Source organism: Pseudonocardia sp., assembly GCF_025965585.1.
Taxonomy (GTDB): domain Bacteria; phylum Actinomycetota; class Actinomycetes; order Mycobacteriales; family Pseudonocardiaceae; genus Pseudonocardia.
The window spans coordinates 1-50,232 of the sequence record NZ_JAOPWR010000315.1; the positions used below are offsets into that span (position 1 = coordinate 1).

General features: G+C 72.9%; 47 protein-coding genes and 1 pseudogene. 23 read left to right on the forward strand and 25 right to left on the reverse strand.

Annotation, left to right across the window (positions count from 1 at the left end; translation table 11 throughout):
* The 4 genes and pseudogenes from JWR81_RS19060 to JWR81_RS19075 form a co-directional block, all read left to right on the forward strand.
* Positions 1-569 (forward strand): annotated as a pseudogene (locus JWR81_RS19060) (3-(3-hydroxyphenyl)propionate hydroxylase); the annotation flags it as partial.
* An 810-nt stretch (positions 570-1,379) separates the two neighbouring features.
* Entirely contained in the window at positions 1,380-1,598 is a 219-nt protein-coding gene (locus JWR81_RS19065) for a hypothetical protein (RefSeq protein ID WP_297654330.1), read from the forward strand.
* A gap of 648 nt (positions 1,599-2,246) precedes the next feature.
* Entirely contained in the window at positions 2,247-2,534 is a 288-nt protein-coding gene (locus JWR81_RS19070) for a hypothetical protein (RefSeq protein ID WP_297654333.1), read from the forward strand.
* Positions 2,535-2,627: 93 nt separating this feature from the next.
* Complete coding sequence (locus tag JWR81_RS19075; protein WP_297654338.1) at positions 2,628-3,029, forward strand: YccF domain-containing protein; 402 nt, start codon at positions 2,628-2,630, stop codon at positions 3,027-3,029.
* A gap of 13 nt (positions 3,030-3,042) precedes the next feature.
* Here the strand turns inward: JWR81_RS19075 and JWR81_RS19080 are convergent, their stop codons facing one another.
* A complete protein-coding gene (locus JWR81_RS19080) occupies positions 3,043-3,603 on the reverse strand; it encodes a potassium channel family protein (protein ID WP_297654341.1) in 561 nt (186 codons plus the stop codon).
* A gap of 897 nt (positions 3,604-4,500) precedes the next feature.
* Here JWR81_RS19080 and JWR81_RS19085 point away from each other — a divergent pair.
* Both JWR81_RS19085 and JWR81_RS19090 read left to right on the forward strand, forming a co-directional pair.
* Positions 4,501-5,739, forward strand: coding sequence for a hypothetical protein (locus JWR81_RS19085; protein ID WP_297654344.1), 1,239 nt, complete (start codon positions 4,501-4,503; stop codon positions 5,737-5,739).
* 110 nt (positions 5,740-5,849) lie between these two features.
* Positions 5,850-6,146: a hypothetical protein gene (locus tag JWR81_RS19090; RefSeq protein ID WP_297654347.1), complete on the forward strand. Its 297-nt coding sequence runs from the start codon at positions 5,850-5,852 to the stop codon at positions 6,144-6,146.
* A gap of 276 nt (positions 6,147-6,422) precedes the next feature.
* Here JWR81_RS19090 and JWR81_RS19095 read toward each other — a convergent pair whose 3' ends face one another.
* Entirely contained in the window at positions 6,423-6,857 is a 435-nt protein-coding gene (locus tag JWR81_RS19095) for a DUF1622 domain-containing protein (RefSeq protein ID WP_297654350.1), read from the reverse strand.
* A 514-nt stretch (positions 6,858-7,371) separates the two neighbouring features.
* Positions 7,372-9,597, reverse strand: a complete 2,226-nt coding sequence (locus JWR81_RS19100) for an acyl-CoA dehydrogenase (RefSeq protein ID WP_297654353.1) — start codon at positions 9,595-9,597, stop codon at positions 7,372-7,374.
* 179 nt (positions 9,598-9,776) lie between these two features.
* Between JWR81_RS19100 and JWR81_RS19105 the strand changes: the two genes are divergently transcribed.
* Positions 9,777-10,874 (forward strand): ferredoxin--NADP reductase, encoded by a 1,098-nt coding sequence (locus JWR81_RS19105; RefSeq protein WP_297654356.1) that lies wholly within the window; start codon positions 9,777-9,779, stop codon positions 10,872-10,874.
* 55 nt (positions 10,875-10,929) lie between these two features.
* On the opposite strand, the gene JWR81_RS19110 is transcribed toward JWR81_RS19105, so the two are convergent.
* From JWR81_RS19110 to JWR81_RS19145, 8 genes are all read right to left on the reverse strand, one after another.
* Positions 10,930-12,426 (reverse strand): aldehyde dehydrogenase, encoded by a 1,497-nt coding sequence (locus JWR81_RS19110; RefSeq protein WP_297654359.1) that lies wholly within the window; start codon positions 12,424-12,426, stop codon positions 10,930-10,932.
* Positions 12,427-12,492: 66 nt separating this feature from the next.
* On the reverse strand, positions 12,493-14,901 hold the full coding sequence (locus tag JWR81_RS19115; RefSeq protein WP_297654362.1) for an AMP-binding protein: 2,409 nt from the start codon (positions 14,899-14,901) through the stop codon (positions 12,493-12,495).
* Positions 14,902-14,906: 5 nt separating this feature from the next.
* Positions 14,907-16,451, reverse strand: a complete 1,545-nt coding sequence (locus tag JWR81_RS19120; RefSeq protein WP_297654371.1) for a class I adenylate-forming enzyme family protein — start codon at positions 16,449-16,451, stop codon at positions 14,907-14,909.
* A 56-nt stretch (positions 16,452-16,507) separates the two neighbouring features.
* Positions 16,508-17,014 (reverse strand): aromatic-ring-hydroxylating dioxygenase subunit beta, encoded by a 507-nt coding sequence (locus JWR81_RS19125; protein WP_297654377.1) that lies wholly within the window; start codon positions 17,012-17,014, stop codon positions 16,508-16,510.
* Positions 17,011-18,333 carry a Rieske 2Fe-2S domain-containing protein gene (locus JWR81_RS19130; protein ID WP_297654380.1) on the reverse strand — a complete coding sequence of 441 codons (1,323 nt, stop codon included), beginning with the start codon at positions 18,331-18,333 and terminating at the stop codon, positions 17,011-17,013. The genes JWR81_RS19125 and JWR81_RS19130 overlap by 4 nt, the downstream gene beginning before the upstream one ends.
* Positions 18,330-18,923, reverse strand: a complete 594-nt coding sequence (locus tag JWR81_RS19135; protein WP_297654383.1) for an OB-fold domain-containing protein — start codon at positions 18,921-18,923, stop codon at positions 18,330-18,332. Before JWR81_RS19135 ends, JWR81_RS19130 begins: the two co-directional genes overlap by 4 nt.
* Positions 18,920-20,074, reverse strand: coding sequence for a thiolase family protein (locus tag JWR81_RS19140; protein WP_297654386.1), 1,155 nt, complete (start codon positions 20,072-20,074; stop codon positions 18,920-18,922). The genes JWR81_RS19135 and JWR81_RS19140 overlap by 4 nt, the downstream gene beginning before the upstream one ends.
* The gene (locus JWR81_RS19145) at positions 20,071-20,319 is read right to left on the reverse strand and encodes a hypothetical protein (protein WP_297654390.1); all 249 of its coding nucleotides are present in this window, start codon (positions 20,317-20,319) and stop codon (positions 20,071-20,073) included. Before JWR81_RS19145 ends, JWR81_RS19140 begins: the two co-directional genes overlap by 4 nt.
* A 192-nt stretch (positions 20,320-20,511) precedes the next feature.
* On the opposite strand from JWR81_RS19145, the gene JWR81_RS19150 reads away from it, so the two are divergent.
* From JWR81_RS19150 to JWR81_RS19180, 7 genes are read left to right on the forward strand one after another with little or no spacing between them, the layout of a single operon-like run.
* Positions 20,512-21,387, forward strand: a complete 876-nt coding sequence (locus tag JWR81_RS19150) for an alpha/beta hydrolase (protein ID WP_297654393.1) — start codon at positions 20,512-20,514, stop codon at positions 21,385-21,387.
* Positions 21,388-21,394: 7 nt separating this feature from the next.
* The gene (gene hpaH / locus JWR81_RS19155) at positions 21,395-22,210 is read left to right on the forward strand and encodes a 2-oxo-hept-4-ene-1,7-dioate hydratase (RefSeq protein ID WP_297654396.1); all 816 of its coding nucleotides are present in this window, start codon (positions 21,395-21,397) and stop codon (positions 22,208-22,210) included.
* Positions 22,207-22,977, forward strand: a complete 771-nt coding sequence (locus tag JWR81_RS19160; RefSeq protein ID WP_297654400.1) for an aldolase/citrate lyase family protein — start codon at positions 22,207-22,209, stop codon at positions 22,975-22,977. The genes hpaH and JWR81_RS19160 overlap by 4 nt, the downstream gene beginning before the upstream one ends.
* 3 nt (positions 22,978-22,980) lie before the next feature.
* Positions 22,981-24,153: an acyl-CoA dehydrogenase family protein gene (locus tag JWR81_RS19165; RefSeq protein WP_297654409.1), complete on the forward strand. Its 1,173-nt coding sequence runs from the start codon at positions 22,981-22,983 to the stop codon at positions 24,151-24,153.
* A 38-nt stretch (positions 24,154-24,191) separates the two neighbouring features.
* Complete coding sequence (locus JWR81_RS19170) at positions 24,192-25,229, forward strand: acyl-CoA dehydrogenase family protein (RefSeq protein ID WP_297654420.1); 1,038 nt, start codon at positions 24,192-24,194, stop codon at positions 25,227-25,229.
* An 8-nt stretch (positions 25,230-25,237) separates the two neighbouring features.
* Positions 25,238-26,398, forward strand: a complete 1,161-nt coding sequence (locus JWR81_RS19175) for an acetyl-CoA acetyltransferase (protein ID WP_297654423.1) — start codon at positions 25,238-25,240, stop codon at positions 26,396-26,398.
* On the forward strand, positions 26,395-27,912 hold the full coding sequence (locus JWR81_RS19180; RefSeq protein WP_297654426.1) for a class I adenylate-forming enzyme family protein: 1,518 nt from the start codon (positions 26,395-26,397) through the stop codon (positions 27,910-27,912). The genes JWR81_RS19175 and JWR81_RS19180 overlap by 4 nt, the downstream gene beginning before the upstream one ends.
* A gap of 9 nt (positions 27,913-27,921) precedes the next feature.
* Here the strand turns inward: JWR81_RS19180 and JWR81_RS19185 are convergent, their stop codons facing one another.
* A complete protein-coding gene (locus JWR81_RS19185) occupies positions 27,922-28,668 on the reverse strand; it encodes an alpha/beta hydrolase (RefSeq protein WP_297654430.1) in 747 nt (248 codons plus the stop codon).
* Positions 28,669-28,861: 193 nt separating this feature from the next.
* On the opposite strand from JWR81_RS19185, the gene JWR81_RS19190 reads away from it, so the two are divergent.
* Both JWR81_RS19190 and JWR81_RS19195 read left to right on the forward strand, forming a co-directional pair.
* Complete coding sequence (locus JWR81_RS19190; protein ID WP_297654433.1) at positions 28,862-29,971, forward strand: alpha/beta fold hydrolase; 1,110 nt, start codon at positions 28,862-28,864, stop codon at positions 29,969-29,971.
* Between the two features lie 109 nt (positions 29,972-30,080).
* Positions 30,081-30,854, forward strand: a complete 774-nt coding sequence (locus JWR81_RS19195; RefSeq protein ID WP_297654436.1) for an SDR family NAD(P)-dependent oxidoreductase — start codon at positions 30,081-30,083, stop codon at positions 30,852-30,854.
* A gap of 44 nt (positions 30,855-30,898) precedes the next feature.
* On the opposite strand, the gene JWR81_RS19200 is transcribed toward JWR81_RS19195, so the two are convergent.
* Positions 30,899-31,687 (reverse strand): SDR family NAD(P)-dependent oxidoreductase, encoded by a 789-nt coding sequence (locus JWR81_RS19200; RefSeq protein WP_297654443.1) that lies wholly within the window; start codon positions 31,685-31,687, stop codon positions 30,899-30,901.
* A gap of 161 nt (positions 31,688-31,848) precedes the next feature.
* Here JWR81_RS19200 and JWR81_RS19205 point away from each other — a divergent pair, with 161 nt between their 5' ends.
* Complete coding sequence (locus JWR81_RS19205) at positions 31,849-32,766, forward strand: TIGR03619 family F420-dependent LLM class oxidoreductase (RefSeq protein WP_297654446.1); 918 nt, start codon at positions 31,849-31,851, stop codon at positions 32,764-32,766.
* On the opposite strand, the gene JWR81_RS19210 is transcribed toward JWR81_RS19205, so the two are convergent.
* Positions 32,714-33,844 carry a TIGR03857 family LLM class F420-dependent oxidoreductase gene (locus tag JWR81_RS19210; protein ID WP_297654449.1) on the reverse strand — a complete coding sequence of 377 codons (1,131 nt, stop codon included), beginning with the start codon at positions 33,842-33,844 and terminating at the stop codon, positions 32,714-32,716. The two genes, JWR81_RS19205 and JWR81_RS19210, sit on opposite strands and share 53 nt — an antisense overlap.
* Positions 33,845-33,939: 95 nt before the next feature.
* Between JWR81_RS19210 and JWR81_RS19215 the strand changes: the two genes are divergently transcribed.
* Positions 33,940-35,010: a phosphotransferase family protein gene (locus JWR81_RS19215; protein WP_297654453.1), complete on the forward strand. Its 1,071-nt coding sequence runs from the start codon at positions 33,940-33,942 to the stop codon at positions 35,008-35,010.
* 12 nt (positions 35,011-35,022) lie between these two features.
* Here the strand turns inward: JWR81_RS19215 and JWR81_RS19220 are convergent, their stop codons facing one another.
* Both JWR81_RS19220 and JWR81_RS19225 read right to left on the reverse strand, forming a co-directional pair.
* The gene (locus JWR81_RS19220; RefSeq protein ID WP_297654456.1) at positions 35,023-36,561 is read right to left on the reverse strand and encodes an AMP-binding protein; all 1,539 of its coding nucleotides are present in this window, start codon (positions 36,559-36,561) and stop codon (positions 35,023-35,025) included.
* 7 nt (positions 36,562-36,568) lie between these two features.
* Entirely contained in the window at positions 36,569-36,880 is a 312-nt protein-coding gene (locus JWR81_RS19225) for a hypothetical protein (protein WP_297654459.1), read from the reverse strand.
* A gap of 162 nt (positions 36,881-37,042) precedes the next feature.
* On the opposite strand from JWR81_RS19225, the gene JWR81_RS19230 reads away from it, so the two are divergent.
* Entirely contained in the window at positions 37,043-37,669 is a 627-nt protein-coding gene (locus JWR81_RS19230) for a cysteine hydrolase (protein ID WP_297654462.1), read from the forward strand.
* Between the two features lie 137 nt (positions 37,670-37,806).
* Here JWR81_RS19230 and JWR81_RS19235 read toward each other — a convergent pair whose 3' ends face one another.
* The 6 genes from JWR81_RS19235 to JWR81_RS19260 all read right to left on the reverse strand — a co-directional run bounded on the left by JWR81_RS19235 (position 37,807) and on the right by JWR81_RS19260 (position 43,908).
* Entirely contained in the window at positions 37,807-38,730 is a 924-nt protein-coding gene (locus JWR81_RS19235; protein ID WP_297654465.1) for an SDR family NAD(P)-dependent oxidoreductase, read from the reverse strand.
* The gene (locus tag JWR81_RS19240) at positions 38,727-39,167 is read right to left on the reverse strand and encodes a Zn-ribbon domain-containing OB-fold protein (RefSeq protein ID WP_297654468.1); all 441 of its coding nucleotides are present in this window, start codon (positions 39,165-39,167) and stop codon (positions 38,727-38,729) included. The genes JWR81_RS19235 and JWR81_RS19240 overlap by 4 nt, the downstream gene beginning before the upstream one ends.
* Before the next feature lie 10 nt (positions 39,168-39,177).
* Positions 39,178-39,990 carry an enoyl-CoA hydratase-related protein gene (locus tag JWR81_RS19245; RefSeq protein ID WP_297654471.1) on the reverse strand — a complete coding sequence of 271 codons (813 nt, stop codon included), beginning with the start codon at positions 39,988-39,990 and terminating at the stop codon, positions 39,178-39,180.
* Complete coding sequence (locus JWR81_RS19250; protein ID WP_297654474.1) at positions 39,987-41,255, reverse strand: cytochrome P450; 1,269 nt, start codon at positions 41,253-41,255, stop codon at positions 39,987-39,989. The genes JWR81_RS19245 and JWR81_RS19250 overlap by 4 nt, the downstream gene beginning before the upstream one ends.
* Before the next feature lie 16 nt (positions 41,256-41,271).
* Positions 41,272-42,393, reverse strand: coding sequence for an NDMA-dependent alcohol dehydrogenase (locus JWR81_RS19255; protein ID WP_297654477.1), 1,122 nt, complete (start codon positions 42,391-42,393; stop codon positions 41,272-41,274).
* Between the two features lie 66 nt (positions 42,394-42,459).
* Positions 42,460-43,908, reverse strand: a complete 1,449-nt coding sequence (locus JWR81_RS19260) for an aldehyde dehydrogenase family protein (RefSeq protein WP_297654487.1) — start codon at positions 43,906-43,908, stop codon at positions 42,460-42,462.
* Between the two features lie 201 nt (positions 43,909-44,109).
* Here JWR81_RS19260 and JWR81_RS19265 point away from each other — a divergent pair, with 201 nt between their 5' ends.
* The 4 genes from JWR81_RS19265 (at position 44,110) to JWR81_RS19280 (ending at position 47,139) form a co-directional block, all read left to right on the forward strand.
* Positions 44,110-44,547 (forward strand): MaoC family dehydratase N-terminal domain-containing protein, encoded by a 438-nt coding sequence (locus JWR81_RS19265; RefSeq protein WP_297654491.1) that lies wholly within the window; start codon positions 44,110-44,112, stop codon positions 44,545-44,547.
* Positions 44,544-44,963: a MaoC/PaaZ C-terminal domain-containing protein gene (locus JWR81_RS19270; protein ID WP_297654494.1), complete on the forward strand. Its 420-nt coding sequence runs from the start codon at positions 44,544-44,546 to the stop codon at positions 44,961-44,963. The genes JWR81_RS19265 and JWR81_RS19270 overlap by 4 nt, the downstream gene beginning before the upstream one ends.
* A 90-nt stretch (positions 44,964-45,053) precedes the next feature.
* Positions 45,054-46,391, forward strand: coding sequence for a TetR/AcrR family transcriptional regulator (locus JWR81_RS19275; RefSeq protein WP_297654498.1), 1,338 nt, complete (start codon positions 45,054-45,056; stop codon positions 46,389-46,391).
* Positions 46,392-46,536: 145 nt separating this feature from the next.
* On the forward strand, positions 46,537-47,139 hold the full coding sequence (locus JWR81_RS19280) for a flavin reductase (RefSeq protein ID WP_297654501.1): 603 nt from the start codon (positions 46,537-46,539) through the stop codon (positions 47,137-47,139).
* A gap of 68 nt (positions 47,140-47,207) precedes the next feature.
* Here JWR81_RS19280 and JWR81_RS19285 read toward each other — a convergent pair whose 3' ends face one another.
* From JWR81_RS19285 to JWR81_RS19295, 3 genes are all read right to left on the reverse strand, one after another.
* Positions 47,208-48,044: a VOC family protein gene (locus JWR81_RS19285; RefSeq protein WP_297654504.1), complete on the reverse strand. Its 837-nt coding sequence runs from the start codon at positions 48,042-48,044 to the stop codon at positions 47,208-47,210.
* Positions 48,041-49,222, reverse strand: coding sequence for an acyl-CoA dehydrogenase family protein (locus JWR81_RS19290; protein ID WP_297654507.1), 1,182 nt, complete (start codon positions 49,220-49,222; stop codon positions 48,041-48,043). Before JWR81_RS19290 ends, JWR81_RS19285 begins: the two co-directional genes overlap by 4 nt.
* Positions 49,219-50,232 (reverse strand): CaiB/BaiF CoA-transferase family protein (locus tag JWR81_RS19295; protein WP_297654510.1); only part of this gene is annotated, 1,014 nt, incomplete at its 5' end. The genes JWR81_RS19295 and JWR81_RS19290, both read right to left, overlap by 4 nt.

Consider the following 50,232-nt stretch of genomic DNA (forward strand, 5'->3'; position numbering starts at 1 on the left):
TGTACCAGCCGCGCAACCGCGCCACGGAGATCGTGCGGGACGGGTTCTTCCGTGCGGTGCAACGGATCCCGGGCGCCCGGGACTACATCCTGCAGATGAAGTACAAGCCGGCGCCGCGCTACACGGCTGGTGCGGTCGTTCCCCCGGAGCGGCCGGATCCGGGCTCGCCCGTCGGGCGGCAGTTCGGCCAGCCCCTCGTCGAGAACACCGAAGGGGCGCGGTGCCTGCTGGACGACGTCCTCGGCCCTGTCCTCGCCGTGATCGGGCTGACCGGCGACCCCGCCCGTCGGCTCTCCGCCGCCGCCCGCTCGCGGCTGGACCGAGCGGGTGGCCGGACGTTCGAGGTGCGGCCGAGCGGGCCTGGTGCCCGGGCCGGCCTCGCGGACCCCGGCTCCGGCTCGACCGGGCTGGTGGACGTCGACGGCGCCTTCCGGGATCTGCTGCTGGCGCGGCCGCAGGACGAGGTGCTGGTCGTCCGGCCTGACCGCTACGTGGCCGCGGCCTGCCGGGCCGACGCGCTGGAGGGCGTCCTGGACCGGCTCCACGAACGGCTCGACACACCCCGATAGCAGAGCGGTGACCCTCCCCGCCATCGTCCGCCCGCGGGAACGACGACGAGGTCGGAGGTGCCCGGAGACACCTGCCCCCGGGGGCCCGTTCGCGGGCGTGCGGGTGCTCGAGCTGACGTCGGCCGGGCGGGCCGGACGGTCGGCATGCTGCTCGCCGATCTGGGCGCGGACGTGGCCCGGATCCTGCCGGAAGGCCGCGAGCCGACCCGGCGCCGGGCCCGGCCACCGTGGTGGGTTCGCGCCTCGGCGCCAGCCTCTCGGCGGCCTTCTGCGGGGTCATGACGTCGGCGGGTCGAGGTTGATGATCTCGGCCTTGGCGGGGGTCGATCTCCCAGACGTCTTCGCCGATGAGCCGGCCTCGGTCGTCGTAGGGCCAGACCATCTCCTCTTGGGCCTTGTACACATACGACGCGTTCTCGTCATCGACGTCGAACCCGGGGCCGCGCAGCACCCGGCCGGGCATGAACTGGTAGGCGGTCGGGGCCCAGGGCGCGATGAAGTTGTCCGCGACCGCGCCCTGCTCGTTCTCGGCGAACATGACGCACTGAGCAGATCACTGATGCGAGGTTTGCACGGCCCCGCGGCCCGTCCGGATGATCGGCTACTACCCGGATGAGCGGATGCCGCGGGCAATCACCTCGTCGAGGTGAGGCGGGGACCGGAGCGCCGCATCATGCTGGATCAGATCGGAGTGAGAGGAGCGCATCGATGGCGACAGCCGATTCCGCGACGACCCTCGATACCGGTCGGTCCGCCGGTGCAGCACGCCCGGACCGCCCCGCCGGGGGGAGAGAGGCAGCTGCGAGTGCCATGGCACAGAACGAGATCCATATCGAGATGCCCGGCATCGGGCATCTGCACCTGCCCCCACTGGACCAGGTCGCTTTCCTGGGCGGCGTCGCGACGCTGGCACTGATCGAGATCATCGAATGGCCGGTCGCTGCGGTGTTGACGGTCGGTCATATCCTTGCCCACAACCGTCACCACGCGCTGTTGCGCAGCTTCGGTGAAGCGCTGGACGAGGCCTGAGCCCCGTACGCGACCGGCGGTCTCGCGCTCCCGGCCCTCACTTCGCGGGGTGGGCATCGAGTCGATGGCGATCGCGCGCGGGACGCTCGCTGGGCGGCCGCGACGGCTGTGTTCCCAACCGTCGAGGCCTTGAGCTGAGCGGCCCCGGGCGCCGCTCACAACTCCGCCAGGGACGCTACGGACGATTCGTGCCTCCTGCTGATCGGGTCCTCGGACCGCTTCAAACCCGCGGCTGTGCCGCGCCTTCGAAGACACCGTCGGGTTCGGCGCGTAGCCTCCCGAGCCGCGGACGAACACACGGCTGTTGCCCGGACACGGGGCGCAGGTCTTCGGCCGCCATGCGTTCCCGGTGTCCGTCGTCCACGTGCGTCCCCGGCCACCGAGTCACCGGTGGGGTAGAGCGCAGCGCATGCCACCTCGGCTCTGCCGTGCCAGAACGGCCACATCACCTCCCGTTGCCCCACCAACGAGGACGTTCACAAGCTCGACGAGCTACAGGCGCTGATCCACGAGGGACCGTGCATCACCGCCGTCGAACAACCCCCTGAGGACGGGGTCATCCTGGCCCGGGACCTGGCCGAGGCACCGGACGCCGACCGGTGGCCGCGTTTCGCCCCGCAGGCGGTCGAGCACGGGTACCGGTCGTTGATGTCGACCCAGCTGTCCACCAACGGCGGCACCGGCGCGGCGCTCAACCTCTACTCGCACACGCCAGGGGTGTTCGACGACTCCGCCCGCACCATGGCCGGCTTGCTCGGGGTCGAGGGCGACCAGGCCTTTCAGATGCTCGTGCGCTCCTCCCAGGACATCGACATCAAACTCGCCGACGTCGCCCGCTGGTTCACCACCAACGCCGGCCGTCAACAGACCCGCGCGGGCGATGAGGTGAACCACATGGCCGACGCTTCCCGCACCAGGAACGACTCCTGCACGTAAAGGTCTCGGTACGGGCAGAACTCATACGCCGCGGGTGAGGCCGCGCGTCCCGCTCAGGGGCACGATGTAGGCCCCTGCCGTGAGGACCGTGCCATGCGAACCGTGCTCAACGTCATCTGGCTGCTGCTCTGCGGGATCTGGCTCGCGCTCGGATACCTGGCCGCCGGGATCGTCTGCTGCATCCTCATCGTCACGATCCCGTTCGGGCTGGCGGCGTTCCGCATCGCGAACTTCGCCCTCTGGCCCTTCGGCCGCGAGCTGGTCAAGCGACCGGACGCCGGAGCGCCGTCCGCGATCGGGAACGTCATCTGGATCGTGTTCGCCGGCTGGTGGCTGGCGCTGGCCCACCTGACGACGGCGGTGGCCCTCGCGCTGACGATCATCGGGATCCCGCTGGCCCTTGCGAACCTCAAGCTGATCCCGGTCTCGCTGATCCCGCTCGGCCGGGTGATCATCGACAAGGCCGACGCCGCCCTGCCGCGTGCGGTCGGCTGAGCGTCCGCTCCTTTCAATTCCCGGGTGGCCCGTCCTGTGGGGGAGCGTCGTCCCGGCGGCGTTCGGCCAGGTGGACTGCCCCGATCAGCACCTTCGCGATCAGGCCGACCACGACGAGGTCGGTGAGCATCTGGATCGTCGTGACGGCCCGGGCGACCTCGCTGCGCGGGGCGATGTCCCCGAACCCGACGGTGGCGAACACGGCGACGGTGAAGTAGAGGGCGTCGGTGCGGCTGAGCGGTTCGGCGAAGCTGTCCGGTGTGTTCGAGGTGATGACCACGTAGCTCGCGGCGAAACCGAGCATCGGCAGGCCGACGGCGACGGTCTGTCCCGCCTGCAGGCGGGGAACGTGCGAGTTCAGGATCGCCCGCACCTGCCAGGCGAGGATCAACGCGAAGGCGAGCAGCCCCGACCCGAACTCGATCCAGGCCACCAGGTTGATCGGTTGGTTCAACGGCGCCAGGTAGTAGACGAGCAGCCGCACGGCGACGGCCGCGGCGGAGCGGAGCAGCGATAGGGCGAGGAGCCGCCTGCGTACCGATCGGGAGTGGTCCCGGTACCGGATGGTCGTCATCGGTCACCAGCGGACACCGACGGCGCCGCCGGCTCCTCATCCCGGGCGGGTGAGCCGTGCGGGAGCCGCGGGGCGGACATTCGCCTCTCCCGGCACGGGCGGTGCCGCCGCGGGCCGGAGGCGGCACGGTGCGCTCGGCTCCGGGCACCGATCTTCGCTACGGGCGGCGTGCCCGATCCGGCCGATCTGCCGGGTGTCGTCTTGGCCTTTCTCACGGGGCCTGGGCCTCGGCATGGTGCTCGGACCCGAGGTCTCGCCCTGGGCGGCGGGCCGGGCGTGCTCGCGGTGCGCATGGGCGGCCGCGAGGCGCCGCGGCAGGTCGCGGCCGTCCTCGCGGCCGCGGGAAGCTCCGCCGCGATCAGCGCCCTGCTGGGGGCACGATCATCGGGCGTTCCCGCTGATGGAGGCCTCGCTGCTCGGGGGCGCGACACTCGGGCTGGTGCTGCTCCCCGGGCGTTGGCCGACGCCATCGCGGACGGCCGGGTGACCGCCCGGGGGGACCCGCAGGGCTCAGGCCCTCCGGACCGGCGCAGGGGTCCGCGTGGGATAGTCACTTCCGGGTGATGCGCAGGACCGCGGTCGGAAGCACCGTCGCCCGCGGCGGCAACGCGGCGAGGTCCATGGGTGGTCACAGGTACGACGCCGGCCCGAGCGTGGTGTACGTCGCCTGATCACGGGGCCCGCGGGAGCACACCGAGCGATCGTGGGCGGTTCTCCGCAGCAGGAGGTGCCATGTCAGCCGTCGATGATCTGACCGAGCTGGTCGAACGCGCAGGCGCGGCGGAACGCGCGGCACTCGCGTCGAAGTGGAAGGAACGTGCCGACGTCGAAGCCCTGAGCCGCAAGGTCCGACGCGCGATCGACGAGCAGCGCGACCTCGAGCGGCGATCCGGTGCAGTGGCCGAACCGGCGGGCAGGCGGGCCCGCCTGCGAGCCGCCTTCCTCGACGTCGGCTCGGACCCCGCGGCGCGACCCGCTGTCGTGGCCCGCGCGTCGGACAGTGAAGCGGACGCATCGCCACCTCACCCGGCTGCGGGGCCAGCGGACGCCGCAGTCGAACCCGCGCGCGCCGGTCATGCCGAGGCCGCCCGGGCCGAAGCCGACGCCGTGACCGCGGTGACGGTGGCGCGGCTGGCCCTTCTGGAAGCCCATCTCGCGGTGCTCACGGCCCGCCTCGCGCGGCTCGATGCCGGTGAGGCGGAACCCGAAGCGGCGGCGGTCGACGGGCTGACCCCGTTGCAGGGCCGCAACGCGGTGAGCCGGCACGGGCCGGCGCTTGCGCACGGTCTGCGCGGCGAGATCGAGTACATCCTGACCCGCAAGCCGCGGTCGGTGGTGAAGAGCCTGGCCATCAGCCTGGCCCTGGGCCTGCTCTATCTGGGGTTCATCCGGGTCTTCGAATGGGACCGGGTCCAGCGCTGGCTGCCCTATCTCGGCCTGTGGGCGATCTCGGTGGTGATGGGTGGCGCGGTGTGCCTCAACGCCATGAGCTTCGACGCCATGCGCGTGCGCGCCGCGCTCGACGGAGGAGCCCGGCTGTGGCACCTGCTGGTGATCAAGAACCTGGCCCTGATCTGCCTGGTCGCACCGCTCGGCTTCCTGCTCAGCGGTCTGCTCGCCTGGCGGGCCGGTGACCTGGGGTCGTTCTTCAAGGCGTGCGCCCTGATGATCTGCTTCATCGTGCTGTGGCTGGGCGTCGGCAACGTCCTGTCGGTGCTCCTGCCGATCCGTGACGAGCCGGTCCGCAACCGCAGGCAGTCCGGCAGTCTCAAACAGTTCCTCATCGCCTTCGCGGTGTCGTACGTGATCGGTTACCTGGTCAACCTGATGTTCCTCTGGCGGGTGTTCGCGGCCCAGCAGCTGGCGTCGAGGCTGGGCGAGGTGATCATCCCGGCGATCTTGATCGTCCTCAGCAGCGTCGCGATGTGGCTGCTCCTGACGGTCGTCGCGGTGGCCCTGTCGCAGCAACCGAAGATCCGCCGCGGCCTGATGCGGGAGATCGCCGACTACACGGCCAATGCCGAAGCACGGGCATTCGCCGAGGAGGCCGCGCGGGCCTTGGAGACGACACCGCCGGGGTCCGTGGATCCGGCGGGGTTCCGCCCGACGAGCGGGAAGGTCGGCTCCTCCGGATAGCCGGGCAGCGTCGACATCATCCCGAGCGGGTGATGCCCGTGTGCTCCGGCCCCTGCACGCTTCGCGGACGGGCGCTGTGCGCGCCCGTCCTCGACCGACGGGAGTACGAGATGGACCGCCGCACGGACTGGTCACTGCAGGACGTCAACCGGAGCGCGGTAGTCGCCGCGGCTCTGCTGATCGGGATCGGCGGTCTCCTGGGCCTGATCGGGCTCTCGTTGGGCGGCGCCGCCCTGGCCACCGCGTGCCGGCGCTGGTACCGCCGGGTCGATCTGCCGCCGCACGAGCTCGCGAGGCTGAAGTGGGAGCAGGCCAGGGCCGCTGCCGGCGCGGGTGCGGGGGCGTGGCAGGAGACGGAGGAAAAGGTCTACACCCCGCGGCGCGAACGGACCTCTGAGGCAGAGTAGGGAGTTCCGGTACGCTGTTCACCCTCGCGACGGCACTGGTCGCAGCGATGGTCTGGCTCGGGTTCGGCCGTGATGCGCCGTCATCGGTGCCGCATGGCGCGCCCCGACGATCGACGGCATTGACGCGCACCCGATCCACGGTCGCGAAGGCGAAGGAGATCGCAGAGCGGGGTGATCTCCTTCGTCGCGGAGCTGGGCCCTGCCGTGTTCGCCGATCCGGTCGATTTCGCGGTCGTCACACCCTGCCCGCGGCGATCGACCACCGGATGCGAGACGTCACTCGCCCGTGGCCCCCCGACCGTCGACGGCGGGTACGGCCCGGTCGCGCGCACGTGCCGTCGCCACGGCCAGACGCCCCGCCCCGCCGACCAGGGCGCGACGCCACGGCGCAACACCGTCGAGCTCGATCTCCAGCGAGAAGCTCAGGAACGTCCGGATCAGCACGATCAGTCCGAGGATCGCGACGTTGTCCAGGGTGGGGTCGACCGCGACCGTCCGGATCAGGTCTGCGGCGACCAGCACCTCGATCGCCAACAGCAGCGCGCCCCCGAAGGTCTCGCGCAACGTCTGGAAGGCCACCCGGCCATGGCCCGTCCGCCGCCAGACCCACCCGGAGAGGGTCACCGCCCAGACGAGCCCCATTATCAGCAGGACGGCGCCGAGCAACTCGAAGCCGACAGCCACGTGGTCCATGACCTCGACGACGGTCATCGTCGCCCCACGGCCGGCCACCCGAGCGGCGCAGCGGTCACCACGCCGAGCATCCGATCCGCCGGATGTTGTCGAGCAGGGTGCGCATGGCTGCCATCCTCACGCCGGGAACCGCCATCGTGCCTCACACCTGCGGGGCAGCACCTCACCCGGAGTGGACGATCCGCGGGCGCCGACCGGCCCGTTCCGCGAGGAGATCGCGCCGAGCGTCGCGTGTGTGCTGTCCGCTACCGGTGGACCGGGCGGCGGTGACGGACCATCTCGTCGAACGAGGGCAGCGAGACGACGTACGGGCCCAGCAGGCGGCCCGCCTCTCCACGGTGACGACGTCGGCCGGATCGTGCCACATCCACATCCACATCCACGACCGGCACCGGCTTCGACGCCATGACCGCTCCCGTCCAGGGTGGGCCCTTCGACCCGCGGTACGTGGGCCCGGCCGAGGCGTCCTGAACGCCGACCGGCGCCGGCCCCCTGGGGAACCGGCGCCGGTCGATCGTTGGGTCGGAGTCGGTCAGCGGGGCATGCCCAGGACCCGCTCGGCCAGGATGTTGCGCATGATCTCCGTGGTGCCGCCGGCGATGGTGGAGGCCCGGGAGAGCAGGTAGCCGTGCCGCGCGCCGGCCGCGGAGGGCGCCGCGGCCGCGTCGGCGCCCAGCGCGGCGAGATGCGTCTCGCCGAGGTGCTGGGCCGCCGCGGACCAGGCCAGCTTGATCACGGAGTGCTCGGGGCCGGGGGCGCCGCCGTCGGCGATCCGGCCGAGCGCGCGGCGACCCAGCAGGCCGAGCAGCCGGGCCTCGACGAGCCGGTCGGTCAGGTCCAGCCGGACGCCGGGTGCGAGGTCCCGCTCCGCGAGCTCCGCGACGACGTCGAGGACGTCCTGCTCGAGGCGCGCCGCCATCATGATCACCCCGGCCCGTTCGAAGGCGAGCGTGGTCATCGTGACCGTCCATCCCTTGTGCAGCGGGCCCAGCAGCGCCGAGTAGGGGACCCGGACGTCGTCGAAGAACAGCTCGGCGAAGCCACCGTCGCCGGTGATCTGGGTGATCGGGCGGCGGGTGATGCCGGGTAGGTCCAGCGGGACCAGCAGCGCCGAGATTCCCTTGTGGGCCGGGGCGTCGGGGTCGGTGCGGACGAGCAGCAGACTGTGGTCGGCCTCCATGCCCTCCGACGTCCACACCTTCTGCCCGGAGATCACGAACTCCGCGTCCGGGCCGTCGCCGTCGAGCACGGCGCGGGTGCGCAGCGAGGCGAGGTCGCTGCCGGAGCCCGGCTCGGAGAAGCCCTGGCACCAGACCTCCGTGCCCGCCTGGATGGCCGCGAGGTGGCGCTGCTGCTCCGGGGTGCCGTAGTGCATGAGCGTGGGGGCGACGTTGTTGACGCCGAGGACGCCGGCCAGCGCGGGGGCCCGGTGCCCGGCGAGCACCGCGTCACAGGCGACCTGGTCCACGATGCCGAGCCCGCGCCCACCGAACTCCTCCGGCCACTGCGGGGCGATCCAACCCGCCCCGTGCAGGGTGCGCTGCCAGTCGAGCCGGGCGGCGAAGGAGTCGTCGTCGCCCCACTTCTGCCGGTGGCCCGGAAGCAGATCGTGGACGTGCGCGTCCAGATCGGCCGCCGGCCCGGTGAGGGCCGGAGCGGGGGCAGCGGCCCGGACCGTCGTCGGGTCCAGCCGCGTCCTGTGTGCCTCCGCGCCGCCGAACAGGGCGGCCGACGCCCCGGAGCGGCGGAAGTACAGGTGCGCCTCGTGCTCCCAGGTGAAACCGATGCCGCCCAGGACCTGGATGTACCCGTTGGACGCCTCGTGGGCCGCGGCTTCGGCCCGGACCAGCGCGAGCGCGACGGCGTCGTCCAGGACGTCCGGGTCGGTGCCCGGTCCGGCGTCGAGCAGGGCGGCGGCGTGCCTGGCCGCGGCCCGGGTCAGCTCCAGCGAGGCGAGGATGTCCGCGCACCGGTGCTTCACCGCCTGGAAGGCGCCGATCGGCCGGCCGAACTGCTCGCGGTCCACGGCGTAGGCCACCGCGCCGTCGAGGCAGTGCGCGACCAGGCCGACGAGCTCGTTCGCGAGCGCCGTCCCGGCTGCGGCGCGGCCCCGCCGGGCGGCCGCCAGGGCCTCGTCCCCGCGGGCGAGCACGGTGACCGGGGCGTCGGCGAGCTCGAGCGTCGCGACGGGCCGGGTCAGGTCCAGGCTCGTGTGCCGCCGGAGGGTGACGGCGGAGTCCTCGGTGGCGACCAGCGCGAGGACGGGCCCGTCCGGGCCGTCCGCGAGCAGCAGGACGACGTCGGCCTCGGGGGAGAGCAGGGACTCCGCGCGGCCCGAGACCCGTGGGCCGGACAGGGTGAAGGTTCCTCCGTCCGCGGTCCACGTCGTGGTCGCCAGGGTGGCACCCGCCGTGATCGCCGCCCGGGTCTCCGCGACGCCGTCGAGTCCCTCCAGCGCGCCCAGCGCGCCGGCGGCCCCGATCGACGGGACGGCCGCGAGTGCACCGCCCACGGTCTCCAGCGCGACGGCCAGGTCCGCCCAGCGCCCGCCCGAGCCGCCCTCGTCCTCGGGCACGGGCAGCCCGGCGACGCCGAGCTCGGCCATCGCGGACCACACGGGACGCTCCGAGACCGCCGCCGCGTCGCCGACCTGCTTCTGCCGTTGCTCGGCGTTCCAGCACCGCTCCAGCACCCGGCCGACGGCGTCGACCAGCGCACGCTGGTCCTCGGTGTCGGCGACGCCCACATGGCTGCTCACGAGTCGTGTCCTCCGGCGGTGACGGGGTGGCCGCCGATGCGCGGAGATGGTGTCAGAGGACGACCTCGTCACATCGCACCGATGGCTCTTCTGCTGGTGTTACTGCACATACACTATGTCAGAAACAGGCTGCCGTCGATGGCGGCCGATGCAGCATCGCACCCACTGGAGGGAACCCGATGGCCGAGCTCAGCGCCGCGCCGACCGCCGACCGGACCGAGAGCGCGACCGTCCGCCCCCGCTCCCGCGTGCTGACGGTGGCGGCCGTCGTCGAGGAGTCGCCCGACGCCCGCTCGCTGGTGTTCGAGGTGCCGGAGGCGGACCGCGAGATGTTCGGCTACCGCCCGGGACAGTTCCTCACCCTGCGCATCCCGAGCGACCGCACGGGCTCGGTCGCGCGGTGCTACTCGCTGGCCAGCACTCCGCACGCGGACGAGCGGCTGACCGTGACGGTGAAGCGGACCGCGCAGGGCTACGGCTCGAACTGGCTGTGCGACAACGTCCGCGCGGGATCGCGGATCGAGGTCCTCGCGCCCTCCGGCGTCTTCACCCCGCCGGACCTGGACGCGGACTTCCTGCTCGTCGCCGGGGGCAGCGGTGTCACGCCGGTCTTCTCCATCCTGAAGTCCGCGCTCGCGCTGGGCACGGGCCGGATCACCCTGCTCTACGCCAACCGGGACGAGGCGTCGGTCATCTTCGCCGGGCAGCTCCGCCGGCTCGCTGCCGCCCACCCCGACCGGTTGACCGTGCTGCACTGGCTCGAGTCCGTGCAGGGGATCCCGGCGCGGGAGCAGCTCCGGACGCTCGTGGCGCCCTGCGTCGACCGGGAGAGCTACATCTGCGGACCCGCCCCCTTCATGGCGGCGGTGTCCGGGGCGCTGCAGGACGCCGGTGCCCCGTCCGCCCGCGTGCACGTCGAGGTCTACACCTCGCTGGAGACGGACCCCTTCGCCGACATCGTCGTCCCCACGGTCGGGGAGGAGGGCTCTGCGGACGCGGTGCGGGTCGTCGTCGAGCTCGAGGGGGAGACCCACGAGCTGTCCTGGCCGGCGGAGGTGAAGCTCGTCGACCTGCTGCTGAGCAAGGGCATCGACGCCCCCTACTCCTGTCGCGACGGCGTGTGCGGGTCCTGCCAGGCCCAGGTGCTCAAGGGGCGGGTGCGGATGCTGTCCAACGACGTCCTCGACGACGACGACCTCGCCGAGGGGCACATCCTCGGCTGCCAGGCCGTCGCGGACCCGGAGACGCCCGGCGAGGACATGCACATCCGCTTCTGACCGCACCCGGGCCGGGAACCGCCCCGGCCCGGCCGCGCCCGACCCGGCGTGAAGCTCAGCCCAGGGTGAAGGGGTCCCGGGTCAGCCCGGAGAGCTCGATCCAGACCGCCTTGGTCTCGGTGTAGTCCCGGATCGCGTCCGCACCGTTCTCCCGGCCGATCCCCGAGCGACCCGTCCCGCCGAACGGCACCTGCGGGGCCACAGCGCGGTAGGCGTTGACCCAGACGGTTCCGGCGCGCAGACCCGCGGCGACCCGGTGCGCGCGGTGCACGTCCTTGGTCCACACCGAGCCGGCCAGCCCGAACGGGGTGGAGTTCGCCAGCTCGACGGCCTCGTCCTCGTCGCGGAACGTGGACACGGCCAGCACCGGGCCGAAGATCTCCTCGGTGAGCGCGCGGGCGTCCGCGGGCAGGTCGGTGAGCACGGTCGGCTGCACGAAATACCCGCCCAGCTCGCGCACCGGTCCGCCACCGCAGGCGATGCGGACGCCCTGCTCCCGGGCGGACGCGAAGTGGCTCAGGACGACGTCGAGCTGGCGGTCGTTCGACAGCGGCCCCATCTCGGTCTCCGGCGCCTTGGGGTCCCCGACCACGATCCGCTGCGCGCGGTCCACGATCCGCGCCACCAGCTCGTCCGCCACGGACTCGTGGACCAGGAGCCGGGAGCCGGCGAGGCAGGTCTGTCCGGTCGCGGCGAACACGCCGGCGACGACCCCGTTCGCGGCGGCGTCGAGGTCCGCGTCCGGGAACACGACCTGCGCGGACTTGCCACCCAGCTCCAGCGTCACCCGCGCGACGTTCTCCGCCGCCGCGTGCGCGACGGAGACGCCGGTCGCGGTCGACCCGGTGAACGCGATCTTGTCGACGCCCGGGTGGGCCGCCAGGGCCTTCCCGGTCTCGGGACCCCACCCCGTCACCACGTTGATGACGCCGGGCGGGAAACCCGCCTCCGTGGCGAGCTCGGCCAGCGCGACCGTGGAGGCGGGCGTGTAGTCGCTGGGCTTGACGACGACGGTGCAGCCGGCCGCGAGCGCGGGCGCCAGCTTCCACGTGAGCAGCAGGAGCGGGGAGTTCCACGGCGTGATGGCCGCTACGACGCCGACCGGCTCGTGCCGCGTGTAGACGAGGTAGTTGTCCTTGTCGGTGGGGATCACCTCGCCGTGCAGGGTGCTCGCCACCCCCGCGAAGTACGTGTACCAGGCGGGCAGGCCGCGGACCTGGCCCGCCATCTCGCGCAGCAGCTTGCCGCCGTCGCGGACCTCCAGCTCGGCGAGCCGGTCCGCGTCCCGGGCGATCAGCTCGCCGAACCTGCGGAGCAGCTCACCGCGGGCCGTGGCGCTCAGCGAGCCCCACGGGCCCTTCAGCGCGGCGCGGGCCGAGGCGACTGCCCGGTCGACGTCGGCGGCGGTGCCGTCCGCGGCCACGGCCCAGGGCTTTCCGGTGAAGGGGTCCAGGGACTCGTAGGTCCGCCCGGAGTCCGACGGGACTCTGGCGCCGTCGAGGTGCAGGCCGAACTGCGCGAGCCGGGTGTCGGGGTTCTCGAGCGTCGTCATGGGTCTCCTGTCAGCCGGTGCCGCGGGTGCGCGGCATCGTGATCTCGTCGAGGGGGAGCCGCTCGCTCACCGGTACCGCTTCTCGCCGCCGCCGCTCGGGTGCAGCTTCTCCCGTCCGACGTTGCCGAGCTGGGCGTAGGCGAACCCGCGTTCCGCCGCGAGCGAGGGCGGCAGGTCCAGCGACTCCCAGATCGCCCGCACCGTGCCCTGGATCGACGCGGGCCGCCGCGCGGCGATCTCGTCGGCGAGCGCCCGGGCCGTCGGCCACAGCCGCTCGCGGGGGACGACCTCGGTGACCAGCCCGAGCCGCAGCGCGGTGGGCGCGGTGATCCGCTCCTCGTTGCCCGCGAGGGCCCAGCGGAGCACGTCACCGAGCGGGACGCCGCGGCGCAGCATGCCCATCGGCTCGAGCGCGGAGACCATGCCGCCGTTGGCGTGCGGGTCGAAGAAGGTGGCGTCCTCGGAGCAGATGACGATGTCCGCCTCGTTGAGGAAGTACATCCCACCCCCGGCCGCCATGCCGTGTACGGCCGCGATCACCGGCTTCCACACCCGGTGCCGGCGCGGGCTCAGGAGAGCGCCCGGGTCATCCTGGTTCCACTGGTTCTGGTCGCTCCACCAGGGGCCCTCGCGCACGTCCAGGCCTGTGCAGAACGCCCGGTCGCCGGCCGCGCGCAGGACCACTACGTGCACGTCGTCGTCGTCGCGGACGTGCCGCCAGACCTCGGCGACCTCCTCGGTCATGGTGCGGTTGAAGCTGTTGAGCCGGTCCGGCCGGTTCAGCGTGAGCGTCGCGACGTGCGCGTCGACCTCGTAGACGACGGTGGACAGCTCGCCGAGGGGGGTGCGCACGGTCGCTGCGGGCGCGGGGGCGAACCGGACCTGCAGGTCCCGCTTCACCACCTTGCCCATCGCGTTGCGGGGCAGCTCGGGGAGGACCTCCAGCTGCTCGGGGAACTTGCGGGTGGACAGCCCGCGCGCGCGCAGGTGCGCGGTGAGGTCCGGCAGGGTCGGTGGCGCGGCCGGGTCGGTGGGGACGACGACGGCGCAGGCCCGCTCGCCCGTCTCCTCGTCCGGCAGGCCGATCACGGCGACGTCCGCGACGCCGGGCGCGTCCACCAGGAACTCCTCCACCTCGCGGGCGGAGATGTTCTCCATCTTCCGGATGATGACGTCCTTGATCCGGCCCGTGACGGTCACCGTGCCGTTCTCGCCGACGGTGCCGAGGTCGCCGGTCCGGAAGAAGCCGTGTTCGTCGAAGGCGGCCTCGTCGAGGGAGGAGTCGACGTAGCCCAGCATCAGCTGGGGCCCGCGCACGCGCAGCTCGCCCTCCTCGCCGGGGGCCGCGCGGGTGCCGTCCCCCTTGACGGCGACGACCTCGCCGCCGGGACCGGGCCGGCCCTCGGCCGTCGCGTGCTCGGTGTCGGTGTCCTCCGGCGTCCCCCAGGTCACGTACGGGCACTCGGTCATCCCGTAGCCCGAGACGACGCCGATCCCGCCCAGCTCGCGGCGTACCTGCTCGTGCAGGGCGGCCGGCCGTCCCGCGCCCCCGCAGAGCGTGACCCGGGTGTGCGGGAAGAGCGGGCGATCGGGCTGCGTGCGCTGCCGCGCGAGGTAGGCCTTGATGAACGGCAGGCCCGAGCCGAGCAGCGTGATCCGGTTCTCGGCCAGCAGGTCGATCGTGGTCGCCGGCTCGAACGCGGCGCTGGTGACCAGGCTGCTGCCGGTCCGCAGCGAGGTGAGCACGTGGGCGATCCCGCCGACGTGGGCGAGGGGCAGCAGCGTGGCGGTCTGGTCCTCGGAGGTGACGCGCAGGTTCGCGCAGAACACGTCCGACGCCGCCATCAGGCCGCGATCGGTGTGCTTGGCGCCCTTCGGGTCCGACGTCGTGCCGGAGGTGTAGATCAGCCAGCGGACCTCGGCCGGCCCGTCGGCGGTGGGGAGCGGCGGCAGGGTGGCGGGGTCGCCCTCGGGCAGCGCGCCGGCGACCGGGCCGAGCGGTGCCGCAGGGTCCACGACGTGGGCCTGCCGCCCGGGGGCGGCGGCTGCGACGGCGGCGCCGACGGCCCCGAAGTCCGTGCCGCGGAACTCACCCGTCACGAACAGGTGCGCGGTCCGGGCCTGGCCGCAGATGAAGGTCAGCTCGCGTTCCCGCAACAGCATGACCAGGGGGTTCTGGACGGCGCCGAGCCGGCACAGGGCCAGCGACAGCACGATCGTCGAGAGGCGGTTGGGCAGCTGCCAGGACACCACGTCACCGGGGCGCACCCCGAGCGCGAGCAGCCCGGCGGCGGCCCGGTCGACGTCGGCCGCGAGCTCCGCGAACGTGACCCGGGTGCGGTGCTCGTCGACGGCGAAGAGCGAGTCCGGGGTGAGCTCGGCGCGCCGGGCGAGCAGCTCGGCGACGTTCGCCGCCTCGAACGGCGGGCGCCAGCCCGAGGCGACGGTCGGCGGGGCCTCGGTGGGTGCGGACATCCCGCTCACCTCCCCGCCGGCGCGAGGAGGGCTGCGCGGACCTCGCGCTTGAGGATCTTGCCCGCGGGGCCGAGGGGCAGCTCGTCGCGGAACTCGAAGCGGCGCGGCTGCTTGTAGCCGGCGAGGTTCCCGCGGCAGTGCGCCCGCAGGGACTCCTCCAGCCCGGGATCGGGCGCGCCCTTGCGGACGACGACCGCGACCGGCGTCTCGCCCCACTCCGGGTCCGGGATGCCCACGACCGTGACCAGGTCGACGGCGGGGTGCTGCGCGATGACCCGCTCGATCTCGGCCGGGTACACGTTGAAGCCACCGGAGATGATCATGTCCGTCTTGCGGCCGGCGATGTACAGGTAGCCGCGCTCGTCGAGCGTGCCGAGGTCCCCGGACCACAGCCCGCTCGGCCGGAACGTCTCGGCGGTGGCCTCGGGCTTGTTCCAGTACCCGGCCGCCACCATGTCCGAGCGGATGACGATCTCGCCGGTCTCGCCGACCGGCAGGTCGGTGCCGTCCTCGCCGACGATGCGGATCTCGGCCATCGGCGTCTCCCGGCCGCACGATGCGAGGAGCCCCTCGTCGCCGGCGACCGCGGCGCGGTGGTCCGCGGGCGTGAGGATCGTGGCCTGGCCGCCCGCCTCGGTGGCGCCGTAGCGCTGCTGCAGGTCGCAGCCCAGCCTGGCCATCGCCTCCTGGGCGAGTCCGGGCGGCACGGGCGCCGAGCCGTAGCTGATCCGGCGCAGGCTCGACACGTCCCGGCCCGGGTCGTTCTCCAGCACCTTCAGGGTGCGCATGAGCATGGTCGGGATGAACGTCGTCATCGTGACCCGGCTGCGCTCGATCTCGTCGATGACGGCGTCGGGGTCGAACCGGGGGTGCAGTACCAGGGTCTGTCCCAGGAGCATCGCGGCGACGGTGCGGACCATCCCGCCGGCGGTGAAACACGGTGTGGTGCCGAGGGTCACGTCGGAATGGACGGCCTCGGTGACGATCGACGTGTCCAGCGCCTGCGCGATCATGCCGCGGTGCAGCTGGACGACGCCCTTGGGCAGCCCGGTGGTGCCGCTGGTGTAGAGGATGAACTGCACGTCGTCGTGGGTGAGGGTCGGCGGCGTCGGGTCCGTGTCGGCGGACGCCGCGAGGGTCGCCTCGTACTCCCTGCCGACCTCGCCGCCCCCGAGCTGGAGGACGAGCTCGAGGTGTTCCGTGAGCACCTCGCCCGCGAGGGCGGCCTGGTCGGAGTGCACGATCCCGGCCCGCGCCCCGGAGTCCGTGAGGACGTGGGCGATCTCGGGCGCGGAGAGCCGGATGTTGACCGGCACCGCGACGAGGCCGGCCTTGGCCAGCCCGAACACGATCTCGGGCCACTCCGCGGTGTTGCGGGCGCAGATCGCGACGCGGTCCCCGGTCTGCAGCCCGGCCGCGAGCAGGGCGGTGCCGAGCCGGTTGGCGCGCTCGTTCACCGCGGCCCAGGTCAACGTGGTCCCGCCGGAGATCACGGCGGTCTTGCCGGGGTAGCGGCGGGCGTTGAGGCGGGGGATGTCTCCGACCAGCATGGTTCCTCGCACGGGTGCAGGGGCCGGCCGGAGGCCGCCCGGTGTCTGAAGAAGGGTCAGATCAGGAAGGCGAGCGTCGGGACCGGGCCGCCCGCGTTCACCAGGTGCACGGTCTTGGCGGCGAGCCGCAGCTCACCGTCCGGGCGGCGGCGCACGGTGTGCAGCACGCGCCCGGCCCAGGTGGTGAGCGCGTGCCGGTACTCGAAGAGCACGAAGTTGGAGCCGACGGTGACGCTGTCCGCTCCACGGTCCAGCACCTCGACGTTGGTCAGCAGCCTGCGCATCACCGACGGCGGGGTCTGCGAGTGCCGGGCGCCCGAGTTCAGCTGCGCCACCCGGCTGCGGATGCGTTTGCGGTTGTCGTAGACGTAGGACAGGTTGACCCGCGGATCGTGGTCCGGGCCCATCGGCACCCAGTACACGCCGTCGTCGTCCCAGAGGGACTCCCAGTCCGAGTACCGCGCCTCGTCCGCCAGCCGCGCCTCGCGGTGCAGGAACGACACGACGTCCGGTTCGAGGGCGGGGTCCACGGCGGTGCCGGTGCTGAAGGCAGGCTCGGTCATCGGGTCTCTCCGTCCGGTGTGGTCGAGCGGGTGTTGAACCGGCCGCCGAGCACCTCCGCCCAGTGGGCCCACCAGCCGCGCTGCGGGGTCTCGGCGCTCTTGTCGTGGTTGACCAGGCCGGTCTCGTCCGCGGCGTCGGTGTCCCGGCCACGGGCCAGCACGATCCAGTCCGGCTTCTGTGCCGCCAGGCCCAGCTGGTTGCGGGCGCCGATCTCGCCGTCGTCCGCGATCAGGAAACCGGCAGGGCCCATGGCGCCCTCGGTGCGGCGCAGCATGCGGCCGTTCAGCTCGTCCTGGCCGGGGATCAGTGCCGGCGTCGTGTAGGCGATGGTCTCGCCCGGGGCGATCGGCTCGACCATCATGATGTTCATCTCGGCGAGGAACAGGTTCGGGAAGATCAGCGTGTGCGGCGGGCCCACCACGAACGCGGAGTGCGTGTCCTCCGGGCCGTGCGCGCGTTCCATCGACGCGACGTAGTTCGGCAGCTTCGCGCGCGGCGCCCGGCCGAACCAGACGAACTCCTCGTCGAGCCGGGTGTACTCGGCGGAGTAGTCGATCTCGGAGTGGCCCTGGCCCAGGTCGCGGACGTAGACCTCGACCTTGCTCGGCACGTGCGAGACCTTGGCCTCGCGGACCGCCGAGTAGACGGACTCGTGGGTGAACAACGCGTGGTAGCCGTCCACGTTGTTCTCCATCACCATCTTCCAGTTGCTCATGTGCTGGTGCTTCATCCAGCCCGCGCGCAGGTCGAGGGTGCCGTCGGGGGAGAGGGCGAGCAGCCGGTCGATCGCCTTCGTGGAGCGGCCCAGGTGCTCGGCGAGCGTGATGCCCTCGGCGGCGAGCGAGGCGAAGACGAAGCCGCGGTAGGCGTCGGTGCGAGCGGTCGGCGCGAGGGACAGCTCGCTGCGCTTCGCCAGGAACTCCTTGTCGTACCCGGTCCGCATCGGGACGCCGACCAGCGAGCCGTCGTTGTTGAACGTCCAGCCGTGGTACGGGCAGCGGAAGGTCGTGCTGTTGCCGGCCTCGGCGTTGCACAGCCGGTTGCCGCGGTGGGCGCACCGGTTCATCAGGACCCGGACCTCGCCGTCCTTGCCGCGGGTGAAGATCACCGGCTGGCCGCCGATCCGGCGGGTGACGTAGTCCCCGGGCTCCGGGATCTCGCTCTCGTGCCCGACGTAGACCCAGCCCCGGCGGAAGATCTGCTCCATCTCCAGCTCGAAGACCTCGGGATCGGTGTAGACCGAGCCGCGCACGCGGTCGTGGCGGACGAGGTCGTCCACGTCCGTCCGCGCGGCGGGCCGGGTGTCGAGTTCGGTCATGACGGTGCCTCCGGAGACGGGCGGGCCGGGCGTTCGGGACGGTGCTGGTCGGGACGGCGCTGGTCGGGACGGTGCTGGTCGGGACGGGATGGGACGGCGAAGCCGGGGACGGCGACGTCCCCGAGGCGGCGGAAGCCGATGGAGACGGGGTCGCCGATCGCCGGTGCGGGCGTGCCGGGCTCGACGGGCGCGAGGACGAGGCGGTGGCCGCTCGCCAGCTCGACGTCCGCCACCGGGTAGGGGCCCTCGGCGAGGACGAGCCCGGGCTCGCGGCGGTGGACGACGGTGACGGAGTGGACGGCGCCGGCGGGCTCGACGGGCCGCCACACGACGGTGGCCGCGTCGCAGCCGTCGCACACGCGCTGCTCGAGCTCCAGGGCGAGGCCGCACGCGCCGCAGTGCGGCAGGCTGAGCATGCCCTCGGCGGCTGCGGCGTAGAGCGGGGCGAGGACGTCCGTGGTGTCGGGCGCGAGGTCGGCGGTGAGCAGCCAGTCCGCGGTGAGGGTGCTGGTCACGATGCCGCCCCCGCGGAGGGATGCGTCGGCGGTCCGCGATGCGGCCTCCGCGGAGGGAGATACGTCGGCGGTCATGCCACCTCCAGGACCAGGCACGCGTGGTGGTCGGAACGTCCGCCGAGGCCGCCGACCAGCGCGGTCGCCGCGTCCGGCACCTGCCGGTCCCCGCCCGCTCCGCGCAGCTGGACCACGGCCTCGGCCAGCGGGGTCATGCCCTGCAGGTAGAAGCCGGAGAGCTGGCCGCCGCCGGTGTTGGTGGGCAGCTCGCCGCCCGGGCCGAGGGCGCCCGCGCGGGCGAGCGCGCCGGCCTCGCCGGCGGCGCAGAGCCCGTACTCCTCGAGCAGCGCAAGTGTGACGACGGTGAAGGGGTCGTAGAGCTCGATGACGTCCACGTCCGCGCGCGTCATCCCGGCCTCGGCCAGGGCGGCGTCGACCGCCGGGCGTCCCCCGCCGAACCAGGACTCGGCCCCCGCGCGGCGGCGGCGGACCGGGTGCGCGCGGCCGGTCCCGCGCACGACGATCCGTTGCGGGCCGCCGAGCGCGGGATCCGCCGTGAGCAGTACCGCGACCGCACCGTTGACCGGGCGGGCGCAGTCCAGCCTGCGCAACGGCGCCGCGACGAGCGGGCTCGTCAGGTAGCCGTCGGCGTCGAGCGGGGTGCGCTGCACCGCGGCGGGATTGCCCAGGGCCCAGGCGCGGGCGGCCAGGGCGACCGCGCAGAGGTCCTCGGTGCCGCCTCCCGTGACGTGCAACCACCGGGCGGCGAGCAGGGCGTAGGTGGGCACGGAGCCGAGCACCCCGGACGCGCGCTCCAGGCCACGGACGCCGGAGACGCCGCCGCTGTGCGCGTAGGTGGAGCCGGCGCCGCCGCGGGCGCGGATCGGGGCGTCCGCGAAGACGCAGAGGACGGCGCGGGCGGTGCCCGACCGCAGCGCCAGCACGGCACGCTCGACCATGGCGACGGTCGTCGCCCCCTTGATCTCGACGTGCTCGAGCAGTCGCAGGTCCCCGAACCCGGCCTGGGCGGCGAGCTGGACGCCCACCCGGTCCGGCCGCACGCCCTGGCTGGAGCCGACGAGCAGACCGTCGACGTCGGACCGGTCGACCCCGGCGTCGGCGAGGGCGGCGGCGATCGCCTCGATCGCGAGGACCGACGCCTCACCACCCGGGGCGGTGGACATCGCGGTCACCCCGAGCCCGACGATCGCCGGCTCGCGGGTGCTCACGGACGCTCGTCCCGGTAGTGGCCCACCCGCAGCCAGTTGACCCGGTCCTCCGCGCCGGCCAGGCAGAGGCTGGCGAGCTCGAGGGGGGACAGCAGGATCTCGGCGCCGGACTCCAGGTCCTCGACCAGTAGCCGGGGGCCGTTGCCCCGCTGGTCGAGGGTGACGCGCACGGTCGCGAACTCGTTGCGCAGCTCCGCGAGCTCGCGCCGGTCCCGGCGCGGCGCGCCGGTGCCCGATCCGTTCACGGCGCCACTCATTCCGGGATTCGCGTGTCTGTCGACGGTGACCACGTCATGGTTCTATCGTACACTCACTGTCAGAAACAATGTCCATACCGAAGGGCAGCCGATGAGCGTCTCGCCTCTCGCCCAGCTCACAGTACGTGTGTGCCGCGAGCAAGACATGAACACCACAGCCAGCTCGCGGGCGGGCGCGGCATGAGCGACACGCCGTACCGGAGCATCTGGACCCACCTGAGCGAGCTCGAGTTCCGCCAGGGCTACGTCGAGGCCGACGGGGTGCGCACCCGATTCGCCGAGGCGGGGGACCCGGCGAAGCCGGCCGTCCTGCTGTTGCACGGGACGGGCGGGCACTGGGAGACGTTCGCGCCCAACCTGGCCGCCCTGTCCGAGCACTTCCACTGCGTCGCGATCGACATGGTGGGCAACGGCTTCTCGGACAAGCCGGACCACGACTACGAGATCGCGGTCTACCTGCGCCAGGTACAGGCGGTGCTGGACCGGTTCGGGTTCGACCACGCCGCGGTCATCGGCATGTCCCTGGGGGCCTGGGTGGCCGCGGCGCTCGCGGTGGAGGCCCCGCAGCGGGTGGACAAGCTGATCCTGATGTCCCCGGCCGGGCTGATCGCCACCGCCTCGAACATGGCCCGCATCCGCGCCGAGCGCACCCGGGCCGTCGAGAACCCGGACTGGGACTCGATCAAGGCGATGTTCGACCACCTGATCGCGGACGAGGAGAACCGGATCCCGGACGTCGTCGCGCTGCGCCAGGCGATCTACCGGCTGCCGGAGACCCGGGCCACGATCGACCACCTGTTGATCCTGCAGGACCCGGACGCCCGCGAGCGCAACCTGATCCCCGAGGAGCGGTGGCGCACGATCTCCTGTCCGACGCTCGTCGTCGCGTCCGGCAAGGACCACGGGGAGTACCAGAGCACCGCGCGCCGGGTCGCCGAGCTGATCGACGGCGCGGAGATCCTGGAGATGCCGCACGTCAAGCACTGGCCGCACTTCGAGGACCCCGAGGCGTTCAACGCCGCGGCGGTCCCGTTCCTGCTGCGCGACAGGAGCTGAGACCGGCATGGACGAGAACGCGATCCTCGACGCCGCGCGCCGCCTCGACGAGGCGGAGCGGACGCGGACACCGATCCGCCAGCTGTCCCTGCAGTACCCGGACATGACGATCGCGGACGCCTACGCCGTGCAGCACGCGTGGGTGGGGGAGAAGCTGGCCTCCGGCCGGCGGCTGCGCGGCCGCAAGATCGGGCTGACCTCGCGGGCCATGCAGCAGGCGGTGTCGATCACCGAGCCGGACTACGGCGCCCTGTTCGACGACATGTTCTTCGACGACACGTCGACCGTCCCGCACGACCGCTTCATCCGCCCGCGGGTGGAGGTGGAGCTCGCGTTCGTCCTGGGCCGCCCGCTCAAGGGCCCGGACGTCACCCTCTTCGACGTCCTGGCCGCCACCGAGTACGTCACCCCGGCCCTGGAGATCCTCGATGCGCGGGTGCAGATGTCCGATCCGGACACGGGCCACCTGCGCACCATCGTGGACACGATCTCGGACAACGCGGCGGACGCCGGGCTGGTCCTGGGCGGCCGGCCGGTGCGCCCGCACGACGTGGACCTGCGCTGGGTCTCCGCGCTGCTCTACCGCAACGGCGTGATCGAGGAGTCCGGCGTCGCTGCGGCCGTGCTGAACCACCCCGGGAACGGGGTGGCCTGGCTGGCCAACCGGCTCGCGCCGCACGGCGTCGGGCTGGGGGCGGGGCAGGTGATCCTCTCGGGATCCTTCACCCGGCCCGTGCACGCGGAGGACGGCGATCTCTTCCACGCGGACTACGGGCCCCTGGGCACCGTGGGCTGCCGCTTCGCCTCCGGCGGCGCGCCATGACGTTCGTCGAGCGGCTGCGGGACGGCGGACACCCGCTGATCGGGATGTGGGTCGTCTCGGGCAGCGCTTACTGCGCGGAGATCTGCGCGGGCGGCGGGCTGGACTGGCTGCTGCTGGACTGCGAGCACGCGCCCAACGACGTGACGACCGTGCTGCCGCAGCTGCAGGCCGTCGCCCCGTACCCGGTGGACACCGTCGTCCGGCTTCCGGTGGCGGACCCGGTGCTGATCAAGCAGTTCCTCGACCTGGGCGCCACCACGCTGATGGTGCCGATGATCGAGTCCGCCGAGCAGGCGGCCGCGGTCGTCGCGGCCACCCGGTACCCGCCCGAGGGCGTGCGCGGCGTGGGGGCCGCGTTCGCCCGGGCGTCGCGCTGGAACCGGACCGCGGACTACCTCGCCTGCGCCCACGAGGGCATCGGCGTGCTGGTGCAGGTGGAGTCCCGCGCCGGTCTCGACGCGCTGGAGGACATCTGCGCCGTCGAGGGCGTCGACGGTGTTTTTGTCGGTCCCTCGGACCTGGCCGCGTCGCTGGGGCATCTCGGCCGGCCGGAGCACCCCGACGTCGTGGCCGCGGTCGAGAAGGCGATCACGACGGTCACCGCCCACGGCCTCGCAGCCGGGGTGAACGCCTTCGCCGAGCCGCTGGCCCGGCGCTATCTCGATCTCGGGGCACGGTTCGTCCTGGTCGGCGCGGACGTCGTGCTCCTCGCCCGCGGCAGCGAGCAGCTGGCCGCGCGCTACCGCAGCACCACTGGAACGGAGTAGGGCATGGATCTCGACTTCTCCCCGGAGCAGGCGTCGTTCCGGGACGAGGTGCGCACCTGGCTGGGGGAGAACGCGCCCACCGAGCAGCGCCCGCACGAGGCCGCGCCGATGCGCGAGTACGACCTGGCCTGGCAGCGCACCCAGTGGGAGGGCGGCTGGGCGGGGATCGCCTGGCCGCAGGCCTACGGCGGGCGCGGGCTGACGACCGTCCAGCAGCTGATCTGGTACGAGGAGTACGCGAAGGCCGGCCTGCCCAGCATCGACGCGTGCTTCGTCGGTCTCAACCACGCGGGCCCCACGCTGATCACCCGCGCGAGCGAGGAGCAGAAGGCCTTTCACCTGCCGCGGATCCTGCGCGGGGAGGTCGTCTGGTGCCAGGGCTTCTCCGAGCCCGAGGCCGGTTCCGACCTGGCGTCGCTGGCCACCCGCGCCGAGATCGACGGTGATCATCTCGTCGTCACCGGGCAGAAGATCTGGACCAGCTTCGCGAACCTCGCGGACCACCAGGAGCTCCTGGTCCGCACCGACCGGTCCGGGAAGAAGCACCACGGCATCACCTGGGTCGTCTGCGACATGGACAGCCCCGGCATCGACGTGCGGCCGATCGAGACCATCGACGGCGGCGCCGAGTTCTGCGAGGTCTTCTACGACGAGGTCCGGATCCCGCTGGCCAACGTGGTGGGCGAGGTCGACCAGGGCTGGGGCGTCGCGATGTCCACCCTCTCGTTCGAGCGCGGGACCGCCTACACCGCCAGCCAGGTCCGGCTCGCGGCCCTCGTGGAGAACCTGATCCAGCTCGCCGGGGAGCGCACCGGCCCGGACGGGCGTCGCCCCGCGATCCAGGACGACGAGATCGCGCGCCGGCTCGCGACCGCCCGCGCCGAGGTGGCGTCGCTGCGGGCGATGACCTACGCGGGCATCTGCCGGAACCTGAAGACGGACACGCCGGGCCCCGAGGGCTCGATCATCAAGCTCTACTACGCCGACGTGGCCAAGCAGGTCGCGAAGCTCGCGATGGACGTGCTCGGCCCGGACGGCCTGGAGCTCGTCTCCCGGTGGGTCCCCGGCGGCTGGTCGGGGCACTACTTCTACTCCTACTCCGCCTCCATCGGCGGCGGCACGTCGGAGATCCAGCGCAACATCATCGGCGATCGCGTCCTCGGCCTGCCGCGCTGACGTCCCCGCCCCGCCGCATCCCACAGACAGGACCTTCGATGGACCTCCTTCCCTCCGCAGACCAGCTGGAGCTGGTCGGCGCCGCCGCGGAGTTCTTCGCCGAACAGGTGCCGATCTCCGCCATCCGCGAGCGCCGCGACGATCCCTCCGCCATCGCCCCGAAGGTCTGGGCAGCCGGAGCGGAGTTCGGCCTGCTCGGGCTCTCCGCCCCCGAGGACGTCGGCGGCTCCGGTCGCGGGCTGGACGACGAGGCGCTGCTGTTCCGCGAGCTGGGCCGCGCCCTGGTGCCCGGTCCGTTCCTCCCGTCGGTGGTCGGGGCCCGGCTGGCCGTGCTGGGCGGGCATCCCGAGCTCGCCCGGTTCGTGGTCGAGGGGCACTCAATGGTGGCCGCCGCGCTCCTGCGCGTCGGCGACGACACCGCATCCCTGACGTCCACGGCCCTCACCGGCCGGATCCGCCTGATCGACCCCGCGAACGCGGAGTACGTGCTGGTCTCGAACGACGAGGGCGCCGGCCTGGTCGCGGCGGTCGCGCTCACCGACGTCACCCCGGTCGAGTCCAGCGACCCCGGCTCCCGGGTGGCGACCGCCGTCGCGGACGGCGTGCCGGTCATGTGCTGGCTGCCCGCGGAGCGGGACCCGATCGGGCTGCGCGGCGCGGTCCTGGCCGCGGCACAGCTCGTCGGCATCGCCGAGGCCGTCCGCGACCTCTCCGTCGCGCACGCCAAGACACGGGTCCAGTTCGGCCGGCCGATCGGCGTCAACCAGGCGATCAAGCACCGGTGCGCGGACATGGCCGTCGCGGCGGAGGCGGCGCTGCAGCAGACGCTGTTCGCCGCCGTCAGCCTGGAGTCCGGCCGGGCCGACGCCGAGTTCCAGGTGCGGGCGGCCAAGGTCGTCGCCGGGCGGGCGGCGCTGAGCAACGCCGCGGAGACCGTCCAGGTGCACGGCGGGATGGGCTACACCTACGAGCACGACGCGCACCTCTACCTGAAGCGGGCGCACGTCGTGGACCAGCTGTTCGGATCGAGGACCGCGCAGCTCGCGCCGCTCCTCGCACAGGAGGCGGCCCAGTGAGTACCACCATGACGGTTCCCAAGGGCCGCCGCGCCGTCGTCGCGGGCGTCGGGCTCGCCTCGCCCGGCAAGGTCGCCACCAACCCCTACGCGCTGATCGCCCAGGCGTCGCTGCGCGCGCTGGCGGAGTCCGGCGTCTCCATGGCCGAGGTCGACGGCCTGGCCTCCACCTCGCTGGGCACCCTCGCCCCGATCGACGTGGGGGAGTACCTCGGCCTGCGGCCGCGGTGGATCGACTCCACGGCGGTCGGCGGTGCGTCCTGGGAGGTCATGCTCGCCCACGCCGCGGACGCCATCGCCGCCGGCCACGCGGACGTCGTCCTGCTCACCTACGGCTCCACCGCGAAGTCCGACTTGCGGCGGGGCCTGCGCACCGCGAACCTCAACTGGGGCTCGCGCGGGCCGCTGCAGTGGGAGGCCCCCTACGGGCACACGCTGATCGCGAAGTACGCGATGGCGGCGCGGCGGCACATGCACGAGTTCGGCACGACGATCGAACAGCTCGCCGAGGTCGCCGTGTCCGCCCGCGCCAACGCCGTGGACAACCCCGAGGCCGCCTACCGGGACCCGATCACCGTCGACGAGGTGCTGTCCGGCCGGATGATCGCGGACCCGTTCACCAAGCTGCACTGCTGCATCCGTTCCGACGGCGGCGCCGCGGCGGTCGTCGTGTCCGAGGAGCGGGCGAAGGACCTCCCGGGCACCCCGGTGTACGTCCTGGGCACGGGGGAGAACGTCTCGCACGTCTCCACCAGCCAGTGGCCGGACATGACCACCGGGCCGGCCTCGATCTCCGGCCCCCTCGCGTTCTCCCGGGCCGGCGTGACCCCGGACGACATCGACGTCTGCGAGATCTACGACGCCTTCACCTACATGCTCCTGATGACGATGGAGGACCTCGGCTTCTGCAAGAAGGGCGAGGGCGGCCCGTTCATCGCCGACGGGAGGCTGCGGCTCGGCGGGACGCTGCCCACCAACACCGACGGCGGCGGGCTCTCCGCCTGCCATCCCGGCCAGCGCGGGCTGTTCCTGGTGGTGGAGGCGGTGCGCCAGCTCCGTGGCGAGTGCGGGCCGCGGCAGGTCCCGGACGCGAAGCTCGCCTGTGTCAGCGGCACGGGCGGCTGGTTCTGCTCGAGCGGGACGGTCATCCTCGGGACGGAGGCGCCGTGACGGTGCCTCCGTTGCCGGGCACCTTCGACACCGCGGACGCCCTGCTCTCCGCCGCCGCCGCGATCCACGGCGAGCGGGACGCCTACGTCGAGGCCGACGGCACCGCGATGTCGTTCGCCGAGTGGGACACCCGCTCGGACGCGCTCGCCGGGGCGCTGGCCGAGCGTGGGATCGCCGAGGGCGACGTCGTCGCCCTGATGTTGCCGTCGTCGATCGACTACGCGGTCTGCTACGCCGCGCTCGCCCGGCTCGGCGCCGTCACGACCGGGCTCAACACCCGGCTCGGCCCGCGGGAGGTCGACGCGGTGCTGGACCGGGCGGGTCCGGTGCTGGTGATCCGGGACGGCGACGCCGGGCTGCCCCCGGTGCCGCCCGGGCTCCGCGAGCTCCCGCGCACCGAGCTCGCCGGCCTGTCCCGGCACGCGGGCCTCGGGGTCCGGCGCCCGGCGCCGAACCCCGAGGCGCCCGCTGTGATCATCTGGACGTCCGGGACCACCGGCACCCCGAAGGGCGCCTGGTTCGACTCCCGCAACCTCGCCGCGTCCGCGCGCGCGGCCGGCGTGATGAGCGCGCCGTACGACCGCAGGCTCGTCGCCACGCCGTTCGCGCACGCCGGATACATGGCGAAGCTGTGGGACCAGCTCGTCTGGGGGCTCACGCTGGTCATCTCGCCCGTGCCGTGGTCGGCCGCGGCGATGGCCACGATCATGCGGGAGCAGCGGATCACGGTCGTCGGCGGAGTGCCGACACAGTGGACGAAGCTGCTCGACGAGCCCGGCGCGCACCGGCTGCCGGACCTCCGGGTCGGCATCGCCGCCACCGCGCCGGCCTCACCGGACCTGATCGAGGCGGTGGCGGAGCGGATCGGCGTGCCCCTGGTCGTCCGGTACGCGATGACGGAGTCCCCGACGATCTGCGGCACCGAGCCCGGCGACCCGCCGGAGGTGCAGTTCCGCACCGTCGGCCGCCCGCAGGAGGGCATGGAGGTCGCGATCACCGACGACGACGGGCACCCCGTCGCACCGGGCGGGACCGGCCGGGTCCGGGTCCGCGGCGCCTGCGTGATGCGCGGCTACTGGAACGACCCGGAGCGCACGGCCGAGACGCTGACCCGTGACGGCTGGCTGGTCAGCGGGGACCTCGGCCGGTTCACCGGCGACGGGAACCTGGTGCTCGTCGGCCGCTCGACGGACCTCTACATCCGTGGCGGCTACAACGTGCATCCCCTCGAGGTCGAGAACGTCCTCGCCGAGCACCCCGGGGTGCGGCGGGTCGCGGTCGTCGGCAGTCCAGCGCCCGTGATCGGCGAGATCGGCGTGGCGTTCGTCGTCCCGGCCGATCCGGCTGATCCGCCGTCGCTCGACGCGCTGCGGGACTGGACCCGCGAGCGGCTCGCGGACTACAAGCGCCCGGACCGGCTCGAGCTCGTCGAGGACCTGCCGGTCACCGCGATGCTGAAGGTGGACCGGAACGCTCTGCGCGCCACCGCGCAGGCCGTGGCCCCGGCGCGCTGAGCCGCAGGCTCAGCCCGCGACGGTGCTCCGGCAGCGTTCGAGCAGGATCCTCGCCAGCTCGGCCGGGGCGCTGATCATCGCGTCGTGGCAGGTGTCGAGCTCGACCACCTCGTCGACCCCGCCGAGCGCCGCGATGGCCCGCCGCTGGGTCGCCGGGCGCTGCGCCCGGTCCCGCAGGGTGAGGATCCACGTGCGTGGCACGCCCCGGGGCAGCGCGCTCCGGTCCGCAGGCTCGGCCGTGACCCGGGTGGACTCGCCGTAGCGCCGGGCGAGGGTGAACTTCCGCTGTGCGGGCGTCATGCCGTTGCAGAAGGACATCCGCGCGAGCAGCCGGGGCATCGGGGACGACGGCCCGCCGCGACGGGCGGCCCGCCGGGCGTACCAGGCCAGCGGCCCGCTCAGCGTGTCGAGGATCGAGCGGCCCTGGGGCGGTACCGCCGCGGCCATCAGGATCATCCGGCGGACCCGGTCCGCACCGAGCCGCGCGACCACACCCGGCACGGTGAGCCCGGCCATCGAGTGGCCGACCAGCACGACCTCGTCCAGCCCCTCGGCCTCGATCCGGCGCACCACCGAGTCCACCCAGTCCGCGACCGTGGCCGTCGCCAGGTCGGCCGGGGACGAGCCGCGCCCGGGGAGGTCGACGGCGAGAACCGGCGTGTCCGGCGCACGCCGCCGGAGCTCGGCCACGGTGGGCTCCCAGCAGTCCGCGGCGTGCTGGCCGCCGTGGACGAGGACGAGGGCGCAACCGGGCATCGCGAGCTCCCGTGATCAGGGTCGACGCCGACCCGCTGAGGAACACTGTCCGTCAGATAGTACGGTCGGGAGTGGCGAAGATCTTAGGCTGTTCGGCCCTATTCGGTCTGAAATAGCAGTTGAGGGACTCGTTTCAGGTGGCGCACCGATGAGCACATCGTCAGATGAAGCGCCCGAACTGAACGGAGAGAACATGGACGTCCTCTCGGCCCGCCGCGCTCGCCGGCTCGGGGTCGCCGTGCTGCCGGCAGTGCTCGCGCTGTCGATGGCCCTGCTGGCCGCTGCCCCTCCCGCGGCGGCCGAGGTCGCCCCTCAGGTACCCGCTGGGCCCGGAGGCTGCCGCGTCGTCGAGGTGCCGGTGGGAGGCGGCGCGCACGTCGAGGGCGAGCTGTGCGACCCCGTCGGGCGTCCGTCGTCGGTATTGCAGGTGCTCGTGCCCGGTGGAACCTATGCGCGCTCCTACTGGGACTTCCCGGTCGGACGCACGTCGGCCGGCGAGCCCCTCTCCTATGCGCGGCACATGACGACCGCGGGGTACAGCACGCTCGCGATCGACCCTCTGGGGGTCGGCGGGAGCAGCCACCCGCTGAGTGCGACGGTCACCATCCAGGTCCAGGCCGAGGCGATCCACCGGGTCGTGCAGGCCGCGCGTGCGGGCACGCTCGGCGCGACCTACCCGACGGTGGTGCTCGTCGGCCACTCGCTCGGGACCCTCACCGGCTACGTCGAGGCGACGACCTACCGGGATGTGGACGGGATCGTCGCCAGCGGGACGTCGCACTCGCCCGCGGCCGGTGCCCTGGCGGCGCTCTTCGCGCACGCCGTCCCGGCCCCGCTGGACCCGGCGACGCGCGCCGAGGTCCCGCTGGACATGGGCTACATCAGCCTCCCCGGCGCCCGGACGATCTTTCACTCCGGTGGCCCGACCGATCCCGCCGTGCTCCGCGCCGACGAGGACTCGCGCAGTCCGGGCCCGTCGGCCTATCTCGCGACGCTCGCCCCCTACCTCGTCCTCACGCCGCTGCTACGGACCGACACCATCGACGTCCCCGTCCTCGTCGCGAACGGCCGTGGGGACGCCGTGTTCTGCCGGCAAGGGGGATACGGCTCCGGCACGGACTGCACGGACGCGCAGACCCTCCGGGCGTCGGAGGCGCCGTTCTTCGGGCCCGGTGCGCACCTGGAGACCTACGTGCTCCCGGACGCCGGTCACGTCCTGAACCTCGCGCCGTCGGCCTCGGACTGGTACGCCCACGCGACGGGGTGGTTCGCCGAGCACTTTCCGGTCCGTCCAAGCTTCTGACGTCGTCGTCGGCCGTTGAGCAGCGATTGCCACCCGGAACCTGCGTATACGTCCGCTAATCTGACAGTGCGTGCACTAGACTGGTGCGACCACGAGCAAGGGAGCGAGCATGGACGTCAACGGTGTCTCGGCTATCGTCACCGGAGGTGCAGGTGGCCTCGGTGAGGCGACGGTGCGGCGGCTCGTCACGGCGGGCGCGTCGGTGGTGATCGCCGACCTGTCCGACGAGCGGGGCAAGGCCCTGGCCGACGACCTCGGCGAGAAGGCCCGCTACGTGAGCACGGACGTCACCGACGACGACAGCGTGCGGGGCGCGATCTCCGCGGCGTCCGAGCTCGGCCCGCTGCGGCTGCTGGTCAACGCCCACGGTGGCTCGAGCGGTGGCGCGGCCAGGGTGGTCGGGCGGGATGGCGCTCCCGCCCCGATCGACGCGTTCAACTGGTACCTGAACCTGTTCCTGTCCGGCACGTTCAACACGCTGCGGCTCGTGTCCGCGGCGATGGCCACCCAGGAGCCGGACGAGAACGGGTCACGCGGGCTCGTCGTCAACACCGCGAGCATCGCCGCCTACGAGGGACAGATCGGGCAGACCGCCTACTCCGCGGCCAAGGGCGGCGTGGTCGGGATGACGCTGCCGGCGGCCCGCGACCTCAGCCCGCTGGGCATCCGGGTCGTCGCGATCGCCCCCGGCACGTTCTTCACCCCGGCGTTCCGCATGGAGCGCGACGAGGCCGAGAAGCACTGGGGCAGCGGCGTGCCGTTCCCGAAGCGGATGGGCAGCCCGTCGGAGTACGCGGAGCTGGTGCACAGCATCGCGATCAACGACTACATCAACGGCGAGGTCATCCGGATCGACGGCGCCCTGCGGTTCCAGCCGAAATAGGGGCGGGGGTCCCGGCGCCGCGGAGCGCGGCGCCGGGACGGCCCTCAACCCTGTGCGGCCGCCTCGGCGTCGGCCGCAGCGTCGCCGTTGATCGAGAAGCCGCCGTCGGCGGTGAGCTGGGTGCCGGTCACGAACTCGGCCCGCTCCGACGCGAGGTAGGACACCGCGTAGGCGATGTCCATCGGGTTCCCGATCCGGGTGAGCCGCCCGCCGCCGGTGTGGTGGCCGACGTCGCCGCGAAGTGCCACCACCCGGCCGACGAGCACGGAGTTGGCCCGGATGCCGGCCGCCGCGCCCTCGACGGCGAGCGTGCGGGTCAGCGCCGAGACGCCGGCCTTGGCCGCGCCGTAGGCGCCGAAGCCCTTGAACCCGGCGATCGCCTGCCCGGAGGAGATGTTGACGATCGACGCGCCCGTCGCCGCCGCCAGATGCGGCCAGGCGTACTTCGACGCCCAGAACACGTTCCCGGTGAGCGTGCCGACGAGGATCCGGTTCCACTCCTCCGTCGAGGTGTCCGCGACGCTCTTCACCGTGCTGGCCACCGCGTCGGTGGGGGCGGCGTTGTTGACGAGGGTGGTGAGGGAGCCGAAGAGACGCACCGTCTCCTCGACGACCTCGCGGACGTTCTGCTCGTCCGTCACGTCGAGCCGGAGGAACTCCGCCTCGCCGCCGGCCTCGCGGATCCGGCCGACGACCTTCTCGCCCTTCTCGACGGTCCGGCCGGTCACCACGACACGCGCACCCTCGGCCGCCAGGTGCTCGGCGATCGAACGGCCGATGCCGCGCGTCGATCCGGAGACCAGCGCGACCTTTCCCTCCATCAGTCCGGACATGTGCCCTCCCAGCTCGGGGCACCCGCGGGCGCCCGGGACTCCGTCGTCGTCCCGAAGGTGTCACTGCTGTCAGATTCTGTCAACAAGATGGCGGACAGCACCATCTTCTGACGACAGACCAACGTAGATTCACCGTCAGATCGTCCCAGAGAGGTGGGTCCATGCAGTTCCTGCTGATGTTCCCGATGCGTGCCGTCAAACACCACGATCGCTGGCTCGGTGCCGCGGACCTCGGCGACGTGGCCCGCGTCGTGGAGGACGCGGGCTTCGACGCGATCGCGATGACCGAGCACCCCTACCCGGACGACCGGTGGCTGGAGCAGGGCGGACATCACGCCTACGACCCGTTCGTCTCGCTGGCCTACATGGCTGCGGCGACCCGACGGCTGCGGCTCGTCACCTACGTCCTCGTGGCCGCCTATCGGAACCCGTACCTCACCGGGAAGGCCGTCGCCAGCCTGGACGCGGTGTCGCGCGGACGGCTCACCGTCGGCATGGCGGCGGGTTACCTGCGTTCGGAGTTCCAGGTACTGGGGGCGGACTTCGCGAACCGCGGCGCGATCCTCGACGACACCATCGCGGCGATGCGCGACGCGTGGGCGGGCCGCGACCACGACGGCGAACGCTTCCCCGCCCACGGGCACAGCATGGTGCCCGCGCCCGTACAGCCCGGCGGGCCGCCGATCTGGATCGGCGGCAACAGCAGGCCGGCGCGGCGGCGGGCCGTGCGGGTCGGCGACGGATGGATGCCGATCGCCCAGACCCCGGAGATGGCGGCGATCACCCGGACCCCGCCGCTGGAGACGATGGAGCAGCTCGCCGAGCAGATCTCCGCGATGCAGGCCGACCGCCTCGCCGGCGGGGGAGCACCGCTCGACGTCGCGTTCGCGCCGTTCGAGAAGCAGCACGGCCGCGACGGTGACGTCGCGGCGTTCGCCCGCGGGCTCGGCGCGCGGCTCGGCGCCTACGGTGACGCGGGCGTCACCTGGCTCACGATCGAGCCGGCCAGCCGCTCGTTCACGGACTTCACCGAGGACGTCGGACGGCTTTCGAGCCTGCTGCTCGAGCCCGCCCGCTGAGCCGGTCCTGTTCTCGTGGCCCTCCTGCGCGGGCGACGACGTGCTGCAGCATCGGGCCGAGCAGGTCAGGGGTGGCGCCGTGCAGGGCGATCTCGTCGGCGCCCGCGGCAAGGTAGGCCTGGAGCTGCCTGGCGCAGGCTCCGGCCGTCCCGACCGCGGCGGACGACTCGATCCACTCCCGCGGGATCAGCTCCTGGGCGACGTCGACGAGCTGGTGGCGGGTGAAGTGGTGGTCCGCGGCTCCGCGGATCCCGGTGAACATCGGGTGCGCACGCAGGATGGCGAGCGGGGCCGGGTCCCAGCCGTTGGCGGCCGCCAGGTTCTCGCCGAACCCGGGGATCTGGAAGTACGTCAGTGCCCGCGCGGCCACCACGGCGCCCTCCTCCTCGGCGGTGAGGTCGGGCGCGCTGACCACCGTGGCGTGCACGCGGACGCGCGCCGGGTCCCGTCCGGCGTCGGCTGCCGCCTTGCGCACCAGCTCGGCGGACCGGCCGACGGCCTCGGGTGTCAGGAACGGGTGCAGCAGGACGCCGTCGAAGTGGCGGCCGGCGAGCTCGAGACTCCTGGGCCCGATGGCGGCCAGCACGATCGGCGGGGGCGGGGCGTCGGGCAGGTCACCGAGACGCATCTTCGGGAAGGAGCCGGCCGGGCCCTCGTAGGACACCTTCTCCCCGCGGCAGAGCCTGCGCACGATATCGGCGGTGTCGGTGAGCACGGCGTTGGTGACGGGCGGCAGTCCGACCGCCTTCCAGGTCGCGGCGACGGAGCGGCCCACGCCGAGGACGAACCGCCCGCCGGTCAGGGCCTGGGCCGTCATCGCGGTGGAGGCCAGCGTGAGGGGGTGGCGGACGCCGAAGTGCGTGATGCCGGAGCCGATGCGCACGCGCTCGGTGGCCTGGCCGATCGCGCCGACCAGCACCCCGAGGTCCTTGGTGCCCCAGCGCTCGCTGAGCCACACCGCGCCGAGGCCGAGGTGCTCCGCCGCTCGCGCCTGTCCGACGGCGGCCCGGGGATCGGGCACCCGGCCCGGGAGGACGTAGGCACCCATGTCGTCCAGCACTGTCCCTGAGGTCGCCACCCCACTATTCTGACACCATGTCTCCCTAGAGACCACTGCGTGAACCGGGGAGCCGGGGCGACAGCGAGGAGTGCGGCGATGCGAGGAGTGCGGCGATGACGGTCGCGACGCGGCGTGCGGTGGAGGAGACGGGACGACTGCTCACGGGCTGGCTGGCCCAGCGGCTGGCGGCGGACGACGTGGTCGTCTCCGATCTGACGCTGCCGGACGCCGGGTTCTCCAACGAGACCGCGTTCTGCGAGGTCGACTGGACGGGCCCCGCGGGTCCCGAGCACCGGTCCTACGTGCTGCGCATCCAGCCCACCGCGCACCAGCTCTTCGTGGAGCCGAACGCGCTGTTCCAGGCGCGGATGATGCAGACGCTCGCGACGGAGACCGACATCCCCGTCCCGCCGGTCCCGTTCGTGGAGCCGACCGCAGAGCTGTTCGGTGCGCCGTTCTACGTGATGGAACGGGTGCCGGGGCGGATCCCGCCGGACGTGCCGAGCTGGCACCGGCGGGGCTGGGTGGCCGACCTCGCGCCGGCGCAGCGTCGCGAGCTCTACGACAACGGGCTCGTGGCGCTGGCACGGTTGCACGCCGTGGACTGGCGGCCCGGGTTCGCCTTCCTCGCGCCCGCCGTCGGGCGGGACCCGCTCTCCGCCTACCTCGATCGTCTGACAGCGTGGTTCACCTGGGCGCAGGCGGATGTCGTGCACGACGCGGACGTCGTCACCGCGGCTCTCGAGTACGTCCACAGGGCACGCCCGGCCATCGAGGGTGAGGGCATCGTCTGGGGCGACGCGCGTCCGGGAAACATCATCTTCGGCGACGACCTGTCCGTCGCGGCGCTGATCGACTGGGAGACCACGACGGTCGGGCCGCCGGGGATCGACCTCGGCTGGTGGCTGGTCTTCGAGGACTACCTGTCCGAGGCACAGGGCCGTCCCCGCCTCGAGGGTGTGCCGGGGCGCGACGCCACGATCGCGCGTTACGAGGAGCTCGCGGGTCGGCCAGTACGCGGCATCGCCTACTACGAGGTGCTGGCCGCGCTCGTGCTCTCGCTGATCACCAGCCGCCTCACCCGGCTGCTGATCGAGGGCGGGCTGGCGCAGAACGTCGCGACCGAGTACACGACGCGGGTCACCGGCATGCTGCGCGACCGGCTGGCCCGCGCCGAACGGTGACGGCCGGGCCGGTCAGGCCGGACGGCCGGAGGGCGTCCGTTCCCGTTCCGCGATCAGCACCCGCCGCAGCAGCTTGCCGGTGGGCAGTCGCGGGAGCGCACCGGTGAACTCGACCGACCGCGGGCACTTGAAGTGGGCCAGGCGCTCCCGGCAGTACGCCACGAGCTCCTCGGCCGTGGTGCCGGTGCCCTGCTCGGTGAGCTCCACGACGGCGTGCACCCGCCGCCCCAGGTCGTCGTCCGGGACGCCGATCACGGCGGCGTCGCCGACCGCCGGATGCAGCACCAGCACGTTCTCGATCTCCTGCGGGTACACGTTCACGCCGCCCGTGATGATCAGGTCGCTGCGCCGGTCGACGAGGTGGAGGTAGCCGTCGTCGTCGAGGCGCCCGACGTCCCCGAGGGTGCTCCACCCCCGCGCATCATGTGCCGAGGCGGTCTTCTCGGCGTCCCGGTGGTAGCTGAACCGGCCTCCGCCCTCGAAGTACACGGTGCCGACCTCGCCGACGGGGAGCTCGACGCCCTCGTCGTCGACGATGTGGACGCTGCCGAGCAGGGGCCTGCCGACCGACCCCGGGTGCGCGAGCCACTCCTGGGGGCCGATGGCGCAGAAGCCGTTGCCCTCGCTGCCCGCGTAGAACTCGTGGATCACCGGGCCCCACCAGTCGAGCATGGCGCGCTTGACCGGCACCGGGCACGGGGCCGCCGCGTGCACCACCATCCGCAGGGACGACGGGTCGAAGGTGCGGCGGGCGTCCTCGGGGAGCTTCAGGAGCCGGACGAACATCGTCGGCACCACGAGGAGGTGGGTCACCGCGAAGGTCTCGACGAGGCGGAGCATCTCCACCGGCTCGAACCGGGACATCGCGACGACCGTGCCGCCGCAGCGCTGGGCCGCCATGCCCCAGCCCAGCGGGGCGGCGTGGTAGAGCGGCGCCGGGGTCAGCAGCACCATGCCCGGCGCGAACCCGTACGCGGACGCGAGCAGCCCGTCCATCGGACCACCGGTGCCGAACGGCGCTCCGGTGAGCTCACGCGTGATGCCCTTCGGCCGCCCGGTGGTGCCGGACGAGTAGAACATCGCGATGCCCTCGGTCTCCGGGAACAGCGGCTCCGGATGCGCCGCGGCGATGATCGTGTCGAGCTGCTCGAAGCCGTCGTGGTGGCCGTCGGCGACGAGCACCCGCGCTCTGATGCCGGGGACCGCGGCGCAGATCTCCCGTGCCAGATCGACGAGGTCGTCCGAGCTCACGAGGGCGGTGGCTCCACAGTCCTCGACGACGTAGGCGGCCTCGGCCGCGGTCAGGTGCCGGTTGACCGGGGTGAACCGCAACCCTGAGCGCTGGGCCGCCCATGCGACGACGTAGTACGCGCCGATGTTCGGCAGCAGGATCGCCACCGTGTCGCCAGGGCGGACCCCACGGTCCTGCAGTGCGCGGGCGAGCCGGCTCGAGCGGTCGTCGAGCTCCCGGTAGGTCAGCTGCTCGCCGGTGTCCGGGAAGACGACGGCGATCGCGTCAGGGGCATGGGAGAGGTCCTGCGACGTGACCACGAGCGGCTCAGTCCGAGGACGGGAGCGGCTTGGCCGACTTCAGCTCGAGCGGCTGCTCACCGACGGCGAGGGAGCCCGGGCCGGACTTCGTGCACAGCACCTCGAGGCCGGAGCCGTCGTGCACATAGCGCTTGCCGACCACCGAGCCCGCGTCGTGCGGGGGAGTGGGGCCCCGGCCGCCGCCGACGGACTGGTCCTTGCCGAGCATCGGCTCCCCGCCGCAGCGCAGGTCCAGGTCGCCGGACGCCCGGATGACGATCACCTCGGCCGCGCAGACGGCGGAGCGCAGCCGCGCCCCCGGGCTCAGCGTCAGACTCATGACGGCTCCTGATGTCGTGCGTGGTGGCATCGGCGGCACCGGAACGGCTGCGCACCGGGTACGGGGCAAGTCTATGAGCCGGCTCATCTTCTGACAACTGCGTCTACCATATTTGTGCTGTTGGACGTCTAGAACGCGACCTCGATGTGACACGATGTCGAGGTGGACAGTGTGGATCCGAACCGCGATGCCGACGCCGCGCTCCTGATCAGCGAGTGTCAGGCGGGGATCCTCGACCCGGAGTCCGCGCTCACCCCCGGCGTGGCCCGGCAGGCGACCGAACGCGGCATCGTCGAGCGCATCGCCCGGCTGGCCGAGGCTTTTCGCGCGGCAGGGCGGCCCGTCGTGCACTGCCATATCGCCCACCGCGCGGACATGGCCGGGATGCGCCGCAACTCGCTACCGGGGGCCCTGGCGATCAAGCATGGTCGGATGGTCGCGGGCACACCGGACGTGCTCCCGCCACCGGCACTGGTCCCGCATGCGGTGGACCACGTCAGCGCGCGGGCGGTGGGGCTCACGGCGTTCTACGGCACGGACCTCGACGCGACCCTGCGGCTACGCGGAGTGGGCACCGTCGTGCTGACCGGGGTCTCCACGGACGTCGCGATCCCGGGGTTCGCGCTGGAGGCGGTGAACCGGGGCTACTGGGTGCAGATCCCCGAGGACTGCGTGGCCGGGACGTCGGCTGCGACGCACGCGTTCATGATGGCCAACCTGCTGCCGGCACTGGCCCGGATCACGGACTCGTCGCGGGTCCTGGCGGCTCTGGGCGTGCCGGTCGGCTGAGGACGGCTCGTGCCCGGGGCGGCCGATGGTTCCCCCGAGCACGGCCCGGACCGGGCGACGGGCGTCCGCTGGTCGCCCCCCGCACCGGGGACGCGGGACCGGCGGGGGCCGGAAGGGCGCCGCCGGTCCCGCCGGGATCAGCTGCCGAGCCGCAGGCCGGCTGCGCGGGTCCGGAAGACGTCCGTGCCCAGCTTGATGCCGAGCGTCGTCGCGTCCCAGCGCTTGCCGCCGTTGGAGATGCCGGGTCCGCGGGACCAGCCCTCCATCAGCTCGATCGTCTCGCCCATCGCCCGCACCACCTGGCCGCTGACGTGCCCCGCCTGCGGGCTGGCCAGCCAGGCCACCACCGGGCTGCACAGCGACGGGTCCTTCGGGTCGAACTCGTCCTCGGGCCGCTCGTCCGGCTCCAGGGCCTTCTGGTCGCCGCCGATGGTCGCCGAGAGCCGGGTGATCCCGCCCGGGCTGATGGCGTTGACGGTGACGCCGATGCTCGCGAGCTCCAGGCTCAGGGTCTGGGTGAGCCCGACGATGGCGGCCTTGGCCGTGCCGTAGTTGGACTGGCCGAAGTGGCCGAGCAGGCCCGCGCCCGACGTGGTGTTGATGATGCGCCCGTAGACGCTGCCGCTGCCCGCCTTCGCGGCCGCGCGCCAGCGCTTCGCCACCGCGCGGCTGGTCAGCCAGGTGCCGCGGACGTGCACGCGCATCACGAGGTCGAAGTCCTGGGCGCTCATGTTCCAGATGGCACGGTCCCGGACGATGCCCGCGTTGTTGACGACGATGTCCAGCTGCCCGAAGTCGTCGAAGGCGCGCTGGACCATCTCCTCGACCTGGGTCTCGTCACCGACATCGCTGTAGTCGGCGACGGCCTTGCCGCCGCGCGCCCCGATCACGTCGACGACCTGGTCGGCGTCGCGGCCGGAGCCCTCGCCGGCCACCGAGGTGCCGAGGTCGTTGACCACGACCGTCGCACCGTGCTTGGCGAGCTCCAGCGCGTGGCCGCGGCCGATGCCGTGGCCGGCTCCGGTCACCAGGGCGATCTTGCCCTCGAGCAGGCCGGTCATGAGGTACCTCCAGAAAGGGGTTCGGCGGGCCGGAACACCGGCGCCGTCAGCTCGTCGGTGAGCGGGGTGAACGCGACCTGCAGCGGCATGCCGATCCGCAGGCCCGCGGGCGCGCAGTCGACGACGTTCGTCATCAGCCGCGGGCCCTCCGCCAGCTCGACGACGGCCGCGACGTAGGGCAGCCGCTCGGCGAACGGCGCGAGGTCGTTCATGTACACCGTGGAGTGGGTGTAGAGCGTGGCCTGCCCGCTCGCCTCCTCCGGAGCGACGTCCGCGCTCCAGCAGAAGGGGCAGAACGGGCGCGGGTAGTGGTGGGCCCGCCCGCAGGCGGCGCACCGGGCCAGCAGGAGCCGGCCCTCGCGGGCGGCGTCCCAGTAGGGCTGCGTGTCGTCGTCCGGGGTGGGGACGTCGCTTCGTGGCTTCGCCGGGGTCGTCATGGTGCCGTCCTCAGAATCCGCGGTACTCGGGCTGCCGCCGCTCGACGAAGGCGCGTACGCCCTCCGTCGAGTCGTGCGCGTGGGACTGCAGCTCCTGGGCCATCGCCTCGGCCAGGTACGCGCCCTGGCGGTCGGTGTCGGGGGAGGCGTTGAGCAGCTTCTTGGTGAACGCGATCGCGCTGGTCGGCGAGGTGACGAGCCGTCGGGCGAACGCGTCGGCGGCCGCGGTCAGCTCGGCCGCCGGCACCACCCGGTTGACCAGGCCGAGCGCCAGCGCCTCGGCGGCGGGCAGCGCGTCGCCGAAGAAGGCCAGCTCCTTCGCCTTCTGCATGCCGATCCGGCGGGGGAGCAGGTAGGCCCCGCCGCCGTCCATGACCAGGCCGCGCCGGACGAAGGACTCGACGAACGTCGCCTCCTCGCTGGCGACGACGAGGTCAGCGGCGAACGCCAGGTGCGCGCCGATCCCGGCGGCCGGGCCCTGCACGACGGCGACCACGGGCTTGCCGCAGTCCAGCACCGCGGCGATCAGCGCCTGCGCGCCGTCCATGATCTTCCGCATGGCGTCGCCGACCCGCTTCTCGCCGCCGGTGGCCCGGCTGCGGGCCAGCGCCTTGACGTCCGCGCCCGAGCAGAAGTGCCGGCCCTCGGCAGCGAGCACCACCACGCGGATCTCCGGGTCGCCGTCCGCCTCGCGCAGCGCATCGATCACGCCGTCGCGGTCCTCCGGCCGCAGCGCGTTGGCGGCCTCCGGCCGGTTGAGCGTGATCCGCCGGATCCCGCCCTCGTCCGTGACCAGCACAGCCGGTGCCTCGACCGCCGTCATGCGACGCTCCTCGGGGTGAACTCGGCACGCAGGTGCTTGATCCCGTGCAGGAAGTTCGAGCGCAGGAACTGCGGCTCGCCCACCGCGTGGATGTCCGGAAGCAGCTCGAACAGCGTCCGGAAGGCCACGGACAGCTCGAGGCGGGCCAGGTTCGCGCCCAGGCAGTGGTGCGGGCCGGGCGCGCCGAACGCGACGTGCGCCCCGTGGGCGCGGGTGACGTCGAAGCGCGTCGGCTCCGGGAAGCGGGCCTCGTCCTGGTTCGCCGAGCGGTACCAGAGGACGACCTTGTCCCCCTCGGAGAACGTCTGGTCGCCGAGCCGCACGCCGTCCCGCGTCACGGTGCGGCGCATGTAGAGGACGGGTGATCCCCAGCGGACGACCTCGTCCACCGCCGCCGCGGTGTGCGTGTCCGGATCCTCCTGCCACAGGCGGCGCTGGTCGGGAAACTGCGTGAGCGCGAGCAGGCCGTGGGCCAGCGCGTTGCGCGTGGTCTCGTTGCCTGCGCCGACCAGCAGGATGAAGAACCGGGCCAGTTCCTCGGGTGTCATCCGCTCGCCCTGTGCCGCCACGAGCGTGGTGATCAGGTCGTCCTGCGGCTCGGCGATCCGCTCGGCCGCGAGCTCGCGCAGCAGGTCCGAGAGCGTCTCGCCGGCCTTCCACACCGCGGTGGCGACCGAGCGCGGCGTCTGGTCCGGCACGTACTCGGGGTCGCTCGCGCCGAGCACGATGTTGGTCTGGTCGAAGATGAACCGCTCGTAGCGCTGCGGGATGCCCATCATCGCGTTGACGATCCGCAGCGGCAGCAGCGCGGCGATCTCGGTGACGAAGTCGCACTCCCCGCGCTCCGAGACCGCCCCGATGATGTCCCGGCTGGCCCGGTCCACGTCGGCGTGCAGGCGTTCCAGGGACCTGGCGGTGAACCCGCGGGAGACGATGCGGCGCAGCCGCTGGTGCTCCGGGTTGTCCATGTCGATGATCGAGCCGCGGTACTCGCGCAGCGACGCCGGCTGGTCGAAGATCGTCGTGCCCTGGCCCGAGCAGAAGTCGTCCGGACGGCGGCTGACCTCCCACACGTCGTCGTAGCGGGTCAGCGCCCAGAAGCCGCCCCCGCGGGGCTCGCCCGCGAGGTCGCGTTCGAGCACATAGGGCCGTGGGTCCTCGGCGCGCAGCCGCGCGAACAGGGCATCCCGCTCCTCGACGGGACGGGTCCACCAGGTCAGGTCGTCGAGCTCCTCGCCCGGCTTGCTGATCTCCGTACTGGTCATCTCGGGGTCCCGCCTCTCAACCGGCCGCGGGGTACCGGAGGACCCCGCGCAGGAAGTTGCCTGTACGCATGTCGGCGTAGCCGTCGTTGATGTCCTCGAGCGCGTACGTCCGGGAGACCACGGCGTCGAGGTCGACCAGCCCCGCCGACCACAGTTCGAGCAGCTTGGGGATGTCCGCTCGCGGGTTGGCCGAGCCGTAGAGGCTCCCGACGATCTGCTTCTCCGACAGTGTGAGGTCCATGAAGTTGACCGAGACCTCGCGCTCGGCGGCCGGGTGGATGTTGGTGACGACCATCCGGCCGCGCTTGGCGGTCATGGCGAGCGCCTTGCGGACGAGCTTGCCGTCGCCCCGGCCCATGGTGCAGATGAACTTGTCGACGCCCCGGTTCCAGGTGGCCTCGGCGACGAGCCCGGGCGCCTCCTCCCACGACGTGGCGACGTGGGTGGCGCCCATCGCGAGGGCCTGCTCCTTCTTCGACGCCGCGGGATCCAGGGCGATGATCACGCGGGCGCCCGCCAGCTTCGCGCCCTGGATCGCGGCGGCCCCGATCCCGCCGACCCCGGCGACGGCGACGGTGTCCCCGGGCCGGACGTCCGCGGCGTAGACCGCCGAGCCCCAGCCGGTGACGAAGCCGCATCCCAGCAGGCACGCCCGGTCCAGCGGGACCGCCGGGTCGATCCGGATGCAGCTCGCCTCGTGCACCACCGTGTGGTGGGCGAACGAGCCGACCAGGCAGGCGGTCGCGATGTCCTGGCCGCGCCCGTGGTGGCGCGCGGTGCCGTCCGCGATCTGCCGGCCGGTGTAGAGCCGCGCGCCGAGGTCACACAGGCTCTGGTGGCCCGTCGAGCACGAAGGACACCGCCCGCACGAGGGCATGAAGCCGAACACGACGTGGTCCCCGGGCCGCACCGACGTGACCTTCGAGCCGACGGCCTGCACCACGCCGGCGCCCTCGTGGCCGCCGATGCACGGCAGGTGGAAGGGCATGTCCCCGGTGACGATGTGCTCGTCGGAGTGGCACATGCCGGACGCGTGCAGCTCGACCTGGACCTCCTCCGGTCCCGGTGGGTCGAGCTCGACGGTCTCGACCGACCAGGGCGCGTCGCGCTCCCAGAGCACCGCTGCCAGCGTCTCCACGGTCCGTTTCCTCCTGTGCCGGTTCTTGCTCGGGGCCGGTTCTTGCTCGGGTGGTCCTGCGCGCGGTCAGGCGGCGGGCGGGACGACGATCGACTGGTGCTCGACGTAGGCGGTGACGCCTTCCGCGCCGCCCTCGCGGCCGATCCCGGAGCGCCGCATCCCGCCGAACGGGCTGCCGAGGTCCATCGCGGCGGACGAGTTGACTGCGACCGAGCCGGCGACGAGCCGGCCGGCCACGGCCTCCCCGCGGGCCGGATCGGCGGTCCAGACGCTGGCGGACAGCCCGTACTCGGTGGAGTTGGCGATCTCGACCGCGTTGTCCTCGTCGTCGTAGGGCAGGACCACGGCGACCGGGCCGAACAGCTCGTCCCGGGCGATCGGAGCGGCCGGGTCGACGTCGGCGAGGAGCGTCGGCCGCACGTAGTGCCCGACGGGGAGATCCGGGCGGGCGCCGCCCGCGACGACACGGGCACCGCGCGCCACGGCGGCGGCGACGCTGCGCTCGATGCGGTCCCGCGCCGCGGCCGAGATCACCGGGCCGAGGTCGGTGTCGGCGGCGGCCGGGTCGCCCACCTTCAGCGCACGGACGGCGGTGCCGAGAGCCTCGACGACCTCGTCGTAGCGGGCCCGCGGGACGACGATCCGCGTCTGTGCGATGCAGATCTGGCCGCTGTTGGCCATCGCACCGTCCACCAGTTCGCGCACGACGCGGTCGGTGAGCTCGACGTCGTCGAGCAGCACCGCGGCGGACTTGCCGCCGAGCTCGAGCGTGCAGCGCCGGACGTCGCGGGCGCAGAGCTCGCCGATCCGGGCGCCCACGGCGGTCGAGCCGGTGAAGCTGATCTTGTCCACGCCGGGGTGCCGTACCAGGTACTCGCTCGCCTCGGCGCCCGCGGGCAGGACGGCCAGCACGCCGTCGGGCAGCCCGGCCTCCGCCGCCGCCTCGGCCAGCACGAAGGCGGACAGCGGCGCCTCGGGCGAGGGCTTGAGGATCACGGGGCAGCCGGCGAGCAGCGCGGGCGCGAGCTTCAGGGCCGCCGTGAACAGCGGGGCGTTCCACGGCACGATCGCGCCGACGACGCCGACGGGCACCCGCCGCACCCGCACCTCGCCCCCCATCAGCGACGGCCGGGTCTCCACCCATGGATAGGAGCCGGCGAGCCCCCGGTGCACGTGCAGCACCCCGAGCGCGGTGCCGACCTGGCCGGTGACGGCCCAGCGGCGTGGCGAACCGACCTCGTCGGAGATCAGGGCCGCGAGCTCCTCGGTGCGCCCGCGCAGGAGCTTGCCGAGCCGGCCCAACACCTCGCCGCGCTCGCCGGGGGTCGTCCGCGGCCACGGGCCCTCGTCGAGCGCGAGGCGCGCGGCGGTCACCGCGGCGTCGACGTCGGCAGGCCCGGCTGCGGGCACCCGGCCCACGAGCTGCTCGGTGGCGGGGGAGCGGACCTCGATGGTCCGGCCGCCCTCGGGTGCTCGCAGGCGCCCGCCGATGAGGAGATCGTCGTGGATCCGCACGTGGTAGCTCTTCCCGCTCCACGGTGCCCGGGCACCGTACTGGCCGAACCGGGCGGCGCTCGCGGCGTCGCGACGGATGGACTCGCATATTCTGACAACATGTCTACCATCATGCAAGCAGCACAGGTGCCGCAGAGTCCGTAGACCGGGCTCGGCATCTGACGTAGCGTGTCGTCCAGTTCGTCCTGAGGAGGAGTGTCGATGAGCGCACCCGTCGGTGCCCGCGGCGCGGAGTTCGAGGTCGTCGTCGAACGCGGCAAGATCGCCGAGTTCGCTGCGGCGATGCAGAGTGATGATCCCGCCTACCGGGGCCCCGGGGCGATCGCCCCGCCGACGTTCCTCGCGAGCGCGGCACTGTGGCGGCCCGACGAGGCGAAGGTCGAGGTCGGGTTCGACCGCCGGCGCCTGCTGCACGGCGAGCAGGAGTACGTGTTCCACGGGCCGCCCCCCCGCGCCGGGCAGGAGCTGCGCGCCGTCGAGCGCATCGAGGAGCGCTACGCGAAGCCGGGCCGGCGCGGCGGGCAGATGAACTTCTGCGTCGTCGTCACCGAGTACCGAGACGTCGACGGCGTGCTGATGGCCGAGGCGCGCGCCACGTACATCGAACGGGCTGCGCGGACCACCGAGGAGACGTCATGAGTACGCCACTGGCGGAGATCGCGGTGGGGGTGCAGGCTCCGACGGCGGAGTACGGGCCCCTGACCACGCGGATGTTCGTCCGGTACTCCGGCGCCTCCGGCGACCTCAACCCCATGCACTACGACGACGCGATGGCCCGGTCGGCCGGCTACCCGTCGGTCTTCTCGCAGGGGATGCACGTGGCCGCCCTGCTGGCCGGCTACGCGGTGGAGTGGCTCGGCGCGGAGAACGTCCGCCGCTTCGCCGTGCGCTTCGCCGACCAGGTCTACCCGGGTGACGTGCTCACGTGTTCGGGTGTCGTGACCGCCGTGGAGCCCACGGCGCAGGGCCGCCTGGTGACGGTGACGCTCACCGCCGCCGTGACAGCCGGCCGCACGGCCCTCGCGGCCACCGCGGACTTCCTGCTGCCCGGCTGAGCTCCGGTGCCGACCACCAGCGGGGACGGCCCGTCACGCGGACGTGTGTCGGGCGGGCCGACGCTCGGACCTGCGCCTATCATGTACGGGATGTCAGACAGCGAGATCCGGCGACGAGACGGCTATTGGCCCACGAGCCCCGTGGTCGGGCGCCGTGGTGCGCAGACCCGTCAGCGGATCGTCGCCGAGACCCTCAGGCTGTTCGAGGCCCACGGCTTCCACGGGACCTCGGTGGAGAGCATCGCCAAGGCCGCAGGCACCTCCCGCGCCACGCTCTACCAGTACTTCGGGAGCAAGGAGCAGATCTTCACCGAGCTCCTGGACGAGTGCGGGGCCGCATTGATGCGGGTTGTGCGCCGGCTCGGACCGCTCGGGCCTACTCCCGAGGGCTTCGACAACCTGCACTGGTGGCTGGGCGAGTGGGCCTGGGTGTACGACCGGTACGCCACGATGTTCGTGCAGTGGGCGAACATCGACACGCCCGACACCAGCGTCCGCCCGATGGTGCTCGGCTTCGTCCGCTCCTACAACTCGCGGATCACGGCCAGGCTGGTGTCGAGCGGCGTCGCGGGCATCGACCCGGACGCGGCCTCTCTCGCTCTGACCAGCCTCGTCCACCGCTTCAACTACTTCCGGCACCGCGGCAACGTCCCGCTGCCGGCGCTGGACGAGGCGACCGACGGGCTTGCGGTGGTGATGCAGCTGATGCTGTTCCCGGACACCCCGCCGGAGGCCTTCGCGCAGCTCCCGCCGGTGCGGACGGGGCCGGTGCTCCGCCCGGTCCCCGAACCGCTCGCCGAGGTGCCGGAGCCCGTGCTCAGTGCCCGTGCGGCCGCCACCGTGGGCAACATCCTGGCGGCAGGTGCCCGGCTGTTCGCCGAACGCGGCTACCACGGCACCGGGGTCGACGACCTGGTGGCGGCGGCGGGCTTCGCCCGGGCCACGTTCTACAAGTACTTCGACGACAAGCTCGACCTGCTCAGGCGGTTGTCCGCCGAGGCGCGGACGGCGTCCGCGGAGCTTTCCGATCGCCTCGCGGCGTTGGATCTCACGGGGGACGAGGAGTCGGACCGCGCCGCGTTGCGGGCGTGGCTGGTGGACTACGTGCCCTTCCACCGGCGGTACGTCGGCGTCTTCCGGTCCTGGGTCGAGGGTTCCCTCACCGATCCCGGTCTCGTCGCGCTCGCCGAGCAGAGCAACGCGGCGGTGCACGCCGCGGTGCTGCGGTTGCTGATGCAGGTCGAGCGACCCTACTCCCTGGACCTGGACGTCGCGGCGGGTGTGTTCATCGCCGTCCTCGACCGGGTGCCCGAGGCCGTGCTGGAGACGGGCGAGGACGTCGCGGACGAGGCGATCGCCGACCTGATGCTGCAGGTGCTCGTGCGCGGCCTCCTCAACGGCACGGTCATGGCGCACTCGGCGCCCTGACGCTCCGTCAGAAGTTCTCTCCACGGCCTTCGATGTTTCGGCGCCTTCGTTCGTTGACTCGTCCTTCTGATCGTGTACATACTGTCAGAAAAATGGTCCGGGAGGTCTGTTGGACCTCCGCAGTCGGCGTGCTCTGGAGTGGACGATGTCAGTTGATCTCGATGCGGCGAACTACGCGCTGTCCGGCCTGCGGCCCTTCCCGGTCGCCGTCACCACCATCGACGGGGGCGTGGCCAACGGTCTCATCTCGCTGTCCGCGGGTGCGGCCAGCATCGTGCCCGAGGCGCCGCGCGCGACGATCAGCTTGACCAAGTACAACAAGACCCATGACATGGTGCTGAGCTCCGGCGTCTTCGTCATGCACCTGCTCGCCGCGGCGCCGGAGGAGGCGCTGGAGGAGTCACTGGCGATCCTCATGGGTCTCGGCGGCAGCTCCGGCCGGGACGGCGACAAGCTCGGGCAGTTCCGCACCAGGCCCGGCGTCACCGGCGCGCCGATCCTGCTCGGTAGCCTCTGCTACGTCGAAGCTCGGGTGGTGAAGACCCTCGACATGGACGAGAGCACGCTCTTCGTCGGCGACGTCGTGAGTTCCGGGCGCTTCGGCACGGGGGAGAAGCTGCGCGTCGGCGAGGCGTGGAAGAAGCTCCCGCCGGAGTGGATCGAGCAGTACGACACGAACCATGTCCCGCAGCTGGCGAGCGCGCGCAGGCACCGCGGTCTGCCGGAGGCCGGCCCCGCGGCGCACTAGGGATCACCGAACGGGGGACCGGAGCCACACTCGGCCGCGCCGGGCCGGCGCACGTCCCCGAGCGTTGTTCACTCCGCGCACTCCCACCGGACCCCGGCCATGTCCTCCGCGGAGATGGCGATCGCGCCCTCGCGACTGCCCGGGACGAGGCTCAGCCCCTGTCTCGTGAGGTACTTCGCCGCGCGGCCGAGGTCCAGCACCCGGAGCTCGACGGAACGCAGCCGCTGGCCGTAGCGCTCGATGTACGCGGCCACCGGGCCCTCCGGGGTGCGGGACTGCACCAGCTCCACGACGTGGTCCGCCACGCGCACGCCGGTCGCGTCCGCCTCGGCTCGGGGCTCCGTGGAGAGCACCTCCGCCCCCTCGACGAGATCGAGGAGCCACGCCGTCGCGGCCTCCCGGTCCCGCACGGCCACCGAGATCGCGTTCAGCCCGACCACCCCCAGCGGGTGGGCGTGCCACGGCTCCGCGCTCCATCCCGGTTCCAGGTGGGGGTCGTTCGGCATGTCCAGGGGACAGAGCTCGAGCAGCATCCCGTGACAGTCCGCCGGATGGGTCATGAGGAACTCGCCGGGCCGGTAGGTCGTGACCCGGACACCGCGGGCGTCGAGCGCGGCCTTCGCCGCCGCCAGGTCCGGGACCCGCCACTCGAAGGAGTGCCAGCCGGGCCCGAAGCGTTGCAACGAGGCCCCGACCAGGGACGTCCGGTCCCGGGGCGCGTAGAGCTCGACGCACAGCTCGCCGATCACCGAGAGGTTCGCGTCCAGGTTCTGCTCCCGGTCGTAGCCGCGCCAGTACTCCTGCGCCCCGAATGCGGCGGCGTAGCGCGCGGTCGTCCCCTCGAAGTCGTCGACGAGATGGTTGACGTGGGCGAGCCCGGTCACGTCGAGTCGGGGGCCCGTCATTTCAGCAGCCGCCGAGCGATCACCATGCGCTGCACCTCGGAGGCGCCCTCGCCGAGCAGCTTCACCCGCAGGTCCCGGAACCAGCGCTCCAGCGGCATCTCCTGGGACAGGCCCATCGCGCCGAACATCTGCACGCAGCGGTCCACGACCCGGAACGCCGTCTCGGTGCCGAACACCTTGCTCACCGACGCGTCGACCTTCACGTCCTTGCCGAGGTCGGCGTTCCACGCCGCCTGGTACATCAGCAGCCGCGAGGCGCGGAGCTCGATCTCGCTGTCCGCGACCATGAACTGGATGCCCTGCTTGTCCGCGAGCGCGGTGCCGAAGACCTGACGCTGCTTGACCCAGTCGATCGCGAGGTCGAGCGCGTGCTGGGCGATGCCGATCGGGCCCGCCGCGTAGACGATCCGGCCGTGCACCAGGAAGTCGCTGGCCAGGCTGAACCCGGCGCCCTCCGCCCCGATCCGGTTGGCGGCCGGGACGCGCGCGTTCTCGAAGTGGAGCTCGTAGGGGGAGAAGGAGTTCATGACGCCGATGGGCTTCATCGTCAGGCCCGGGGTGTCCCGCTCGACGATGAGGCAGCTGATCCCACCCCGCTCCCCGGCGTCCCCGGTGCGCGCGTAGACGACGCCCCAGTCCGCGGTGCCGGCGTGCGAGGTCCAGAGCTTGGTGCCGTTGAGGACGTAGTCGTCGCCGTCCCGCACGGCCCGGCACCGGATGGCTCCGGCCGGGTCGGATCCGCCCGTGGCCTCACTGATCGCGGTGTACGCCTTCGTCATCCGGCCCTCGACGATCGGCCTTGCGTACTTCTCGAACTGCTCGGCCGACGCCCTGTACATCACGTTGGGCGGGTTCCCGCCGAACGCGCCGCCGGCGGGGAAGAACGCGCCCATCCGGCACTTCGCGGCCTCCTCCGCGACGACGACCTGGCCGAGCACGCTCAGCCCGGCGCCGCCGTACTCCCGCGGGGTGGCGAGCGCCCAGAGCCCCATGTCCCGCGCCCTCTGCTGCAGGATCGCGAGCTGCGGGCCCGGCACGCCGGCCGTGTCGTGCGGCAGCGAGTCCTCCAGCGGCCGGATCTCGGTCTCGACGAACTTGCGGACCGTGTCCCGGAGCAGCACGAACTCCTCGGGCAGCTCCCAGGCGCCGGTGGGGAGGTCGTCCAGGTCGTCGATCATGCGTGGGCTCCTCGTGCGGCCCATGCCGTGAGCACGGCGCCGGCGTCGACGGGGTCGGGGCGGGGTGCGCGGGGACGCGCGGCCGGGGTCCGGGAGAAGCGGGGTGCCGGGGCGGGCTGCACCGTCCCGTCGACGTCCAGGACGGTGCCGCGGGCGGCGACGTGCGGATGCTCCGGGACCTCGGCGAAGGGCAGGACGGGGGTGACGCACGCGTCGACGTCGGCGAAGACCGTGGTCCACTCCGCGCGGGTCCGGGAGGCGAAGGCCTCGGCGAACGCGCCGCGCAGGACGGGCCACCCGGCCCGGTCGTCCTGCGGCGGCAGGGTGGCGGGGTCGAGGCGCAGGCCCTCGAGCAGCAGCGCGTAGAACTGCGGCTCCAGCGCCCCGACGGCCATGTACCCGCCGTCGGCGGTGCGGTAGACGTCGTAGAACGGTGCGCCGGAGTCCAGCCGGTTCGTGCCGCGGTCCCCGGCCCAGCGCCCGGCTCCGCGCAGCGACCAGATCGCGGACGCCAGATGCGACGCGCCGTCGACGATCGCGGCGTCGACCACCTGCCCGCGCCCGGACCGCTCGCGCTCCAGCAGCGCGGCCAGCACGCCGATCGCGAGATAGGTCGAGCCGCCGCCGAAGTCTCCGACGAGGTTCAGCGGGACCGTCGGCGGGGCCCCGGCGCGGCCGATCGCGTCCAGGACGCCGGTCACCGAGATGTAGTTGATGTCGTGTCCGGCGCGCGGGGCGAGGGGACCGTCCTGTCCCCATCCGGTCATCCGCGCGTACACGAGCCGCGGGTTGCGGGCCGCGCACTCCGTGGGCCCGAGCCCGAGCCGCTCGGTGACGCCCGGCCGGAACCCCTCGACGAGCACGTCCGCCCGCTCCACCAGCGACAGCACGGTCTCGCGGCCGGCCCCGGACTTCAGATCGGCCTCGACGACGGTGCGCCCGCGCGGGGATCGGCCGCCCGCGGCGCCCGGCCGGTCGACGCGCACCACGTCCGCGCCCAGGTCGGCCAG

Coding starts and splice junctions, on each gene's coding strand:
- JWR81_RS19065 (WP_297654330.1), top strand. CDS start 1,380: ATGGCACAGAACGAGATCCATATCGAGATGCCCGGCATCGGGCATCTG.
- JWR81_RS19070 (WP_297654333.1), top strand. CDS start 2,247: ATGTCGACCCAGCTGTCCACCAACGGCGGCACCGGCGCGGCGCTCAAC.
- JWR81_RS19075 (WP_297654338.1), top strand. CDS start 2,628: ATGCGAACCGTGCTCAACGTCATCTGGCTGCTGCTCTGCGGGATCTGG.
- JWR81_RS19080 (WP_297654341.1), bottom strand. CDS start 3,603: ATGACGACCATCCGGTACCGGGACCACTCCCGATCGGTACGCAGGCGG.
- JWR81_RS19090 (WP_297654347.1), top strand. CDS start 5,850: ATGGACCGCCGCACGGACTGGTCACTGCAGGACGTCAACCGGAGCGCG.
- JWR81_RS19095 (WP_297654350.1), bottom strand. CDS start 6,857: ATGACCGTCGTCGAGGTCATGGACCACGTGGCTGTCGGCTTCGAGTTG.
- JWR81_RS19105 (WP_297654356.1), top strand. CDS start 9,777: ATGGCCGAGCTCAGCGCCGCGCCGACCGCCGACCGGACCGAGAGCGCG.
- JWR81_RS19110 (WP_297654359.1), bottom strand. CDS start 12,426: ATGACGACGCTCGAGAACCCCGACACCCGGCTCGCGCAGTTCGGCCTG.
- JWR81_RS19115 (WP_297654362.1), bottom strand. CDS start 14,901: ATGTCCGCACCCACCGAGGCCCCGCCGACCGTCGCCTCGGGCTGGCGC.
- JWR81_RS19120 (WP_297654371.1), bottom strand. CDS start 16,451: ATGCTGGTCGGAGACATCCCCCGCCTCAACGCCCGCCGCTACCCCGGC.
- JWR81_RS19125 (WP_297654377.1), bottom strand. CDS start 17,014: ATGACCGAGCCTGCCTTCAGCACCGGCACCGCCGTGGACCCCGCCCTC.
- JWR81_RS19130 (WP_297654380.1), bottom strand. CDS start 18,333: ATGACCGAACTCGACACCCGGCCCGCCGCGCGGACGGACGTGGACGAC.
- JWR81_RS19135 (WP_297654383.1), bottom strand. CDS start 18,923: ATGACCGCCGACGTATCTCCCTCCGCGGAGGCCGCATCGCGGACCGCC.
- JWR81_RS19150 (WP_297654393.1), top strand. CDS start 20,512: ATGAGCGACACGCCGTACCGGAGCATCTGGACCCACCTGAGCGAGCTC.
- hpaH (WP_297654396.1), top strand. CDS start 21,395: ATGGACGAGAACGCGATCCTCGACGCCGCGCGCCGCCTCGACGAGGCG.
- JWR81_RS19160 (WP_297654400.1), top strand. CDS start 22,207: ATGACGTTCGTCGAGCGGCTGCGGGACGGCGGACACCCGCTGATCGGG.
- JWR81_RS19165 (WP_297654409.1), top strand. CDS start 22,981: ATGGATCTCGACTTCTCCCCGGAGCAGGCGTCGTTCCGGGACGAGGTG.
- JWR81_RS19170 (WP_297654420.1), top strand. CDS start 24,192: ATGGACCTCCTTCCCTCCGCAGACCAGCTGGAGCTGGTCGGCGCCGCC.
- JWR81_RS19175 (WP_297654423.1), top strand. CDS start 25,238: ATGACGGTTCCCAAGGGCCGCCGCGCCGTCGTCGCGGGCGTCGGGCTC.
- JWR81_RS19185 (WP_297654430.1), bottom strand. CDS start 28,668: ATGCCCGGTTGCGCCCTCGTCCTCGTCCACGGCGGCCAGCACGCCGCG.
- JWR81_RS19190 (WP_297654433.1), top strand. CDS start 28,862: ATGGACGTCCTCTCGGCCCGCCGCGCTCGCCGGCTCGGGGTCGCCGTG.
- JWR81_RS19195 (WP_297654436.1), top strand. CDS start 30,081: ATGGACGTCAACGGTGTCTCGGCTATCGTCACCGGAGGTGCAGGTGGC.
- JWR81_RS19200 (WP_297654443.1), bottom strand. CDS start 31,687: ATGTCCGGACTGATGGAGGGAAAGGTCGCGCTGGTCTCCGGATCGACG.
- JWR81_RS19205 (WP_297654446.1), top strand. CDS start 31,849: ATGCAGTTCCTGCTGATGTTCCCGATGCGTGCCGTCAAACACCACGAT.
- JWR81_RS19215 (WP_297654453.1), top strand. CDS start 33,940: ATGACGGTCGCGACGCGGCGTGCGGTGGAGGAGACGGGACGACTGCTC.
- JWR81_RS19225 (WP_297654459.1), bottom strand. CDS start 36,880: ATGAGTCTGACGCTGAGCCCGGGGGCGCGGCTGCGCTCCGCCGTCTGC.
- JWR81_RS19235 (WP_297654465.1), bottom strand. CDS start 38,730: ATGACCGGCCTGCTCGAGGGCAAGATCGCCCTGGTGACCGGAGCCGGC.
- JWR81_RS19240 (WP_297654468.1), bottom strand. CDS start 39,167: ATGACGACCCCGGCGAAGCCACGAAGCGACGTCCCCACCCCGGACGAC.
- JWR81_RS19245 (WP_297654471.1), bottom strand. CDS start 39,990: ATGACGGCGGTCGAGGCACCGGCTGTGCTGGTCACGGACGAGGGCGGG.
- JWR81_RS19250 (WP_297654474.1), bottom strand. CDS start 41,255: ATGACCAGTACGGAGATCAGCAAGCCGGGCGAGGAGCTCGACGACCTG.
- JWR81_RS19265 (WP_297654491.1), top strand. CDS start 44,110: ATGAGCGCACCCGTCGGTGCCCGCGGCGCGGAGTTCGAGGTCGTCGTC.
- JWR81_RS19270 (WP_297654494.1), top strand. CDS start 44,544: ATGAGTACGCCACTGGCGGAGATCGCGGTGGGGGTGCAGGCTCCGACG.
- JWR81_RS19275 (WP_297654498.1), top strand. CDS start 45,054: ATGTCAGACAGCGAGATCCGGCGACGAGACGGCTATTGGCCCACGAGC.
- JWR81_RS19280 (WP_297654501.1), top strand. CDS start 46,537: ATGTCAGTTGATCTCGATGCGGCGAACTACGCGCTGTCCGGCCTGCGG.
- JWR81_RS19285 (WP_297654504.1), bottom strand. CDS start 48,044: ATGACGGGCCCCCGACTCGACGTGACCGGGCTCGCCCACGTCAACCAT.
- JWR81_RS19290 (WP_297654507.1), bottom strand. CDS start 49,222: ATGATCGACGACCTGGACGACCTCCCCACCGGCGCCTGGGAGCTGCCC.